The following is a 47,067-nucleotide window of genomic DNA, read 5'->3' as shown; positions in this document are numbered from 1 at the left end:
TGTGGCGCAACAGTGGCCCGCGCCCTGTCGGAGTAGAGCAGAGGGCGCCTAAATCATGCAGTCCAGGCCGACACCCCACCCCGCCCCCGGCACCGACCCACCCGCAGCCACTCCCACCCGACACCGTCAGCCCTCCGCCGGCGCGCGGCCCGTCAGGGCGGCCAGGCTGGAGCGGACGTGGTTCATGTGGGCCCGCATCTCGTCCTGGGACTCCCCGTGCTCCCGCAGGATCCGCTCCGTCTCCCGCCCGACCCGCTCCTCCCGCACCCGCGCCTCCGCGATCAGCTCCGCCGCCTTCGCCTCCGCGTCCTCCTGCCCGTGCCGGGCCGTCTCCTGGGCCTGCGCGAAGCCCCGCTTCGCCTCCGCCAGCCGGGACTCCGCGTACCGCTCCAGCTCGGCGTGCCGCGACTCCAGCTCCGCCTCCCGCGCCGCCAGCTCCCGCTCCGCCGCGTCCCAGCGCTCCGCCTGTTCCTGTTCCCGCTCCGCGAGCAGCGCGTCACAGCGGCGGGCCATGTCCGTCAGGCCCGCCTGCGCCTCGGCCCGCCACGCCGCCGCGTCGTCCCGCGCCGCCGTCCGCGCGTCGTCCGCCTCACGCCCCGCCCGCAGCAGCCCCTGCCGGGCCCGGACCTCGGTCTGATCGCGCACCGCCTGCGCATCGCCGCGCGCCAGCTCCGTCACCCGGTCGGCGTGCGCCTCGGCGGCGCCCGCCGCCGCCAGCGCGTCCGCCCGCGCGTCACCCCGTAGCGTCTCGGACTCCTCCTCGGCCAGCAGCAGGATCCGGCGCGCCCGCTCGCCGAGCTCCTCGTACGTCTGCGGGGCCAGTCCGGAGACCTCCACGCGCAGCCGCTCCGCCTCCGCGTCCATCTGCTTGGCCAGCACCGTCAGCCGGGCCACCCGCTCCCAGGCCTCGTCCCGGCTCCCCGACAGCCGGGCGAGGTACCGGTCCACCTCTTCGGCCCGGTAGCCACGGCCGCGCACGGTCGTAAAGGGTGCACTCATCCTGGAAGCGCCTCTCTCGCGGGGGTTCCTGCCAAGGATGCGTCATTTGCTCCCAGAAGCCCGAATGGCCGGGCCGAGACCCCGTTCGAGGGTCACGACCCGGCCATCCGGATCAACAGCGGATGCCCGGAAGTTCCACCGGAGATCAGCAGAAACCGGTCAGAGGAGCCCGTCCCACATCTGCTCCAGCAGCACCGACCACCAGTTCTCCGGCGACGCCAGCGCCGCGCTGTCCAGCCCCGCCAGATTCGCCTGGAAATCGACGGTCCAGCGGCCCGCCTGCTCCGGCGTCAGATGCTGGCGCAGCCGCCACATGTGACCCAGCATCGCCAGGGACCGGACGAACTGCGGCAGCGAGGAGTTGACGAACTGCGGGGGCACGGGCGCCCCGCCCGGACCGCTCTCCACCGGCACCGCCACGATGTGCGCGGTCCCGTACTGCACGCACAGTGCCTTGCCGAAGTCGCTGCCCACCACCAGGTACGAGCCCGCGTCCGAGGCCGGCTGCACCTGCCGCTGCGCGGCCAGTTCGGCCAGCGTCGGCAGCGGGGCACCCGGTACGGCCTGGGCCCAGAAGAACGGCCCGAAGTCCACCGGCAGGCCCGACCACATCAGCGTCTGCGCCACGATCTCCGGCACGCCCTGCCGGGACACCGCGCGCTGCTCGAAGCGGAACACGCCCTGCGGCCCGAACGCCCCCGCCAGCTCCTGCGCGATCGCGTCGAGCGGGATCGCCGGCTGCAACGGCACCTGCGGCAGCGGTGCGCGCGCCGGTGCGGGACGCGCCGGCCCGTCCGCCACCTGGTGCAGTTCGCCCTGGTGGGTCAGCAGGTGCCGCATGCCCTGCTGCCGGCCCGCGTGGTCCGTCCCGTACGGGGCCACGCTCGTGATCCGGACCTGCGGCCAGGTCTCGCGGATCATGCGCGCGCAGTAGCCGCCGGGCAGTTCGCACGAAGCCAGCTCGGTGTGCAGCTCCAGCACCTGCTGCGGAGGCACGTTCATCGCCCGCAGCTCGTACAGGATCTGCCACTCCGGGTGCGGAGTTCCGGGCGCGGAACGCCGGATGAGCTGCTGCTCGGAGCCGTCGGGCGCGCGGTAGCGCAGCACGGCCTGGTACCCGGGGCCGACCGTGGGCACCCCGGGCTGGGAGGCCTGCGGCGCGGGTGCCTGCGGCGCGGGTACGGGTGACTGCGGCGCGGGACCGGGAGGCGCGGGCGGCTGCCCCGTCACGGCCGGACCCGCCAGCATCGTCGCGGCATGATCCAGCCCGCCACCGGGCACGCCGGGAGCCCCGGGCGGACCGGGCGGCTGGGGTACGCCGGGACCGGCCAGCATCGTGGCCGCGTGGTGCGCGCCACCGCCGGGCACGCCGGGGGGACCGGGGGGCGCGGGCGGCTGCCCGGCACCGGGCCGGCCGGGAGGACCGGGCGGGCCGGGAGGCTGCGGACCGCCGGGACCGGCCAGCATCGTGGCGGCATACGCGTCCCCGCGACCACCGGACGACCCGGGAGCCCCCGGAGGACCGGGAGGCGCGGGCGGCTGCCCCGTCACGGCCGGACCCGCCAGCATCGTCGCGGCATGATCCAGGCCACCACCGGGAGCACCCGGCGCACCCGGAGCCCCGGGCGGACCGGGCGGCACGGGCTGCTGCGGACCGCCGGGGCCCGCCAGCATGGTGGCGGCGTACGAAGGCGATTCGGCGCCGCCGCCCGGCACACCGGGCGCACCGGGCGGACCCGGCGGAGTCACGGGCGCGGGGGCACCGGGCCGGTTGACCCGGGCCTTGCTCGTCGGCGCGTCGGCGATGTCCCCACTGGACACCCCGCCGGAACCGCCGGAACCGGAGCCCTGCCCCTGCCCCGACCGGGAGGACTCCGGGTCCAGCGCGGGCACGACGGCGGTCTTCGGCAGCTCACTGCCCCTGGGCATCAGGGTCGTGCGCGCCTCCGGGCCGGGCCCCGACGGCGCCGGGGCGTCGTCCAGGTCCGTTCCGGACAGCGGCGGCGCGAACACCGTCGCCGGCAGCGGCACGGACACGGAGTCCGCACCGGGGTTCACGTCGGTACCGGCCCAGGGCGTGGCCCCGGTCGGGACGGCGGCGGGCACCCCGTCGTTGGCGGTCGGCTCGTAGGGGACCTCTCCCCCGCGCCGCAACGGCACCGGCTCCGACACCGGCTCCGAAGAGCCCGAATCGGAAGAAGCCGACGCAGCCGACGAAGCCGACGCAGCCGCAGGCACCGAAGGCGTCACCGGAGCGGCCGGAGCCACCGGAGCCACCGGGATCCCCGCCCGGTCCGCCGCCTCCTGGAGCCACTCCGGCGGGCTCAGCATGAAAGAGGTCTGCTCGGAGTCGATGCGCGGCACCGGCACCGAAGCCTCGGCCTGCGCGGCCGACGCCCCGTACTCCTCCTCGTAGCGGCGGATGACCTCACCCACCGGCAGGCCGGGCCAGAGCGTCACCTCCCCGCTGTCCCGCGCGATGACGAGCCGCTGCCGGCCGCCCCCGGACACGGGGCCCGCCGGGCGGTCCTCCGCCCACACCACGAAACCGAGTCCGAACTCCCGTACCCGCACCTCGCGGTGCTGGTACCCGGGCACGTCCCCGTTGATCCATTCCTCGGCGCGCTCCTGCGCCTGCGCAAACGTCACCATCGCGCCGTCACCCTTCCACCGGTGCGGATGCCGGCCCGGCACCCGCTCCCGAACCAGACCCCGTCACGGGAACCGAGCGCGCGAATCCGCCGTCCACCATCAGACCGGCCACCGTTTCCAGCTCCGGCGGATTGCCCGCCAGCCGTTCCAGGAAGGCGTCGAAATCCGCACCGCACGGCAGCAGCAACCGCTCCACGCGTTCCTGCACCGACCAGCCGTCCTGGTCGCGCGCATCGTCGAACGGGGAGAACCAGACCGAACCGACGGCCTCGCCGCGCACCTTCACCGCGAGCAGACCGCCCTGCACGAAGGCCACGCACAGGTAGTCCTTCGTCAGGTGGTCCCGCAGGCACTTGTTCACGTAGACGAGGTCGTTGACCGCCGCCTCCTCGCGCACCGTGAAGAACGGCTGGTCCACCAGCAGTCCCAGTTCCACGTCGAGCCCCGTGCCCACCGGCGCGCAGCCGCCCGCCGCCTTCAGGAAGGAGCGGTACGCCTCCGGGAGCCGGTAGCCGAGGTCCTCCTCGACGCCCTGGACCTGCTGCTCGGACACCGAGACCACCGTCTTGGGCAGCCCCAGGTGCACCGGGCGCACCTCCTGCAACGGCCGCGTCCCGCGCTTGACGTGGTCCACCGCCGCCGTCGCCAGACCGGCGTGGTGGCGCAGCAGCGACTTCACCTCGACCGGGACCAGCTCCATCCGGCGCGTACCGGACACGTGGTGCCAGGTCCAGCCGTGCGGGGTCGACACCGGTCCGACCGTGTCCCACAGTTCGTGGCCGGTCGCGCGCATGGCCGCGTTGGCGGACACGCAGTCCGTCAGGCGCAGCTCGTCCACGCCGAAGCCCTCCGGGGGCTCGGCGATCTCGACGGCCGCACGGGCGTACAGCGCGAAGTCGGGGTGTCCGTTCGCGTCGATGCGGACTCCGTGGGGATGGCGCGCTGCCCGGACGGGGTCCGGGAAATGCACGACCTGCCCCGAATAAGCGGCGTTGGGTGGCGCGGCCTCATGCCCGAGCCGACCTGTCGTCATGGCGGTAGCCCCCTGCTGGATCTGGCTGGTTCACCACAGCCTATGTGCTCCGGCAAGGACGTCACCCGCACGTGTGCGGGGGCCCCGCGGGACGGCCGGGAAGATCCGAATTGATACGAATATTCGACCCAGCTTCCACATGCCACGGGACATTTGACAGGCTGTCCCCACAGCACGGGGGCGTGCGCGACAGCGGCCGGCGCCGCGGCCACGGGAGGGAAAGCGCAACCATGCAGAACACGGCATCACGCACAGACGCGGCCGACGCCCACTCAGGAGGGGCGGGAGCCCTGGGATCGGCGGGCCCCGCGGGCGCCCGCGGACCCGCGGACCCCGCCGGTCCCGCGGGAACCGGTGATCCGGCGGCCGTCCCCGCACAGGCCCGCGCCGCGGCCGACCAGGGCCCCGGCGATCCCCGGCTGCGCTGGGGCGGCGGGGACGGCCGCCCCGCCGTGCCGGTGCTCCGCTTCCGCCGCGACGGGATCCTGCCCACGGTGGCCGCCGCCCTGTCCGTACGCGGTGAAACCCTCACCGGGACCGCCGGCAAGGCCGACCTGCCCCCCGTACTGCACGCCCTCGTACAGGATTTCCTCGACACCCTCACGAGCGGCCAGCGCGAACGTTTCACCGGCCGGTGTCCGGAGGCGATCCTGCTCTCCCGCCACCTCGCCACCATCGAGGGCGCCCGCAGCAAGCGCGCCTCGCGCAAGCCCCTGACGCCCAGCGAGGCGCGCCGCTCGCTGAAGCACTCCAAGATCACCGCCCGCCGCATCCGCGAGGACGGCGACCCGCTCCACGGCAGCTACGCACCTCCCTGCCGCTCCTGCGAGGCCCTCCTCGCCCACTTCGGCGTCCGCCCCGTCGACCTCACGCACCCCGAGTAGCCGCCATGACCACGACCTCCGCTTCGTACGCCCGCTCCTCCGCGACCCGCTTCCCCGTCGCCGTGGACTCCGCCCTGCGCACCGCCGGCTGGGAGCCGGGCCGCTGGGACATCAAGCAGGCCGAGTACTGGGCCGACGCCCTGCGCGACCACACCACCCCCGCCGGGCACCGGCACACCGTGTTCCCGGCCGCCGTCGAGGCCTGGGCGGAGTTCGGGAACCTCACCGTCACCGCCCCGGGCCCCGGCCGCCAGATCGCGCCCACCGCGATACGCCTGGACCCGCTCACGGGGCTGCACCTGGCCCGCACCTTCGCGGACCTCGGCCGCGCCCTCTCCACCCAGCTCTGCCCGCTCGGCGTCGAGGCCGACACGGACCCGGCCGGGGGCGGCTCCCACTTCGCCCTCGACCGCGAGGGCCGTGTCTACTGCGTGGACCACACCGGCGACTGGTACCTCGGATCGAGCCTCGACGAGGCCCTCACCCTCCTCCTCACCGGCCTCCAGCCGACCCGCCTGACCACGGGCTAGCGTCCCTTTCGGATCTTGCCGGCCCGGCACGCTTCAGCCGCCCAGCTCCGGAAGCCGCTCCCCGGCCTCCGGGTAGCGGCCCTCCTCCAGCCGGAAGAGGTACGCCCGCAGATCGGCGGCGAGCCCGCCCTCCAGGTAGGCGCGGAACTCCCGCGCCCCCTCGGCGGCGTCCAGGTCGGCGGGATGGACGCTGCCCCCGTACTCGGCAAGCGTGAGCACCAGGTGCTCCTCGACGCGGCTCCGCCCGGCCCACCACCGGCGCACCGTCTCCGGCGTCCACCAGCGGTCCCCGTCGTACGCGTACTCCTGGAAGGGCTCCTCGTCCGCCGCGTTCACCACCTCGCGGACCTCGGCCGGGGTCCGCGGCTGCCGGAAGACGTACTCGAGGGCGTCCTCGGTGCTCGCCGCGTACATCACGTTGCCGGGCGCGTTCAGCCGTCCGGTCCAGCACGTGTCCGTCTCGCCCGTGTAGAAGGGCCCCGGCACGTTCAGCCAGAGCCGCTTCTCCCACCGCCCCTGGAACAGCTTCCGGTCCTCGTCCGTCAGCTCCGCCACCGGATCCCAGCCCGCAGTCATCCCCACTCCCCCTGTCGCCCCGCGTCACAACCGCGGGAGCCGCTCCCCGGCCTCCGGATACCGGCCTTCCTCCAGCCGGAAAAGATACGCCCGCAGATCATCGGCGAGACCACCCGCCAGGTACCCCTGGAACTCCCGCACTCCGGCAGCCGCATCGGCGTCCCCGGCAGAACCGCCCGCCCCGAAATCCGCGAGCGCCTCGGCCAGGTGCTCGACGACCCGCTCCCGGCCCGCCCACCACGCGCGCACCCCGGCCGGGGTCCAGCGCAGGTCCCCGTCGCAGTAGTACTCCCCGCACGGTTCGGCCCAGGCCGCCTCGGCCAGCGCCCGCACCTCGGAAGGATTCCGCGGCTGTCGGAACACGTACTCGGTGCAGTGGGCGCTCTCCGCCGTGTACAGCACGCTGTCCGGGGCCTCCATCCGGCCGGTCCAGCAGTTGTCCGTCACCCCCGTCCAGAACGGCCCCGGCACGTTCAGCCACAGCCGTTCCCCGACCTGCCCGTGCCGCGCGAAGTTCTTCCGTTCCCCGGCCGTCAGCTCCCCCACCGGATCCCACGCCATCCGCCCCTACCCCCGGTCGCTCGGCAGGACCGCCGAGACCTTGAAGCCGCCCTCGTCCGTCTGGCCGGACACGAACACCCCGCCCAGTGCGAGCACCCGCTCGCGCATGCCGACCAGGCCGTTCCCGCCGCTCGGCAGCCCCGGCTCGGCCGCCTTGCCGTCGCAGGGGCCGTTCTCCACCTGCATGGCCACCTCCCCCTGCCGGTGCGCCAGCCGTACGACGACCCGTGCGCCCGCGGCGTGCTTGTGGCAGTTGGTCAGCGCCTCCTGCACCACCCGGAAGGCCGTCTGCTCCACCTCCGCCACGTACGCGCGGTACTCGCCGCGCACGTCCAGCTCCACGACCATCCCGGCCGCCCGCGACTGTCCGACCAGCGCCTCGAGCTCACCCAGCGTCGGCCCGTCCTCGAAGCTCCCCACCAGGGCCGCCACCGGCACCGTCACGGCCGCCGGCTTCGGCGACTCCGCCCGCAGCACGCCGAGCATCTCGCGCAGCTCGGTCAGCGCCTGCCGTCCCATGTCCCCGACCAGCGCCGCGTTCCTGGCCGCCTTCACGGGGTCCTTGGCGGCGATCGCCTGGAGCGCCGCCGCGTGCACCACCATCAGCGACACCCGGTGCGCCACGACGTCGTGCATCTCCCGCGCGATCCGGGTCCGCTCCTCCGTACGGGCCCACTCGGCCCGTTCCTCCGCCCGGTCCGCGAGCAGCGACAGCTCCCGCTCCAGCGAGTCCGCCCGCTCCTGCAGGCTCTCCATCAGCCGTCTGCGGGCCGCCGTGTACAGCCCGAACAGCACCGGCGGCACGGTCAGCGCCACCGCCACGAACACGGACAGGGTGATGACGATGGTGAGGGTGACCTCGGGGTCCGCCCGGGTTCGCATGTACATCACCACGAAGGTCGCGGCCAGCGACATCGACGCCAGGGTCCCGGTGATCCGCCGGGGCACCTCGGAGGCGGCCAGCGTGTACAGCCCGACCACGCCGAGCAGGAACCCCATGGCCGCCGGCGACACCGCGATGCCGACCAGCACCACAACGATCGGCCAGCGCTGGCGCAGGACGAGCACCGACCCGACCAGCAGCCCGAACAGCACCCCGGCGAAGACCGGGATCCCCGCCTCGTGGGCGAACCCGACGCCCTCCACCCCGCACTCGACGGCGGACACCGCGCCGAGCCCCACGTCCAACACGGCCGACCTGCGCCGCTCCCACCACAGGGGCCCGTCCCGCCCGGCCCCCGCCTCTCCCTGCTCTTCCCCCGTACTGGTCATACGGTCCAGCCTACGCAGCGGCCCCGGTCCGCAGGCGACCGGAAATCCCGCTGAAGGGCTCGGATTTGTACCGTCGCATTCAGGGCGCCCGGTGCGGCATAGTAGGTCCCGTCGGCTCGACCACCAGGGCGCAATGTCCGGTTCAGTCGATTAATCCCCTGTGGTGTAATTGGCAGCACTGAGGCTTTTGGTGCCTTATGTTCGGGTTCGAGTCCTGACAGGGGAGCTTCACGGTCCGGGTCCTGACTTCCGCAGTCGGGACCCACCCTCGTTTAGGGCCTTAAACCCACCGGTATCCTTCACGGGTCCACCACCCGAAGCCGAAGGGCACACCCGTGAGCGCCAACCGCCCGGCAGCCGTCGTCGTACTCGCAGCGGGTGAAGGCACCCGCATGAAGTCGGCCACACCCAAGGTTCTGCACGAGATCAGCGGGCGCTCGCTCGTCGGTCACGTCGTCGCCGCCTCCCGCGAGCTGGACCCCACCCACCTCGTCGTCGTCGTCGGGCACGCCCGCGAGCAGGTCACCGCGCACCTCGCCGCGATCGACGCCGACGTCCGCACGGCAGTCCAGTACGAGCAGAACGGCACCGGGCACGCCGTCCGGATGGCCCTCGAAGAGCTCGCCGCCGACCGTCCCGCCGGCACCGTGGTCGTCGTCTGCGGCGACACCCCGCTGCTGACCGGTGAGACCCTGGCCGCGCTGACGGCCACGCACGAGGCCGACGGCAACGCCGTCACCGTGCTGACCGCCGAGGTCCCCGACTCCACCGGGTACGGCCGGATCATCCGCGGCGCCGACGGGGCGGTCACCGCCATCGTCGAGCACAAGGACGCCACCGACGCCCAGCGCGCCATCCCCGAGATCAACTCCGGGGTCTTCGCCTTCGACGGCGCCCTCCTCGTCGACGCCCTCGGCAAGGTCCGCACCGACAACAGCCAGGGCGAGGAGTACCTCACCGACGTGCTCGGCATCCTGCGCGAGGCCGGCCACCGCGTCGGCGCGGCCGTGGGTGCGGACCACCGGCAGATCCTCGGGATCAACAACCGGGTCCAGCTCGCCGAGGCCCGCGCACTGCTGAACGCCCGCCTGCTGGAGCGCGCCATGCTCGCCGGCGTGACGATCGTCGACCCGGCGAGCACCCTCGTCGACGTGACGGTGACTTTCGGCCAGGACGCGATCGTGCACCCGGGCACCCAGCTGCTCGGCACCACGCACATCGCCGAGCAGGCCGAGGTCGGCCCCAACACCCGCCTGAAGGACACCCGCGTGGGCGCGGGCGCCCGCGTGGACAACACGGTGGCGGACACCGCGGTCATCGGCACCTCGGCGAGCGTCGGCCCCTTCGCCTACCTGCGTCCGGGCACGAACCTGGGCGCGAAGGCCAAGGCCGGCACGTACGTGGAGATGAAGAACGCCACGATCGGCGAGGGCACCAAGGTCCCGCACCTGTCCTACGTCGGCGACGCGACGATCGGCGAGTACACGAACATCGGCGCCGCCAGCGTGTTCGTGAACTACGACGGTGAGCACAAGCACCACACGACCGTCGGCTCACACTGCAAGACGGGTTCGGACAACATGTTTGTGGCTCCCGTCACCATCGGGGACGGCGCCTACACGGCCGCCGGCTCCGTGATCACCAAGGACGTTCCGCCCGGCGCCCTGGCCGTGGCCCGTGGCCAGCAGCGGAATATCGAGGGCTGGGTGGCCCGCAAGCGTCCGGGAAGCGCCGCCGCGACGGCGGCGCAGTCGGCGGTCCGCGAGGACTCCGACGAACGCTGAGGTGAACTGACCGGAAACGGCTACGCCGGAGACGGCGTACCGTGATACGTGAACGCAATTCGGCTGGCTCACCGTGTGCGGGACGGACGCACATGGGGGCGAGCAGCTTTCCCACGTCTGAGGAGACAGTGCTGTGACCGGGATCAAGACGACCGGCGAGAAGAAGCTGATGCTCTTCTCCGGCCGCGCCCACCCCGAGCTGGCCGAGGAGGTCGCGCACCAGCTCGGTGTCGGCCTCGTGCCGACCAAGGCTTTCGACTTCGCGAACGGCGAGATCTACGTCCGATTCCAGGAGTCGGCGCGTGGCGCGGACTGCTTCCTGATCCAGAGCCACACGGCTCCGATCAACAAGTGGATCATGGAGCAGCTGATCATGATCGACGCGCTCAAGCGCGCGTCGGCACGCTCCATCACCGTGATCGTCCCGTCCTACGGGTACGCCCGCCAGGACAAGAAGCACAAGGGCCGCGAGCCGATCTCGGCCCGCCTGGTCGCGGACCTGCTGAAGACCGCGGGTGCGGACCGCATCCTCACGGTCGATCTGCACACCGACCAGATCCAGGGCTTCTTCGACGGCCCGGTCGACCACCTTTCGGCCCTGTCGGTCCTCGCGGACTACGTCGGCGCCAAGGTCGACCGCTCCAAGCTGACGATCGTCTCCCCGGACGCCGGCCGCGTACGCGTCGCCGACCGCTGGTGCGACCGCCTGGACGCCCCCCTGGCGATCGTGCACAAGCGCCGCGACAAGGACGTCGCCAACCAGGTGACCGTCCACGAGGTCGTCGGTGAGGTCAAGGGCCGCGTCTGCGTCCTGGTCGACGACATGATCGACACGGGTGGCACCATCTGCGCCGCCGCCGACGCGCTCTTCGCGCACGGCGCGGAGGACGTCATCGTGACGGCCACGCACGGCATCCTGTCGGGCCCGGCCGCCGACCGCCTGAAGAACTCCAAGGTCAGCGAGTTCGTGTTCACGAACACCCTGCCGGACCCGTCCGACCTGGAGCTCGACAAGATCACGGTGCTCTCCATCGCCCCGATGATCGCCCGCGCCGTGCGCGAGGTCTTCGAGGACGGCTCGGTCACCAGCCTGTTCGAAGAGCAGCAGTAGTCACGTCCGCTGTGCGTTAGATCATTTTTGGGTACGGCCTCCCCGCCGGGTACACTCCTTGAGTTGCTCGGCGAGGGAGGCCGTACCTGTTTTCACGGGTATGGATGCTCCGTTATCGACGCGCTCTTCGTAGCAGGCCGTGTTCCGGCCGGGTGACTGTCGTCCATTTCCGTCACCCCACGAGGAGTGAGCATGTCCGAGATCAAGCTTGCCGCGAAGGTCCGCGAAAACTTCGGCAAGGGCTCTGCCCGCCAGGCCCGCCGTGACGCCCTGACCCCCGCGGTCATCTACGGCCACGGCACCGACCCGAAGCACGTCAACGTGGACGCCCACGCGCTCCAGCTGGCGCTGCGCACCCCGAACGTCCTGCTCTCCCTGGACATCGAGGGCGCCGGCACCGAGCTGGTCATCCCGAAGGCCGTCCAGAAGCACCCGCTGAAGCGTTCGATCTCCCACGTCGACTTCCTGATCGTCAAGAAGGGCGAGAAGGTCACCGTCGACGTCGCGATCGTCACCGAGGGCGAGCTGGCCCCGGGCGGCAACATGCTGGAGACCCTCCAGAACACCATCTCCGTCGAGGCCGAGGCCACGCACATCCCGACCGAGGTCACCGTCTCGATCGCGGGCCTGGAGGCCGGTGCCACCATCACCGCCTCCGACCTGGTCCTGCCGGCCGGCACCACGCTGGCCGTCGACGGCGACATCGCCGTCCTGCAGGTCATCGGTGCGGGCACCGAGGAGCCGGCCGCCGAGGGCACCGAGGCCTGAGCCTCGCCCCTCCCCCTCAGCACTTGCTGAACGACCGCCGTCCGGCTCCACTGGAGCGGGACGGCGGTCGTCTTCGTATAAGGAGCTTTTGATGTCGGACGACGCGGCGCCCTGGCTGATCGTGGGCCTCGGGAACCCGGGTGCGGAGTACGCGGGCAACCGCCACAACATCGGTTTCATGGTGGCCGACCTGCTGGCGGAGCGGATGCGCGGCAAGTTCAAGGCGCACAAGGCCCGCGCCCAGGTGGTCGAGGGCCGGATGGGCCCGCCGGGACCGCTGAACCGGCGCGTGGTGCTGGCCAAGCCCATGTCGTTCATGAACCTGTCCGGGGGCCCGGTGACGGCACTGCGGGACTTCTACAAGGTGCCGCTGGACCGGATCATCGCGGTCCACGACGAGCTGGACATCGACTACCCGACGCTGCGGCTGAAGCTGGGCGGCGGGGACAACGGCCACAACGGCCTCAAGTCGATGACCAAGTCGATGGGCCCCGACTACCACCGGGTGCGCTGCGGCATCGGCCGCCCGCCCGGCCGGATGCAGGTCGCCGACTTCGTGCTGAAGGACTTCTCCTCCACGGAGCGCAAGGAGCTGGACTGGTTCGTCGACCGTTCGGCGGACGCCGTGGAATGCCTCATCCAGGAGGGCCTGGAGCGCGCGCAGTCCACGTACAACAGCTAGGGCAGCCAACGACGGAGCCCCCGTCACCGGATCGATCCGGTGACGGGGGCTCCGTCGTACGCCGTACGAAACCTCAGCCGGTGTTGCGCAGACCGGCGGCGACGCCGTTGACGGTCAGGAGCAGGGCGCGGGACAGGATCGGGTCCGCTTCCTCGCCGCGCTCGGCGGCCGCGCGCTGGCGGGCCAGCAGGGAGACCTGGAGGTAGGAGATCGGGTCCAGGTAGGCGTCGCGGACCGCGAAGGTCTGCTGGAGGACCGGGTTGGAGTCGAGGAGCTTCTCGCCCCCGGTGATCCGCAGGACCTCGCGGACGGTGAGCTCGTGCTCGGCCTCGATGCGGGCGAAGACGTGCTTGAGCTCGTCGGGCACCAGGGTGTCGACGTAGTGGCGGGCGATCCGCAGGTCCGTCTTGGCCAGCGTCATCTCGACGTTGGACAGGAAGTTGCGGAAGAAGTGCCAGCGCTCGCCCATCTCGGCCAGCGCATCGCCTTGGCCGGCCTCGCGCAGGGCCTTCAGGCCCGAGCCGACGCCGTACCAGCCGGGGACGATCTGGCGGGACTGGGTCCAGCCGAACACCCACGGGATGGCGCGCAGGCCGTCGAGGCCCGCGCCGGAGTCGGGACGGCGCGAGGGGCGCGAGCCCAGGTGCAGGTCGGCGAGCTGGTCCACGGGGGTGGCGGCGAAGAAGTACGCCGGCAGGTCCGGGTCCTCGACGAGCTCGCGGTACGCGTCGTGCGCGGCGTCCGAGACGGTGTCCATGGCCGCGTCCCAGCGGGCCAGGTCCTCGTCGGACTGGCGCGGTGCGGTGTGCAGGGCGGAGGCCTGGAGGGTGGCCGCGACGGTCAGCTCCAGGTTCTCGCGGGCCAGCGACGGTACGAGGTACTTGTCGGAGATGACCTCGCCCTGCTCGGTGACCTTGATCTCGCCCTCCAGGGTGCCCCAGGGCTGCGCGAGGATCGCGTCGTGCGAGGGGCCGCCACCGCGGCCGACGGTGCCGCCGCGGCCGTGGAAGAGGCGCAGGCGCACGCCGTAGCGGTGGGCCACGTCGCGCAGCCGGCGCTGGGCGCGGTGGATCTCCCACTGGGAGGTGGTGATGCCGCCGAACTTGGAGGAGTCCGAGTAGCCGAGCATGACCTCCTGGACATCGCCGCGCAGTGAGACGAGGCGACGGTAGGAGGGGTCGGCGAGCATCTCGTCGAGGATGACGTCGGCGGCCTTGAGCTCGTCGGTGGTCTCCAGGAGCGGGACGATGCCGATCTTGGCCCAGCCGCCGTGCAGGTCGATGAGACCGGCCTCGCGGGCGAGGACCGCGGCGGCGAAGACGTCGTCGGCGCCCTGGCACATCGAGATGATGTAGGACTCGATGACCTCGGGGCCGAACTTCTCGAAGGCGTCCTTGATGGCGCCGAACACGCCCAGCGTCTTCTGGCCGGCCGCGTCGAGCGGGGCCGGGGTGGGCGCCAGCGGGCGGCGCGAGCGCAGCTCCTTGGCCAGGAGGCGGCCGCGGTAGTCGCGGGGCATGTCCGCGTAGCGCCAGGACTCCTCGCCGAGCCGGTCGAAGAGCTGGCCCAGCGCGTGGTGGTGGGCGTCCGCGTGCTCGCGCACGTCCATCGTGGCGAGCTGGAGGCCGAAGGCTGCCAGCGTGCGGATGGTGCGGTCCATGCGGCCGTCGGCGAAGAGCGCGCCGCGGTGCTCGCGCAGGGAGGTCTGGATGAGGGTGAGGTCGGTGAGCAGCTCGGCGGTGCCGAGGTAGTCGCGGCCTTCCTCGTGCGGGATGCCCTTGGCGAGGCGCTCGCGGGTGTTGAGGAGCTTCTGCCGGACGCAGGTGGCCTTGAGGCGGTACGGCTCCTCGGCGTTCAGCCGCTTGTAGCGCGGGCTGATCTCCGGGAGGCGCTCCAGGTCGGCCTGGAGGGAGGTGAGGAGCTCCTCGGTGGCGCCGGTGTAGCGGATGGAGTTCGACAGCAGTCCGCGCAGGAAGTCGATGAGTTCCAGGGCGTCGGTGATGCCGTGCTCGTGCTGGAGGATCAGCACGTCCCGGGTCACCTCGGGGGTGACGTTGGGGTTGCCGTCGCGGTCGCCGCCGATCCAGGTGCCGAAGGTGAGCGGGCGGGTGCCGGCGGGGATCTCGATGCCGACGCGCTGGAGCTCGGCGGCGAGGTCCTCCAGGACGTCGCCGACGGCGCCGGCGTGCAGCTCGTCGAGGTAGTAGATGGCGTTGCGCGCCTCGTCGGCGGGCTCCGGGCGGACCACGCGCAGTTCGTCGGTCTGCCAGACGAGGTCGATGTTCTCCGCGAGGCGCAGGTCGTGGCGGCGGCGTTCGCCGGCGCCCGAGACGGGCTCCTCCAGGAGGGCCGCGATGCGGCGCAGCTTGTTGAGGACGCTGCGGCGGGCCGCCTCGGTGGGGTGCGCGGTGAAGACGGGGCGGACGTTGAGGTTCTTGACCGTCTCGCGCAGGTGCTCGGGGTCCGCGTCCTTGAGCATGTCGGCCGTGCGGGCCAGCAGGCCCCCCTCGGCGGCGCGGTGGGCGCGCAGCTCCTTGCCGCGGTGCACCTGCTCGGTGACGTTGGCGAGGTGGAAGTAGGTGGAGAAGGCGCGCACCAGCTTGGCGGCGGTCTCCAGGTCGGTGTCGCCGAGCAGCTCGGCGGCCGCGATGCCGTCGGTGCGCGTGAGGGCTCGGACTCGTTCGACCAGGTCGAGGAGGTCTTGGCCCTCCTGGCGTACGAGGGTCTCGCCGAGGAGGTCGCCGAGGCGGCGGATGTCCGCGCGCAGCTCGGCGTTGGCGGCGCCGGCGGGGGAGGTCGCCGGGGCGGTGGTCGAGTGGGCCTGGTCGGCACTGCTCACAGGTGCGGCTCCTTGCAGTGTTTCGAGCGCTACTGGGAGGTGGGCCCCGGTATGCGCGCGGTGGTGGCCGGCCGGACCTGGGTCCGGCGGTGCCACCGCTCCTGATGCGCAGCTCGGGCTGCCCGTGCGGACCGCGCTGTCCGACGACACCAGGATAGGTGGCCCGTACCGGTGACCAGGCCCGTGTGTCACCAGGCGGGACGACGGCCCTGCGGCTCGGGCCGATGGACCCGGCTGCGGGCGCGCTCCTCTTGCCCCGCGGGGGACCTTTGCCATACTTACGTTGCCGTAGGTTACGCACCCGTAGGGATGTGTGGCCGGGCGGCGCGCCTGCCGACTCCCTCACCCCCAGGGGACACACCTATGACCATCAGTCCCGACGTGATCGAGGATGCCTCGGCGTCTTCCGGCGCGTCCGTGCCGTCCGCGACCCTCGGCGGTGAGAGCAAGCGGTCCGTGGAGCAGATCGCGCTGCTGCTGTTCATCACCGTCCCCTTCCTCGCACTGCTCGTGGCGCTTCCGCTCGCCTGGGGCTGGGGGGTGAGCTGGCTGGACGTGGGCCTGATGGTCTTCATGTACTTCCTGGCCTGCCACGGCATCACCATCGGCTTCCACCGCTACTTCACGCACGGTTCCTTCAAGGCGAAGCGGCCGCTGCGCATCGCCCTGGCGGTCATGGGCTCGATGGCGGTCGAGGGACCCCTGGTGCGCTGGGTGGCCGACCACCGCAAGCACCACAAGTACTCCGACCACGAGGGCGACCCGCATTCGCCGTGGCGCTTCGGCGAGACGGTGCCGGCCCTGATGAAGGGCCTGTGGTGGGCGCACATCGGGTGGCTCTTCGACGAGGAGCAGACCGACCAGCAGAAGTACGCCCCGGACCTGATCAAGGACCCGGCGATCCGCCGCATCTCGCGCGACTTCATCTTCTGGACGATGTTCTCGCTGGCGCTGCCGCCGCTGGTGGGCGGTCTGGTGACGATGTCGTGGTGGGGCGCCTTCACCGCGTTCTTCTGGGGCTCCCTGGTCCGGGTCGCGCTGCTGCACCACGTGACGTGGTCGATCAACTCGATCTGCCACGCGGTGGGCAAGCGCCCGTTCAAGTCGCGCGACCGCTCCGGCAACGTGTGGTGGCTGGCGGTGCTGTCCTGCGGCGAGTCCTGGCACAACCTGCACCACGCCGACCCGACGTCCGCCCGCCACGGCGTGCTGCGCGGCCAGGTCGACTCCAGCGCGCGGCTGATCCGCTGGTTCGAACAGCTGGGTTGGGCGTCCGACGTCCGCTGGCCGTCCGAGGCCCGCATCGACGCCCGACGCAAGGAAGAAGTGTCGAACGCGGCATGATGGGGGACGTGGGAAACGACGGCAGCAGTTCCAGCAGCGAGAAGCCCAGGCGCAGCCGCCGGGTCCGGATGACGGGCGCCGAACGGCGTCAGCAACTGCTGGACATCGGCCGCACCCTGTTCGCCGAGAAGGGGTTCGAGGGCACGTCGGTGGAGGAGATCGCGGCGAAGGCCGGAGTCTCCAAGCCGGTGGTCTACGAGCACTTCGGCGGCAAGGAGGGGCTCTACGCGGTCGTCGTGGACCGCGAGATGCGCCAGCTGCTGGACGGGGTGACGGGCGCGCTGACGGCCGGGCACCCGCGGGAGCTGCTGGAACAGGCGGCGTTCGCCCTGCTGGACTACATCGAGAACTACACGGACGGTTTCCGGATCCTGGTCCGCGACTCCCCCGTGGCCCAGTCGACGGGCACCTTCGCCTCGCTGATCAGCGATATCGCCACGCAGGTCGAGGACATCCTGGGCCTGGAGTTCAAGGCCCGCGGCTTCGACCCGAAGCTGGCGCCGCTGTACGCGCAGGCGCTGGTCGGGATGGTCGCCCTGACCGGGCAGTGGTGGCTGGAGACGCGCCAGCCGAAGAAGGCCGAGGTGGCGGCGCACCTGGTGAACCTGTCCTGGCACGGACTGGAGAACCTGGAAGCGAAGCCGCGGCTGGTGGGTCACCGCAAGAAGTGAGCGCGCCGGTCCGTTCGCGGTACGTGAGCGGGACGTCGCACCTGGTGCCCGGGGCCGGTGGCCCCGGGCACCGCTGCGTTCTGAACGTGATCAAAACCGCTCGCTTAATGTCTGGACAACGCGCGCCACACGGGTAGTCTTCGGTAACTCCCGGGGGGGAATGCCGTCTCACGTGCAGCGCAGCCATGCCGCGCGCCGTGGACGAGATCGTTCAGCCCGGTTTCGCCTGACTACCAGGGAGACCTCTTGTCTTTCATGCGCTCCACGCGCTCCGGCCGCATCGCGGCCTGCACCGCCCTCGCCGTCGCGGCGGGCATGCTCCTTTCCGGTCCGGTCTCGGCCTCCGAGAAGCCGGTCCCCACGGCGAAGGCCGAGCGGCCGAAGGTCGACGAGCGCGCCACCGGCATCCGGCCCGAGGCTCCGGCCACCAAGGCCACCGCCCGCACGGCGGCCGCCGCACTGCCGCAGCTGTTCGATGTGGACGGTGACGGCCTGCAGGACATGCTGTACCGCGGGCTCAGCGGCAAGTCGTACCTGAAGACCTTCAACGGCGAGGACCCGGAGTACGGCGTCGACGGCGCCGCCGCCGGCCTCGGCTCCTCCTACGGCGAGGACTTCAAGGACGTCATCCCGGCCGGCGACCTCGACCGCGACGGGCACCCGGAGCTGCTGACGCTCTCCGTCTCGGGCAAGCTGTCGCTGCTGAGGGCTGAGACGTACGGTGCCTCGCGCCTCGGATGGTCCGGCAACGGCTGGAACATCTACAACAAGGTCGTCGGGGTCGGCGACCTGACCGGCGACGGTAACCCGGACCTGCTGGCCCGCACCTACGCGGGCGCCCTGTACCTGTACCCGGGCAACGGCACGGCCGCTTCGGCCAGCCCTTACGGCTCCCGGATCTCCCTCGGCGGCGGCTGGGACATCTACTCCCAGATCCTCGGCGGCGGCGACTTCAACAACGACGGCAAGGCCGACCTGCTGGCGGCCACGCCGGGCGGCACGCTCTACGTGTACCCGGGCACCGGCAACCGCAGCGGCGTCTTCGGCAACCGGACCAAGAGCAGCACCGGCTGGAACATGTACAACCAGCTCCAGGTGCTGACCAACAAGGCCGGCGGCAACTGGCTCCTGGGCCGCGACTCGACCGGCAGGAACTGGCTCTACCGGTCGAACGGCGCCGGCGGCTTCGCCGAGCGCGAGGCGTTCGGCAAGGGCTGGGAGTACACCGACCTGTTCGCCGGCCAGGGCGGCGTGCCCGCGCACGGCCGCTCCGAGCTGGTCGGCCGCACCAGCGGCGGCGCCGTCTACTACTACTACGGCAAGCAGAACGGTGGCTTCGGCGACCGCCAGAAGATGGACGGCGAAGCGCCGATCAGCCAGGTCGGCATGGCCGTGGCCTCCTCGTTCGGCAGCCAGAACGAGGCCGGCTGGCTCTTCTGGGGCGGCGGCAAGCTCTACATCGACGGCAACTACGCGGGCGCCGGCTGGGACATCTACAACTCCCTCGTCGGTGTGGGCGATGTCGACGGCGACGGCAACGGCGACCTGCTGGCCCGCGACAAGTCCAACGTGCTGTGGCTCTACCCGAGCTACGGCAACGGCTACCAGTTCCGCAACCGTGTGCGCCTCGGCGCCGGCTGGGGCGGCTACAACAAGCTCTTCGGCGCCGGTGACGTGACCGGTGACGGCCGCGCCGACCTGCTCGCCCGCGGTACCGACGGCACGCTGTGGGTCTACCCGGGCAACGGCACCGCCGGCTTCGGCGACCGCGTCAAGATCGGCGACGGCGGCTGGAACACCCTGAAGAAGCTGGCCGCGGTCGGCGACATCACCGGTGACGGCCGCGCCGACCTCGTCGGCGTCAACTCCGCCGGCACCGCGTACCTGTACAAGGCGACGGGCCTCAAGGGCCTGAACACCTTCAAGGGCAACACCTCCCTCGGTGGCGGCTGGAACGCCTACGTGAACGTGCTCTGACCCGTCCCGCACGCACGAAGGCGCCCCGTCACCGGATCTCCGGTGGCGGGGCGCCTTCGTGTGCGCCGCGGCGGTTCAACGGCCGGCGCGATCCGGTTCCAGAAACTCCAGCCGGTTGCCCACCGGATCCTCGGAGTAGAAGCGGCGGTACCCCGGAAGGTTGTCGTCCCAGACGACCGTGGCGCCGCGCGCCGCCAGTCTTTCCGCGTAGGTCTCGATGCCGTCGACCCTGAGTCCCGGGTGGGCCTTGCGGGCGGGGTGGAAGTCCTCCTCCACGCCCAGGTGGAGCTGGACCGGCCCGGCGGCGAACCAGCAGCCTCCGCGCGCCGCGAGCACCGGCGGCTTGGGGATCTCGGTCATGCCGAGCACCTCGGTGTAGTACGCGCGCAGCCGGTCCTCCGAGCCGGGCGGGGCGGCGAGCTGGACGTGGTCGACTCCGGCGAGCATGTTCATGCCTCCCTGCGGGCTACGGCGAAGATCCTGCGGAACGGGAAGACGGTGCCGCGGGGGCCCGTGGGGTAGGCCGCGCGGAGCAGGGAGCGGTACTCGGCGAGGAAGGCCTCGGCGGCTTCCTCGTCGTCGGCCAGCGCGGTGAGCACGGGGCGCAGTGCGGTGCCCTTGACCCAGTCCAGCACCGGGTCGGGACCTTGGAGCAGCTGGTGGTAGGTGGTCTCCCAGACGTCGGCGGAGCAGCCGAGCTCGGTGAACCGCTCCAGGTACGCGGAGGGTTCGAGGATGTGGATGTAGCGGGCTCCGTGTCCGGCGAGCCGGGCCCGCCAGCGCGGGGCGTCGCACAGCTCGGCGAGGATCCGGTGGCTGGGGGCGGTGAAGTTGCCGGGGATCTGGAAGGCGAAGGTGCCACCGGGGCGCAGTCCGGTGATCCAGGGGGCGAAGGAGCCGGCGTGGCCGGGGACCCACTGGAAGGCGGCGTTGGAGACGATCAGGTCGTAGGGCTCCTCCGGGAGCCAGTCGGCGAGGTTGCCGTGGCGGAAGTCGAGCTTGCCGCCGCCTCCGGTGGGGCCGGCGTATTCGGCGTCCGCGCGGTGGAGCATCTCGGGGGAGAGGTCGTAGCCGGTGATGTGGGCTGCGGGCCAGCGGTCCGCGATCAGCGCGGTGACGTTGCCGGGGCCGCAGCCGAGGTCGGCGATGCGGGCGGTCCGCGAGGGGAGCTCGGGTATCCGGGCGAGGAGGTCGAGGAAGGGCCTGGCCCGGTGGCCGGCGTGCCTGAGGTACTGCTGCGGATCCCAGGTGGGGGCCGTGTGGGTCGTGGGGGTGGCCTGCGCGGGCGCGGTATCGGAATGCATGTTCGAGCCTCCTAGCTGGCGGTGCGGTCGGAATCGGAATCGTCTCCGGCCCCCTCCATGCCCATGGTGGCGAAAAATATATCTCGATGTCAAGATACTCGAGATCAAGATGCTCGATTTAAAGAGACTTCACGTCGACAGACCCTTTACACTGATCCGCATGGAGGACGAGGTCGACCGACTGGTCGCGGCATGGCGGCGGGAACGCCCTGACCTCGACGTGGAACCACTCGAGGTGCTCAGCCGCGTCAGCAGGCTCGCGCGGCACCTTGACCGTGCCCGCCGACTGGCCTTCTCCGAGCACGGCCTGGAGCCCTGGGAGTTCGACGTCCTGACCTCGCTGCGGCGGGCCGGCGCGCCGTACCAGCTCTCCCCCGGTCAGTTGCTGACGCAGACCCTGGTGACCTCCGGGACCATGACCAACCGCATCGACCGGCTCGCCAAGAAGGGCCTCGTCGAACGGCTGCCGGACCCCAACGACCGCCGCGGGGTCCTGGTGCGCCTCAGCCCCGAGGGCCGCGACCGCGCCGACCAGGCGCTCGCCGGGCTGCTGGCCCAGGAGCGGGCGATCCTGGCCCAGCTCTCACGGACGCAGCGCGGCGATCTCGCCGGCCTGCTACGCCAGTTGACCGCTCCGTTCGACAACATCCCCGGCTAGTCCCTGCCCCGGCAGCCCCGGCAGGTCGGCGGGTCGTACGCCGGCCCGCCTGGCCAGGGCGACCGCCGCGAGCGTGGAGTGCACGCCCAGCTTGCCCAGCACGTTCTGCATGTGGGTGCGGACGGTGTGCGGGGAGAGGAACAGCCGCGCGGCCACGTCCTTGCGGCCCAGCCCCGCCACCATGCAGCGCAGCACCTCGTGTTCCCTGGGCGTGAGGGACTCCACCAGCCGTTCGCTGTCGGTACGGTGCTTGCGCGCCGCGGTCAGTTCGCGGAGCACTCCGGTGAGCAGCGCGGGCGGAAGGTGCGTCTCCTCGCGCAGGACTCCGCGGATGACGGCCAGGAGCCGCGAGAGCGAGCAGTCCTTGGCCACCCAGCCCGAGGCTCCCGCCTGGAGCGCGAGGGCGGCCCGGCGGGCATCGTCGCGCTCGGCGAGGACGACCGTACGGACCTCGGGGTGGGATACCCGTACGCCTGCCACCAGCGCGATCCCGTCGGCGGCGGGTGGGGCGGAGCCGGACTCCCGCTGGGCGGGGACGCCGGCGGGGACGGCGGCCAGGTCGGAGTCGACCAGCAGGACGTCGAAGCGGCGGCCCTCGGCCACCGCACGTTCGAGGCAGCGCAGCGCCGCGGGGCCGCTGCCGGCCGCGGAAACGTCCACGTCCGGTTCGGCCGCGAGCGCGGCGGCGAGAGATTCGGCGAAGATGCGGTGATCGTCGACCACGAGTACCCGGATACGGACCACAAAACCCCCAAGGGTCGGGGAACGGACGGCTGCGGGTACGACGCCCGGACCGGGTGATCCGCAGGCGCCGCGGCCGCCGCCGTGACATCTCTGCACTACCCCGGACCGGACGTCGTACCCGACTTGTCTCGACCCCTGAATCAACACCGGCCCCCACCGGTGTCACGCATCAGCGTAGGGCCGCGGTCGCCTCGTGGTTGGCCGAATTACAGAAGTTTTCCGAGCGATTTTCCGGCGAGCCGGTTCCGGAGGAGCTCCGGAGTGGCTTGAAAGCGACTACTTCCCGCCCGTGGAAGTCCCGTTCCGTCCGGTCGCGTGCCATGGGCAGTTGCACGGGGGGTATTTCACTCGGCGTGCGCACGCCGGGCGCCCGCGCGCAGCGCCCGGCGAGGGCGCGCCCCGAACGCACGCGCGCCCCCGCCCTGGTGGGAGCGGGGGCGCGGGAGTGTCAGGGGTGGGGCAGGGGTGCCCGCGGGCTCAGCCGCGCCGGGCGCGGGTGAAGTTCCAGGCGTCCGTCACGATGCCCGTGAGGTCCGAGCGGCTCGGGGTCCAGCCGAGGCGCTCGTGGGCCGTGCGGGCGGAGGCGACGAGGAAGGCCGGGTCACCGGCCCGGCGGGGGGCCACGATCTCGGGAATCTCCTTCCCGGTGACCTTGCGGACCGTCTCGATGACCTCGCGGACCGAAAACCCGCTGCCGTTGCCGAGGTTGCACACCAGGTGCTCCCCCTCGGCGGCGACCCGCAGCGCCGCCAGGTGGGCCTCGGCCAGGTCGGCGACGTGGATGTAGTCCCGTACGCAGGTGCCGTCCGGTGTCGGGTAGTCCTCGCCGAAAACGGAGATCGACTCCCGCTCGCCGAGCGCCACTTGCAGCACCAGCGGGATCAGGTGGGTCTCGGGGTCGTGCAGCTCTCCGAACTGCCCGTACGCCCCGGCCACGTTGAAGTAGCGCAGCGAGACCGCCGCGAGGCCGTGTGCCGCGCACTCCCCCGCGATCATGTGGTCGACGGCCAGCTTCGAGGCTCCGTACGGGTTGGTGGGGGCGGTCACCGAGGACTCGGTCAACGGCCCGTCGCCGGGCTCCCCGTAGGTCGCCGCGGTGGAGGAGAACACCAGTCGGCGCACGCCCGCCCCGCGCATCGCGGCCAGCAGGGCCAGGGTGCCGCCGACGTTGTTCTCCCAGTACTTGCCCGGGTTCACCACGGATTCGCCGACCTGCGAGGAGGCCGCGAAGTGCAGGACCCCGTCGTAGGAGGGGTCCAGGTGCTCGGCGGCGTCCTGGATGCGGCCCTCGATGAACGCGGCGCCGGCCGGCACCCCGGAACGGAAGCCGGTGGAGAGGTCGTCGAGGACGGTGACCTCGTGGCCCGCCTCCAGGAGGTGGGCCGCGACCACCCCGCCCACGTATCCGGCTCCGCCGGTGACCAGGTATTTGGAAGACGCCGTCTCGCTCACGTGCCTGCTGCCTCTCGCCGGGGAAACGCACGCACCGTACGCGTGCTGGTCACCGGCATACCCGAATCCGCGCCTCCGGGGAAATCCCGGGCCCGGATCAGGGCCGGGCGCCCCCGGACGGCGGCAGTCCGGCCCGGTCCAGCAGACCGGTACGGGCGGCCAGCGCGGCCGCCTCCAGCCGCGAGCCCACGCCCAGTTTCATCAGCACCCGCTGGACGTGCGTGCGCGCGGTGCTCGGAGCGATGGCCATGCCGGCGGCGATGAGCCGGGTGTCCTCGCCCTCGGCGACCCGGACCAGCACCTCCACCTCGCGCGGGGTGAGCAGCCGCAGCAGCCTGCTGCCCTCGTCGTCGGGCTGGGCGGCGGGGTTGAGCAGCTCGGCGAAGGCCCCCTGCAACAGCTGCGGCGAGATGGCGACCTCCCCCGCCCGGGCCTTGGCCAGCGCCCGCTCCACGCCCTCGATGCGCTCGTCGTGGCGGACGTACCCCGAGGCGCCGGCCGCGAAGGCGGCGGCGATCCCGCGCGGGCTCGGCACCGGGCCCAGGACGACCACGGCGATCTGCGGACGCTCCCGCTTGATCCGCACGATCGGCTCGAAGACCCCGGGCTCGGCGGGCGTGGCGGTGCCCAGCAGGCAGACCTCCGGGGCCCGGCTGATGACCAGTTCGGCGGCGCCCGCGGCCGGGGCGGCGGCCGCCAGCACCCGGTGCCCGCGCAGTTTCAGGGCCGAGGCGAGCGCCTCGGCCAGCAGCCGGTGCTCGTCGACCACCATGACCCGTACGCCCATTGAGGTACCCACCCCCGCCCTTCTGCCCCGGCAAGCTACACGCTTGTTCGACGGTGCGGTGCGGATACCGCGCAGAAGCCCCCGGAAGGGCGGACCTTCCGGGGGCTTCCGGGGGCTTCTGGGCGTCTGCCGCGGGTTGTCCCGTCGCGGGTCGGCCCGTTACGGGGTCAGCCCGTCGTGAAGGAGACGAAGGTGTAGTACGGGTCGGAGCCCGAGGACCTGCTCATCACGGCGGTGCGGGCGATGAAAAGCTTCCCGTTGCCGTAGCGGAACTCGCCGGAGTCCGGCAGGAACTGGGTCTCGGCGCGCTGCGACTCCTTGGTCGCCGGGTTCTGCATGAGCAAGGTCTCCTTCATCGTCTTGCCGTCGATGGAGACGACCTGGCCGCCGCCGTCGTAGGGCGGGACCTTGTAGGCGATGATGTTGGAGCCGTCCATGCGCAGCGGGTAGATGGTGTAGCGCTCGCCGGCGTCGGCCCGGTCGGCGGTCAGCTTGCCGGTCTCCAGGTCGAAGGAGACGATCTCGTTGGTGCGGCCGGAGTCGCTCGTGCCCTTGTGCTCCTCGGTCGGCAGGTAGAGCTTGCCGTTGCCGATGACCATGTTGGTGCAGTCCTCGACCCCGGTGGCCCCGCACTCGGGGTTGTAGTTGCCCGAGGTGAGCGGGATGCGCGCCTTGAGCTGGCCCGCGTCGTCGAGGACGAAGAGGTCGCTGACGCCGATGGCGTTCTTGGAGGTGTTGTTGACGTCCGCCGCGACGATCAGCGGCTTGGCGGAGACGATCTGGGCGAACTCCAGCCCCTCGGGGAGCTTGTACGAGGACTTCTGCGCGCCGGTGACCGGGTCCAGGACCTGGGCGGACAGCGTGTAGCCCGTGCTCCGGCCGCAGCGGCGGATCACGGCGAGGGCCGGGCCGCCCGCGTAGCCGAGGTCCCCGCACCGGTCCGCGTCCATCTTGGGCGACCACAGGACCTTGCCGTCGGCGAGGTTCCAGGCGGCGCCGCCGCTCAGGCCGCCCGCGGCGACGGTCTGGCCGCTGACGGTCACCTCGGCGAGCACGACGGGCTTGTCGCCGCCGGTCTGGGACTTGGCGGTGGCCTTCCACAGCAGCTTGCCGGTGTTCAGGTCGATGACGCCGACCTGCCTGCACTGCGGGTACTTCTTCTCGGCCGTCGGCATGGCCTCGTCGAAGAGGATCGCCGTCTTGTTGTCCGAGACCCAGCGGCTGGCGGCGCAGACGTTGGCGTCGAGCGGGATCTCCCACTTCTTCGAGCCGTCGGCCAGGTTGTAGCCAACGATCTTGGCCATGTCGGACTTGGCGTAGGTGGTGTCGGTGATCCAGGAGCCGGGGATCTGGACGATCTCCTTCGACTCCGGCATCGGGACGTTGACCAGGGTCTTCGACTTGGTCTTGGCAGGTACCTTCTCGGTGCCTCCGCCACCCGGGGCGTCGTCGCCGCCGGGGCTCTCGCTGCCGCCGGCCACGGGCTGCTTGCCGGAACCCTCCTCGCCGGAGACGTACCAGAAGCCGCCGCCGACGATGAGGACGATGGCCAGGAGGGCCGCGCCGACGATCATCAGCTGGGTGCGTACGTCGTTGCCGCCGCCGGCCGGGACAGCCGGGTCCTGGGCCGCGTACATGGGCGCGGTGACGGGCTGCGGCTGCTGCGGGTAGCCGTAGGCCTGCTCCTGCGGGTACCCGTACGAGGCCTGCGTGCCGGGGGACGCGGCCGGCGCCGGGACGGTCGGCGGCTGGCTGGGCGGCGGGGGCGGGGGGCCGGCCGGCATGGGCGGGAGCGGGGGCGGGGTGAACCCGCCCGGCGGCTGGTCCTTCGGCGCGCCGAAACCGCCGGACGGCGGCTGGCTGGGGGGCGGCGGGGTACTCATCGGTGCTCTTGCCTCTCGGTGGGCGGTTCGGCGGACTGCTCGTTCTCGGGGCGGTCGCTCACTTGCCGAAGACCATCAGGAACTTCTCGCTCTTGTTGTCGGCCTTCAGGTGGGAGGCGGAGACGAACAGCCGGCCGTCCACGTAGTCCACCTTCGGGGCGAGGAAGGAGCTCTCCACCGGGGCGGCGGGGCCGGACGGGTTGCGCAGGACCGCGGTGGGCGTGCCCCCGGCGGCCGGGATCGTGAGGACCTCGCCGCCCTTCTCCCGCTCCGCCTCGCGGTAGACGACGACCTGGCCGCCCGCCGCCTTCAGCGGGGTGAGGCTGCGGCCCTCGCCGGCCGGGGTGCGCCACTTCACCTTGCCGGTGGTGAGGTCGAAGGCGACGATCTCGTTCGGCTGGCCGATGTCGGCCTTGGTGGGCAGGTAGAGGGTGTTCGCGTCCACGTAGGAGGAACCACAGCTCTGGATCGAGCGGTTGAAGCTGAAGAGACCGCCGCAGCCGACCGGGAAGCTGCCTTCGCCGGAGACGGTGGTGCGCTGCTTGCCGTCGGGTCCGAGGACCACGATGGAGCGCTCCTTGCTCTCGCTGTTGCCGAGGTCGAGGACGATCGGGTCCAGCGAGTAGACGTTCTTGACCTGGAAGCCCTTGGGGAGCTTGTAGATCCAGGTGTTCTTGCCGGTGGCCGGGTCGGCGTCCATGACCTGGACGGTCTTGTCGGTGTCCTGGCAGGTGGCGACGGCGAGCATCTTGCCGTTCATGGCGGCGTAGTCGCTGGGCTGGCAGCCCGTTTCCACCTTGCTGCTGAAGAGCTTGTCCCCGGTGCTGACCTTGAACGCGCTGCTCGTGCCCATCCGGTTGACGACGACGGCGTCACCGGTGAGGGCGAGGTCGGGGGAGGTGAAGATGTCGAAGAGCCCTTCCTTCGGGACCTCCTTCGACCACCCCTCCTTGCCGGCCTTGAGGTCGATCATCCGCATCTGGTTGCAGTCGGCGGATTCGGACTCGCCGTTCTTGTACATGACGACGGTCTTGCCGTCCTCGGTCATGTCGGTGACCCCGCAGATCACGGCGGGGAGGGTGAAGGTCCACTTCTCCTTGCCGTCCTTGACCCCGTAGCCGGTGACCGACTTCCAGACGCTCTTGACGACGGTGTCGCCGACGATCCACTGGCCCTTGGAGTCGACGCCCGAGCCGGGGCCGTCGATCTTGCTGCTCTTGAACCAGAGGACCTTGTCCTCGCCCTGCTTGCGGCCGGCGTTGAGGTCTTCCTCCTCCTCACCGCCGTTGCCGCTGCCGTCGCCCTTGTCCACCGGGGCGGAGGGCGAGGCCTTGTCGTCCGCGGGCGGCGCGGAGTCCTGCGCGACGGGCTGGTCCGCGCCCTTGTCCTTGCCGGCGAAGAACGCGAAATAGCCGCCGGTGCCCAGGACGAGCACGCCGGCGACGGCGGCCGCGATCAGCAGGGCGAGCTTCTTCTTCGGCCCGCCGGGCGGACCGGGCGGCATGCCGGGGGCGCCGGGGGCCATGTGCGGGGGCGGCGGCGGGAAGCCGTAGCCCCCGGGCGGCTGCTGGCCGTACGGGCCCTGCGGCTGCTGGCCGTACGGACCCTGCTGCTGGGGCTGCTGCTGGGGCTGGGGCGGCTGCTGGGGCTGCTGCGCGTACGGGTTCTCGCCCTGCGGCGGGAACCCGTAACCGGGCTGCGGGGGCCCTGGCAGGTGCCCGTAACCGGAAGGGTTCGGCGGCTGGTTCGGCGGCTGGGGCGGCTCGGTCATCAGCGCATACCTTCGGCTTCGGGTGTGGGAGGAAGCCCTTTCTATCACTGACGACGAGAACCGCGCCGGGCCGGTCCGACCCCTGTACCCAAGGGAGGACCGGCCCGTGATGCCGTCGTTATCGGCCAGTTGGGGCGCGCGGGCCCCGGAGGCGGGACGCGCCCTACGCGTCCTCGGCGAGCTCCAGCCAGCGCATCTCCAACTCGTCCCGGTCCGAGATGAGTTCCCGCAGCTCGGCGTCGAGCTTGGCGACCTTGTCGAAGTCTGTGGAGTTCTCGGCGATCTGGGCGTGCAGGCTGCTCTCGCGGTCCGTCATCTTGTTGAGCTGCCGCTCGATCTTCTGCAGCTCCTTCTTCGCGGCGCGCGCGTCCCCGGAGGCCGAGGACTTTCCGGCGGCGGCCGGGGCGGACACCGGAGCGGCCGCGTCGATCATCTTCTGGCGGCGCTCCAGGTACTCGTCGAGGCCGCGCGGCAGCATCCGCAGGCTCGCGTCGCCCAGCAGGGCCATGACCGTGTCGGTGGTGCGCTCGATGAAGAACCGGTCGTGCGAGATCACGATCATCGACCCGGGCCAGCCGTCGAGGAGGTCCTCCAGCTGGGTCAGGGTCTCGATGTCGAGGTCGTTGGTGGGCTCGTCGAGGAAGAGGACGTTGGGCTCGTCCATCAGCAGGCGCAGGATCTGCAGCCGGCGCCGCTCGCCACCGGAGAGGTCGCCGACGGGCGTCCACTGCTTCTCCTTGGTGAAGCCGAACTGCTCGCACAGCTGCCCGGCCGTCATCTCGCGGCCCTGGCCGAGGTCGACCCGGTCGCGGACGCGCTGGACGGCCTCCAGGACCCGCAGGGACGGGTCGAGTTCGCCGACCTCCTGGGAGAGGTAGGCCAGCTTGACGGTCTTGCCGACGGTCACGGTGCCGGCGGCCGGCTGGACCTCGCCCTGGGTGCGGGCGGCCTCGCCGAGGGCGCGCAGCAGGGAGGTCTTGCCGGCGCCGTTGACGCCGACGAGACCTACGCGGTCGCCGGGGCCCAGGTGCCAGGTGAGGTGCTTGAGGAGGGTCTTGGGGCCGGCCTGGACGGTCACGTCCTCCAGGTCGAACACCGTCTTGCCGAGGCGGGCGTTCGCGAACTTCATCAGCGCGGACTTGTCGCGCGGCGGCGGCACGTCGGCGATCAGCTCGTTGGCGGCCTCGATGCGGTAGCGCGGCTTGGAGGTGCGGGCCGGGGCGCCGCGGCGCAGCCAGGCCAGCTCCTTGCGCATCAGGTTCTGCCGCTTGGACTCCTCGGTCGCGGCGATGCGGTCGCGCTCGGCGCGGGCGAAGACGTAGTCGCTGTAGCCGCCCTCGTACTCGTGGACCTCTCCGCGCTGCACGTCCCACATGCGGGTGCAGACCTGATCGAGGAACCACCGGTCGTGGGTGACGCAGACGAGCGCGGAGCGGCGCTCCTGAAGGTGCTTGGCCAGCCAGGAGATGCCCTCGACGTCGAGGTGGTTGGTGGGCTCGTCGAGTACGAGGAGGTCCTGGTCGGCGATGAGCAGCTTGGCGAGCGCGATGCGGCGGCGCTCGCCACCGGAGAGCGGCCCGATGACCGTGTCGAGTCCCTGGCCGAAGCCGGGCAGGTCGAGCCCGCCGAACAGGCCGGTCAGCACGTCGCGGATCTTGGAGTTGCCGGCCCACTCGTGGTCGGCCATGTCCCCGATGATCTCGTGACGGACGGTGGCCTTGGGGTCGAGGGAGTCGTGCTGGGTGAGCACGCCCATGTGCAGGCCGCTGTTCTGGGTGACCCGGCCGGTGTCGGGTTCCTCCAGCTTGGCGAGCATGCGGATGAGGGTGGTCTTGCCGTCGCCGTTGCGGCCTACGACACCGATCCGGTCCCCCTCGGATACGCCGAGGGAGATGCCGTCGAGCAGGGTACGGGTGCCGTACACCTTGCTGACTGCCTCGACATTGACCAGGTTGACGGCCATCAGGAGCGCTCCAGGGAAGGGGTGTGGATCAGCCCCTCAGCCTAACTCCGCGAAGTGCCGGACCGTTCCACCAGCAGCCAGCCGCCCAGGGCCATGCCGATCGCGGCGGGCGCGGTGACCGGGAGCGCGATCAGGGTGGCGCTGTGGCCTTCCAGGAGCCCGCCGAGGCCGGTCGTGGAGAGTCCGAGGATCCCGAGGAGACAGAGCGCGGTGCCGAGGGCGGCGCGGGGGCCGGAGCGGGGGCCGGCGCTGCTCGTGCTGCCTGCGGCAGGTGCCTCGAAGCGCCGGAAGACCGCGACGAGTACGCAGGTCAGCGCGGCGGCGGCGAGGAACCGGACGGGGACCTGGGCCCACCAGGCGGCCCCGGCGGGCTCGGGCAGGGCGAAGCCGAGGCCGAGCTGGGCGGCGTACACGGCGAGCATCGCGGTGAGGTGCCAGAGGAAGGCCGTCATGGCGACCCCGTTGGCGGCGACCACGCCGCGCCAGACCCGGGGCCGGGCCAGCCAGGCGGCGGCGGGGCCCCTGAGCAGCTCCACGGCGCCCACGAGCCAGATCCCGTGCGCGAGCAGGGCGAGGGTGGGCGGGGCCATGTTGGAGACCTTCTCCCCGGGCATCCCGACCATGGACAGCGGGTACGGACCGTACGCCACCAGCAGGACGGCCCCGGCGAGCCCGGCGGCGGCGAGGACGCCGGGACGGCGGAGCCGCCCGTCGGCGCGCAGGAAGCCCAGCTGATGCACGGCGAGCCAGACGAAGGCGAAGTTCAGGAACTCGGCGTACGGGACACCGCCCGCGAAGCGCAGCAGGTCGACGACGGCGGCGGCCGCGGCCAGGGCCCCGAAGGCGGCCCAGCCGTGGCGCTCGTGCAGCCTCAGCAGGGGCGGGGTGAGGGCGACCATCGCGAGGTAGATCCCGATGAACCACAGCGGCTGCGTGACCAGCCGGAACGCGGCCCCGGACAGTCGCCCGCCGCCCCCGCCGAGGAGCTGCGCGACGAGGGCGACGGCGGTCCATACGGCGACGAACACCAGGGTGGGCCGCAGCAGCCGGCGGAGCCGGGCCCGCAGGAAGGCGGCGTACACCGGGCCGTCGGTGCGGCGCGCGAGGGACCGGTAGGACAGGGCGTGCGAGAAGCCGCCGACGAAGAAGAACACCGGCATGACCTGCAGCGCCCAGGTGAGCACCTGGAGCGGCGGCACGACGGCGAGCAGGTTCCCTATGCCGTCGGTGCTGACGGCGGCCATCAGCCAGTGACCCGCGATGACGGTCCCGAGCGAGGCGACCCGGAGCAGGTCGACGTAGCGGTCCCGCGTGGCGGGGGTGGCGGTGGCGATGTCGCTTGCGCTGGCTCCCATGGGGTTACGGTCCCGCGCGGGCGGGGGCCGGAACAGGGCGCGGGTACTCACTCCCGCCTGGGTACCCGGGGGTGGTGCCCCGGCCCGAGGTCCCGGCGGCGGGGCCGCAGACGGCCGGTCAGAGGAGGGTCGCGCCCGGGGCCGGGCTCGTCGCCACGTGCGTGCTGCGGCAGGTGCCGGAGGCGTCGAGGGCCGCCGCGACCTTCATCGCCGACTCCGCGTCGCGGACCAGGAAGGCCGTCGTGGGGCCGGATCCGGAGACCAGCCCGGCCAGGGCTCCGGCCCCGGTGCCCGCCGCGAGGGTGTCCGCCAGCGACGGCCGCAGCGAAAGGGCGGCGGGCTGGAGCCCGTTGGCCAGGGTCGCGGCCAGCTCGTCCGGGTCGCCGGAGGCCAGGGCCGCGAGGAGGGCCGGGGAGGCCTGCGGGGCGGGGACCTCCGTGCCGGCGGTGAGCCGGTCGAACTCGCGGAACACCGCCGGGGTGGAGAGCCCGCCGTCGGCCACCGCGAACACCCAGTGGAAGGTGCCGGCGGCCACCGGGGTCAGGATCTCCCCGCGCCCGGTACCCAGCGCCGCCCCGCCGACCAGGCTGAACGGCACGTCGCTGCCCAGCTCCGCGCAGATGGCGAGGAGTTCCGGGGCCGGGGTCTTCAGGCCCCAGAGGGCGTCGCAGGCGAGCAGGGCGGCCGCCCCGTCGGCGCTGCCGCCGGCCATGCCGCCGGCCACCGGGATCCGCTTCTCGATGTGGAGGTGGACGTCGGGGCTCAGCCCGGCCCGCTCCGCGAGGATCTCCGCGGCCCGGGCCGCGAGGTTGGTCCGGTCGAGCGGCACCTGGTCGGCGTCCGGCCCGGCGCAGGTCACGGTCAGTTCGCCGGCCGTGGTCGCGGTGACCTCGTCGTGGAGGGAGACCGCCAGGAAGACGTTGGCGAGGTCGTGGAAGCCGTCCGGCCGGGCCGCGCCCACCGCGAGCTGGACGTTGACCTTTGCGGGGACCCGTACGGTGATCGTCCCGCTCACAGCGCGGGCCTCTCCGCGGCGGGCTTGTGCTCGGCGATCGCCGCGAACTCCTCGACGGTGAGGGACTCGCCGCGGGCCTGCGGGGAGACCCCGGCGGCGACCAGAGCCGCCTCGGCGCCCGCGGCGGACCCGGCCCAGCCGGACAGCGCCGCGCGCAGCGTCTTGCGGCGCTGCGCGAAGGCGGCGTCGACGACCGCGAAGACCTCGGCCTTGGTCGCGGTGGTCTTGACCGGCTCCGCCCGGCGGACCAGGGAGACGAGTCCGGAGTCGACGTTCGGGGCGGGCCAGAAGACCTTGCGGCCGATGGCGCCGGCCCGCTTGACGTCCGCGTACCAGTTGGCCTTGACCGAGGGGACCCCGTAGACCTTGTTGCCGGGCTCGGCGGCCAGTCGGTCGGCGACCTCGGCCTGCACCATGACCAGGGTCCGCTCGATGCTCGGGAAGCGGTCGAGCATGGTGAGCAGGACCGGCACGGCCACGTTGTAGGGGAGGTTCGCGACGAGCGCGGTCGGCGGCGGGCCGGGCAGCTCCTTGACCAGCATCGCGTCGGAGTGGACCAGCGTGAAGCGGTCCTTGCGCTCCGGCATCCGCGCCTCGATGGTGGCGGGCAGCGCGGCGGCCAGGATGTCGTCGATCTCGACGGCGACGACCCGGTCGGCGGCCTCCAGCAGTGCGAGCGTCAGCGAGCCCAGTCCGGGCCCGACCTCGACGACCACGTCGTCCGGCCGGACCTCGGCGGTGCGCACGATGCGGCGCACCGTGTTGGCGTCGATGACGAAGTTCTGGCCCTTCTGCTTCGTCGGCCGTACGCCGAGTACGGCGGCCAGCTCCCGGATGTCGGCCGCGCCGAGGAGGGCGGAGGTCTCGGGCGCGGACGTCCCGGGTGCGGACGTCTCCGGCGCGGAGGTCTCCGGCGCGGTGTTTTCGGGCTGCTGCTCTGCGGTGCTCACCGATAAAGGGTACGGCCGCAGTGTGGCCAGGGACTCGCCCCCCGCTGTACGTAGAGCTTCTTCGCCCGGTACGTCTGTTCCGGGCCCGGAGCGTCCTGCGGGCGGCCGCTGCCGCCGAGGGCCTGCCAGGTCTGTACGTCGAACTGGTACAGCCCCCCGTACGTGCCCGAGGGGTCCGTGGCGCCGGGCCGGCCGCCCGACTCGCAGCGGGCCAGCGCACCCCAGTCGAGGCCGTCCGCGCCCTGGACGGAGGTCGGCAGCGGCCTGGTGCCGACCTTGACGAGCTGGCTGACGGGCGCGCGGACGGTCTCCTCGGCGATCCTGCGGGGCTTCTGCCGGACCCCGTTGACGGTCCGCAGGCTGTACGTGACCCTGCGCGCCCCGGGCCGCCCCGAGCGCTCGACGACTTCGGTGCCGGCGAAGAGGGAGGAGTCCTTGACCCGCTCGGTCACGTACGGGATCCGCTCCTCGCGGATCTCGCGGGTTCCGGTGATGCGGAGCACGGTGACGGTCTGGCCGTCGCGCGGGAAGGAGCCGGCGGGCACGGAGGTGGTGTCCTGGCCGTGCAGGGTGATCCCCGCTTCGCCGAGGGCCTCCTGGACGGTGGCGGCGTTGGTGCGGATCGCCCGCTCGCGGCCGTCGGCCATGAAGGTGATGCTGCGTTCGGTGCGGACGGCGAGGGTCAGGCCGGTCCGGGGGACGGCGGCGGTGCGGGGCGCGGAGAGGTAGGCGCCCTCGGCGCGGATGCCGAACTGGCGCAGCGCGCCGTCCACGGTGCGGGCGGTGGTCCACACCTCGCGCCGCTGTCCGTCGAGGGTCAGGCTCAGCGGGCGGCCGTAGCGCAGGACGATCTCGTCCCCGTCGTCGAGGACCTCCGCCCCGGCCGGGGCGACGAGGTCGTGGGGGCCGACGCCGAGGCCCTCGGCGGCGAGCAGCTCGTCCACGTCGTCGGCGAAGGTGTGCAGGGTCCGCGGGACTCCGTCGACGGTGAGGCGCACGGCCTTGTCGGCGGCGACGAAGGCGGTGGTGCCGCCCGCCAGGAACGCGACGACCAGGGCCTGCGGCACGATGCGCCGCCAGGTGTCCCGGGGCGCGGGGGCGGCGCTCCTGCGCCGCCTCGGACCGGGGACGGGGCCGGTGCCCGACCCCGGTCCGGCCGGCGCGGGCACGGTGTCGAGTCCGCCTCCGCCTGCGCCCCTGCGGCGCCCGGTGCCCGCGGGGGCCGGTCCGGCCGGGGCGGTGTCCACGGGCGCCACCGGCGCGCCGCGACGGCGACGGCCGGTGGCCGGGGCTTCCGTCTCGGGGGCGAGGTCCGGGGCGAGGACCTGGGCGGCGGCGGCAACCGGTGCCGCAGCCGGGGCGGGGGTCCGCCCGTGCGCCCGGCGGCCCGCCCCTGACTCGGCGGCCGCCCGCCGCCGCCCGCCGCCCCGGGGCGCGGGCACCCCTGGCTCCGGGTGAGGCCCCGGGGAGAAAGCCGAGTACGGGTCCACCCCCTGCCCCGGCACCAGGTCCGGGACCGCCCCCGAGCCCCGGTACGGGTCCGGATCCGAGCCGGAGCTCCGGTACGGGCCCGGGTCCGGGGCCGAGCCCCGGTGTGCGTCCGGGTCCGGGGTCGAGCCCCGGTATGGGTCCGGGTCCGGGGTCGAACCCCTGTATGGGTCCGGGGTCGGGTCCGATCCCGATCCCGCGTACGGGTCCGGGTCCGGGTCCGACTCCGAGCCCCGGTAAGGGTCCCCGCCCGGACCCGCGTACGGGTCCCGGTCCGGGTAAGGCCCCGGTGCGGCGTCCGGGGCCTGGGCCGACGCTCTGGGAACCCGATACGGGGACGGATCCATGCCCGGGTCCGGGTCCGGGTCGCCGTCCGTGCCGCCGCTCGGGAACGGGCCCCGGGCCGGGTGCGGGTCCGGTTCCGTGGTCGGGTCCGCGGCCGCGGCCCAGGGGTCGCGTCCACCGGCCGGCCAGGCCACATCGCTCATCGCGCTCGCTCCACTGGTCCGTCCGGCTGCTTCGGGCACGGCACCCTAGCGGAGCGATCGTCACTCATCAAAGTCGGGCGGCTACGGAACGTGGCGAACGGGTGAGACGGTCCGGCCGGCGGCCCGGCCGGCCGTCGGCAGGCGCCGTAGGAGACCCCGTGGACGACCCGAAGCGGCCCGCCGGAGGTGCTCAGTACGCGAAGGCGCGAGCCGTGTTGGCCGCCAGTGCCGTCGCCATGGCGTCCTCGTCGATGCCCCGGACCGCGGCCATCGCCCGCACGGTCAGCGGGATGAGGTAGGGCGCGTTGGGCCGTCCGCGGTAGGGGGCCGGCGTGAGGTACGGGGCGTCCGTCTCCACGAGGACCAGCTCCAGCGGGGCCACCGCGAGGGCTTCCCGCAGGGGCGCCGCGTTCTTGAAGGTGACGGTCCCGGCGAAGGACATGTAGTAGCCGGCGGCGGCGCATTCACGGGCCATCTCCGCGTCGCCGGAGTAGCAGTGGAAGACGGTCCGCTCGGGGGCTCCCTCCTCGCGCAGGACGCGCAGCACGTCCGCGTGCGCCTCGCGGTCGTGGATGACCAGGGCCTTGCCCTGCCGCTTGGCGATCTCGATGTGCGCGCGGAAGGAGCGCTCCTGCGCGGCCATGCCCTCGGGGCCGGTCCGGAAGTAGTCGAGGCCGGTCTCGCCGACCGCCTTCACGTGCGCGAGGGCCGCCAGGGCCTCGATCTCCGCGAGCGCGTCGTCGAGCGCCGCCTCGCCGCCGCCCGTCCGGGCGCCCTGCCTGGACCAGCCGTCGGGGTCCCCGTGCACGATCCGGGGGGCTTCGTTGGGGTGCAGGGCCACGGCCGCGTGGACGGATCCGTACGCGGCGGCGGTCTCGGCGGCCCAGCGGGAGCCCTTCACGTCGCAGCCCACCTGGACGACGGTGGTCACCCCGACGGAGGCGGCCTTGGCCAAGGCCTCCTCGACGGTGCCGGACTGCATGTCCAGGTGGGTGTGGGAGTCGGCGACCGCCACCCGCAGCGGTTCGGGCAGCGGGGGCGGCGCGTCGTTCGGCGTACTACGGCTCATACGGCCGATCTTATGACCGGCGGAAGAACCCCAGCAGCCTGGCCATCAGCCCGGGCCGTTCCACGTGGACCGGGCCGGGAGCCTCGTGCAGGACCGCCTTGCCGGGCTTGGGGGCCTTGGGGGCCTTCTCGGAGTACCCGGCGGGCACCGGGCCGGCGATCCCGGGGGCCGCGCGGTGGTGGTAGAGCTGGTCGAGCATGCCGATGACCGACTTGACCTGGCCCTCCCGCATGATCCGCACCACGTGGCCGCCGCAGTTCATGCAGGTCGGGTTGGACAGCGGGGAGGGCACCCGCTCGCCGTCCGCCGTGTAGACGATGAACGGCAGGCCCCGGCCGTCGGTGTGGTGCTCAATCTCGTATCCCTGCTCCCAGCCGTATCCGCACTTCATGCACGCGAAGGAGTACGCCTCGTGCACGGTCGGCACGGCCTCGGGAGCGGGCCCCGTCGAAGGGAGGGCCGGGACGGCCGGTGCGGCGACCGTCGAAGTGATGGGTCCGGCGGATGGGGGGCGGGGTTCGGCGATCTCACTCATGCCAGCTCCTCTTGTTCCACTGCTGCCATTGCCAGTGGACGCCTCTTCGGGCGGGAGCGCATCAGGCCCTGTCCAGTGTTGGACGGTCCTTGGGCGAGTCATGCCCAAAGCGCCCGGTGCGCGGTCTGAGCTTTGCCTTTCAGGTTAGCTCTTTACCGACCGACGGCGACTTTTGTGCCGCGTTCTTTGCCGCGACGACCGCGTCGAACACCTCGCGCTTGGGTACGCCGGCCTCGGCCGCGACCGCCGCGATGGCCTCCTTGCGCCGCTCCCCCGCCTCCTCGCGCACCCGTACCCGGTTCACCAGCTCCTCGGCGTCCACATCGCCGGGGGCCGCGGCCGGGGCGCCCTCGACGACCACGGTGATCTCCCCGCGCACGCCTTCGGCGGCCCAGGCGGCCAGCTCGCCGAGCCCGCCGCGCTTGATCTCCTCGTAGGTCTTGGTCAGCTCGCGGCAGACGGCGGCGCGCCGGTCGGCGCCGAAGACCTCGGCCATCGCGGCCAGGGTGTCGTCGAGCCGGTGCGGGGCCTCGAAGTAGACGAGGGTGCGGCGTTCGGCGGCGAGCTCGCGGAGCTTGCCGAGGCGCTCGCCCGCCTTGCGCGGCAGGAAGCCCTCGAAGCAGAAGCGGTCGACCGGCAGCCCGGAGAGGGCGAGCGCGGTGAGGACGGCGGAGGGCCCGGGGACGGCCGTGACCTTGATGTCCTTCTCCACGGCGGCGGCGACGAGCCGGTAGCCGGGGTCGGAGACCGAGGGCATGCCGGCGTCCGTCACCAGCAGGACGCGCTTGCCGGCCTCCAGGGCCTCGACCAGTTCGGGGGTGCGCGCGGACTCGTTGCCCTCGAAGTACGACAGGACGCGCCCGGTGGTGTGCACGCCGAGCCCCTGGGTCAGCCTGCGCAGCCGCCGGGTGTCCTCGGCGGCGATCACGTCGGCCCGCTCGAGCTCCGAGGCGAGCCGCGGCGGGGCGTCGGCGAGGTCGCCGATGGGGGTCCCGGCGAGGACGAGGACGCCTCCCGCGAGTGCGTCGGAGGGGGCCGGGGAGGGGGCTTCGGCGGAGCGGGGCTGGTCAGTGGTCACCGCCCCATCCTCTCAGCCGCCCCAACCGCCGCGCCCCACACTCCCGTCCCCCTGGGTCCGGCACAGGGTCGTTCCCTACGATGTGCCGGTGACCAGTACCGCGACGCCGCCGCCCAGCCCTGCGGGGGCCCCGCCCGCCACCGAGGCCGGGCCCGGCCCGGACCCCGCCGACCAGCCGTCCCCCTGGCTGCGCCGCCTGCGCGGCTTCGGCTACGTTCCGCCCGCCGGGGCGAAGCGGCAGTCGGACGTGCGCACCCGCCTGGTGCCCCCGTACGCACGGCCCTCCGCCCAGCTGTGGGCGCAGCTCGGGGTCGGCCCGGCCGCGGCGGAGCGCTGGGAGAGGGTGCTGGCGTGGGCCGGGCCGCTGCTGGTGGCGCTGGTCGCCGGGGTGCTGCGGTTCGCCCATCTGGGCAGCCCGAAGGCGGTGATATTCGACGAGACGTACTACGCCAAGGACGCCTGGGCCACGATCAAGCAGGGCTACGAGGCGAGCTGGCCCAAGGACATCGACAAGTCGATCCTCGCCAATCCCAACGGGGTCTCCCTCCCGCTGGACCCGGGCTACGTCGTGCACCCGCCGGTCGGCAAATGGGTGATCGGCCTGGGCGAGTGGATGTTCGGCTTCGACCCCTTCGGCTGGCGGTTCATGACGGCGGTGCTCGGCACCCTGTCCGTCCTGATGCTGTGCCGCATCGGGCGGCGGCTGTTCCGCTCCACCTTCCTGGGCTGCCTTGCCGGCCTCCTGCTGGCGGTGGACGGCCTGCACCTGGTGATGAGCCGGACCGCGCTGCTCGACCTGGTGCTGATGTTCTTCGTGCTGGGCGCCTTCGGCTCGCTGGTGATCGACCGGGACAAGGTGCGGGCCCGGCTCGCGGCGGCGCTCCCGGTGGACGAGGAGGGGCGGACCCGCCCGGACGCCCGGATCGCGGAGACGCTGAAGCTGGGCTGGCGCCCGTACCGGCTGCTGGCCGGCGTCTGCCTGGGCCTGGCCTTCGGCACGAAGTGGAACGGCCTGATCGTGCTGGCCTTCTTCGGCGTGCTGACGGTCCTGTGGGACGCGGCCGCGCGCCGCACGGCGGGCGCGGGCGCCCCGTACGCGGCGATGCTGCGCCGCGACAGCTGGACCGGCTTCCTCTCCCTGGTCCCCGTGGCGATCTCCGTCTACGTGGCCTCGTGGCTCGGCTGGATCCTCTCCCCCGACAACGGCAAGGGCGGCTACTTCCGCGACTGGGCCGCCAAGAACGACCAGAACAGCACGTGGTCCTTCCTGCCCGAGTGGCTGCGGAGCCTGTGGCACTACGAGACGGAGGTCTACAGGTTCCACGTGGGCCTGACCTCGGGCCACACCTACGAGTCGAACCCGTGGAGCTGGCTGGTCCTGGGCCGCCCCGTCTCCTACTTCTACGAGTCCCCCGCACCCGGCACCGACGGCTGCCCGGCGACGGAGACCGCCAAGTGCGCGCGCGAGGTACTGGCGCTCGGCACGCCGCTGCTGTGGTGGGCGGGCTGCTTCGCGCTGCTGTACGTGCTGTGGCGGTGGTTGTTCCGCCGCGACTGGCGGGCGGGCGCGATCGCGTGCGCGCTGGGCGCGGGCCTGCTGCCCTGGTTCAACTACCAGGAGCGGACCATCTTCTTCTTCTACGCGGTGGTCTTCGTCCCGTACCTGTGCCTGGCGGTGGCCATGATGATCGGCGCCCTGCTGGGCCCGGCCGGCTCCTCGGAACGCCGCCGCGCCCTGGGGGCGGTGGCGGCCGGGGTGCTGGTGCTCCTGATCGTGTGGAACTTCATCTACTTCTGGCCGATCTACACGGGCCAGACCATCCCGATGGATTCCTGGCAGAACCGGATGTGGCTGGACACCTGGGTGTAGGGGGGCCTGTGTGAGCCTGGTCAAGCTCCGGTAACAACCCCGGGGGCGCGTGTCTGTTCGACGTATGGTCTATTCCACGGGCTCCTTGAACGCGTTCAGTGTTCACGGACGGGAGCCGCGGACCACGGGGACGGGGACAGGGAATGAACGGGGCCGCTAAGGGGGCCATCATCGGCGGGGTGTTCCTCGCGATGGTGGGCGGAGCGGGATACGGGGTGTACGCGCTGGTGGGGGACGCCGGCGGGGACGGCACCCGGAACACGAGCGCGACCGGACCGGCGGTGCCCGCCAAGGGCAGCGGGCCGGTCAGCGACAAGGACGCCGCGGCGACCGCCAAGGCGTTCTTCGCCGCGTGGACGGCCGGGGACGCCCGGGCGGGGGCCGACCTGACGAACAACCCGGCGGAGGCGCAGGGCGCCCTCGGTGATTTCGCGGCCAAGGCCTACGTGTCCAAGGTCGCGATCACCCCCGGCACCCAGACCGGGACCACGGTGGCGTACTCCGTCGCCGCGGAGGTCACCTACGAGGGGGTCACCAAGCCCCTCGCCTACGAGTCAGCGCTGACCGTGGTCCGCGGCAACAGCACCGGGCTGCCGCTCGTCGACTGGCAGCCCTCGGTGCTCCACCCGGAGCTCCGGAAGGGCGAGAAGCTGCGCGGCGGCGCCCCGGCCAACCCGCCGGTCAAGGCCGTCGACCGCAAGGGCAGGGAGCTGACGGCCGAGAAGTACCCGTCGCTGCGCCCGGTGCTCGACAGCCTGCGCAAGACCTACGGGGAGCGGCAGGGCGGCAAGGCCGGCGCCGAGCTGTGGATCGAGCCGGTGGCCCAGGAGGCGCCCCGGCGGACCCTGCTGACGCTGGTCGAGGGGAAGGCGGGGGAGATCCAGACCGTCCTGGACGCGGACGTCCAGGCGGCCGCCGAGAAGGCGGTCCTGAAGTTCCCGCAGGCCTCGGTGGTCGCGGTCCAGCCGAGCACCGGCAACGTTCTGGCCATCGCCGACCACCGCGGGGACGGCTTCCCCGCCTCCATCAGCGGAGCCCGCGCGCCGGGCTCCACGATGAAGATCGTGACCGGCGCGATGCTGCTCGACCGGGGTCTGGTGGCGGCGAACAAGGTCGCCGAGTGTCCGGCCGAGGTGACGTGGGGCGGCAAGCCCTTCAGGAACCTGAAGGGCTGCAAGCTCGACGGCGAGACCTTCGCGACGAGCTTCGCCCGGTCCTGCAACACCGCCTTCATCAAGCAGATCAAGCCGGTCGACGACGACGACGCGCTCCCGAAGGAGGCCCGTGAGGTCTTCGGTGTCGGCGAGGGCGTCGAGTGGAAGGTCGGCGTGCCCACCGTCGACGGGAAGGTGCCGGACGCGACCGGCCCGGCGGCGGCCGCCGCGTACATCGGCCAGGGCCAGATCCAGATGAACCCGCTGACGATGGCCTCGATCACGGCCACCGCCCGGACCGGGGTGTTCCGCCAGCCGGTGGTCGTCAAGGCCTCGCTGGACGGCCGCGAGATCGCGAAGGCCGGCCGGAAGATGAAGCCCTCGGTGGCGGCGCAGCTGGTGCGGATGATGAAGCTGACCGCCACCTCGGGCACGGCCCAGGGTGCGATGTCCGCGGTCGGCGGCTCCGACAAGGGTGCGAAGACCGGCTCGGCGGAGGTCGACGGGGCGCAGAACCCGGACAGCTGGTTCACCGGCTTCAGCGGGGACGTCGCGGCCGCGGCGATGGTCGAGGGCGGCGGCCACGGCGGCGACGCGGCGGGCCCGATCGTGGCGGCCGTCCTGAACGCGGGCTGAATGAACGCGGGCTGACCGGGCCCGTCGAGCGACGGCCCCGGTCAGCCCTCCCGTACGTCGGCCAGCGCGGCCCCCGCGTACCGGATCAGCTCGCGCGGGTCCATCGGGAACACCGTGTGCGGGGTCCCCGCGGCCGCCCAGACCACCGCGTGGGCGAGCAGGGAGCGGTCCGCGAGGACCCGGGTGCGCGTGCGGTGCCCGAAGGGCGGGACCCCGCCGATGGCGTAGCCCGTGGTCTCCCGGACCAGGGCCGCGTCGGCCCGGGTCACGGCGCCCGCCCCGAGCTCGCGGCGCACCGCCTCCACGTCCACCCGGGAGGCCCCGTCCATGAGGACCAGTACGGGGACCCCGTCGGCGGCGAAGATCAGCGACTTGACGATCTGGCTGAGCTCGCAGCCGATCGCGGCGGCCGCGTCGGCGGCGGTCCGGGTCCCGTCGGGGAAGCTCCGTACGTCCGGCTCCAGGCCCAGTGCGGCGAGGGCTTCGGCGAAGAGGGGATGCGTGGTGGTCGTCATGACGGCACGCTAGCGCTCCCCGCACGGCCTGTGCGACGCCGTTTCACGGCCCCGGCAGCGCCGAGCGCAGGGCCCGGACCAGGGCCTGGGCGCGCGGGTCTGCGGTGACCGACTTGGCGTGGGCGTTGGTGACGTAGCCGAAGCCGATGCCCGCCTCCGGGTCCGCGAAGGCCAGCGAGCCGCCGCGGCCGGGGTGCCCGAAGGAGGCCGGGGACAGCAGCGGGGAAGCCGGGCCGTGCAGCATGTAGCCGGGGCCGAAGCGGGTGTTGACCACCAGCACGCGGTCGGGGCCCGAGGAGAACTCCTTGCCGGCGAGCGCGGTGGTGGCCGGCGTGAAGATCCGGGCGCCGTCCTCGACCACCCCGATGGTGGCCGCGTAGAACCGGGCCAGCGCGCGGGCCGTCCCGATGCCCGCCGATGCCGGCAGTTCGGCGGCCCGGTAGACGGGGTCGTTCTCGTCCGGCAGCGGGTCGATGGCCGCGAAGGCGCGGCGGGTGAGGGAGTCCGGATCGGCGTAGGCCGCGGAAACGTTTCGCTTCGGCCGGGTCCTGAGCGTGCCCGCGCTCTCCGGCGGATCGACCGGCGCCACCCGGCCCACCCGGTGCTCCTCGGACTCCGGCAGGCCGATCCAGAAGTCCAGGCCCAGCGGCTCCGCGATCTCCTCGGCCAGGATGCCCCCCAGCGAACGGCCGGTCGCCCGCAGCACCAGCTCGGACAGCAGCCAGCTGAAGGTCTGCGCGTGGTAGCCGTGCTCGGTGCCGGGCTCCCAGAAGGCCTGCTGGGCGGCGACCGCGCGCGGTCCCGAGACCCCGTCCGCGGCCTCGGCCACCGTCAGCCCGCGGTCCAGGGCCGGGACGCCCGCCCTGTGCGCGAGCAGGTCACGGACCCGGGTCTTCTCCTTGCCGCCCGCCTTGAACTCCGGCCAGTACGAGCCCACCGGCGCGTCCAGGTCCAGCAGTCCGCGCTGCTGAAGCAGCAGCGGTACGGCGGCGGCCACGCCCTTGGTCGCCGAGCGCACGATCTGTGCGGTGTCCTCGGTCCACGGCTCCGCGCCGTTCGCGTCCTTGGTGCCGGCCCAGAGGTCCACGACCTTGCGCCCGTCCCGGTACACGGCCACGGCCGCGCCCCGGTCCCCGAGCACCTGGAAGTTGCGTACGAACGCGTCCCTGACGGGCTCGAAGCCCTCCGCCACCACACCCTTGATGTCCACGGGGTGTGCAACAACCTCCGACCGGCGCTTATGCCACCGCTGTGCTCATCTCACCACTGTGCTCATCCCACCGACACCGAGCGCGGGTCGAAGCCGAAGGGCAGCTCCAGGCGGTGCGCCCGCATCAGCTTCTCGTCGCACAGCACGTCCTGGGTCCTGCCGTCCGCCACGATGGTCCCCTCGCTGAGGATCACCGAGCGCGGGCAGAGCTCCAGCGCGTAGGGCAGGTCGTGCGTGACCATCAGCACGGTGACGTCCAGCGAGCGCAGGATGTCCGCGAGCTCGCGGCGCGAGGCCGGGTCCAGGTTGGAGGACGGCTCGTCCAGGACGAGGATCTCGGGCCGCATGGCCAGTACGGTCGCCACCGCGACCCGGCGGCGCTGCCCGAAGGAGAGGTGGTGCGGGGGCCGGTCCGCGAAGTCGGCCATCCCGACCTGCTCCAGGGCGGCCCGCACCCGCTCCTCCAGCTCGGCGCCGCGCAGTCCGGCGGCGGCCGGGCCGAAGGCCACGTCCTCCCGGACGGTCGGCATGAACAGCTGGTCGTCGGGGTCCTGGAAGACGATGCCGACCCGGCGGCGGATCTCGGCGAAGTTGCGCTTCTCCACGGCCAGCCCGGCCACGCTCACGGAGCCGACGCCGCCGGTCAGGATGCCGTTGAGGTGCAGCACCAGGGTGGTCTTGCCGGCGCCGTTGGGCCCGAGCAGCGCCACCCGCTCCCCCTGCCCGACCGTGAGGTCGACCCCGAAGAGGGCCTGGTGCCCGTCGGGGTAGGCGTAGGCGAGGCCGGCGACTTCCAGCGAGGGCGGGGTGGGGGCCTGGGAGGCGGTCACGGGGTCGTTCACATGGTCCATCCCATCAGACAGACGGCGAGCGCCGTCACCGGGAGCGCGGAGGCGTACGCCCACTGCGTGCGGGTGGCCGTCACCTCGTCGATCACCGGCATGGAGCCGGCGTAGCCGCGGCTGACCATCGCGAGGTAGACCCGCTCGCCGCGCTCGTAGGAGCGGATGAACAGGGCTCCGGCGGTCTTCGCGAGGACCCCCCAGTGCCGGATCCCGCGCGCCTCGAAGCCGCGGGAGCGCCGGGCGATGGACATCCGGCGCAGCTCGTCGCTGATGACGTCCCCGTACCGGATCATGAAGGAGGCGATCTGGACGAGCAGCGGCGGCAGCTTGAGCCGCTGGAGGCCCAGCAGCAGGGCCCGCAGCTCGGTGGTGGAGGCCAGGAGAACGGACGCGGCCACGCCGAGGGTGCCCTTGGCCAGCACGTTCCAGGCGCCCCAGAGGCCGGAGACGCTGAGCGACATGCCGAGGACCTCGACCCGCTCGCCCTGGGCCACGAAGGGCATCAGGACGGCGAAGGCGACGAAGGGCACCTCGATGAGGAGCCTGCGCAGCAGGAAGCCGGCCGGGATCCGGGCCGCGGCCGCGGCCGCGGCGATGAGCAGGGCGTACAGGCCGAAGGCCCACACCGCCTCGCGCGGTGTGGACACGACGACGATCACGAAGCCGAAGGTCGCGGCGAGTTTGCAGTGCGGCGGCAGGTCGTGGACCGGGGAGTTCCCGGGCCGGTAGAGCTTGTGGGCGTGGCCCGCGCCCATGTCAGGCGACCGGTACGGCCGTGGAGGCGGCCGTCAGGTCGGCGGCTCGGCGGCGGCGGACGGTCCAGAACACGCCGGTGCCGACGACGACGGTCGCGCCCACGCCGATGATGCCGGCGAGGCCGCCGGAGAGGCGGGCGTCGGAGACGTCCTTGACGCCGTAGTCGGCGAGCGGGGAGTCGGCGGCCGCGTGCTCGGTGACCTTCTGGCCGATGCCGTTGTCGGCGGCGACCTTCTCCAGTCCGTCGGGGCTGGAGGAGGCGTAGAAGGAGACGAAGCCGGCCAGGGCCAGCGCGGCGACCAGGCCGGTGATCCAGACGGGCTTCGTGGAGCGGGCGGCGGCGGGCACGGCGGCCGGGGCGGCGGGGGCGGCGGGGGCGTCGACCAGCTCGCCGCCGACGCGCAGCTTCAGCGGGGTGGTCAGGCCGCGGGCGCCGTGGACGAGGTCGGGGCGGACGGCGATCACGGCGCCGACGGTGGCGGCCGTGATGACGGCCTCGCCGATGCCGATGAGGACGTGGACTCCGACCATGGCCCCGAACACCTTGACGAGCGGGACGTCGGTGGTGCCGCCGAGGGCGAAGAGGAGGGTGAAGAAGGCGGCTGCGGCGGGCACGGAGAGCAGGGCTCCGGCGAAGGCGGCGACGGTGACCGAGCGGCGGCTGTCGGGCAGCAGTTTGACCAGCCCGCGGAAGACGGCGTAGGCGACGACCACGGTGACGACGCCCATGGTGACGATGTTGACGCCGAGGGCGGTCAGGCCGCCGTCGGCGAACAGGAGGCCCTGCATGAGCAGGACCACGGACACGCACAGCACGCCCGTGTAGGGGCCGACGAGGATCGCCGCGAGCGCGCCTCCCAGAAGGTGGCCGCTTGTTCCGGCCGCGACGGGGAAGTTGAGCATCTGTACGGCGAAGATGAAGGCGGCGACGAGGCCGGCGAGCGGCGCAGTGCGCTCGTCGAGTTCCCGGCGGGCGCCACGGAGGCTGACCGCCACGGCTCCGGCGGCGGCGACACCTGCGGCAATGGAGACGGGGGCATCGATGAAGCCGTCGGGCACATGCATGGTTCTGCTCCGCTTCCTGCGGTCCGGCGAACGGTCCGTTGAGCTGACAAAGTCTTTAACCGTTCAAGAATAGAGCCTTCTTGCGAACAGTTGGCAAGAGCGGTGGCGCCACAAATAGCTCCGCGCGGATTCGTGGGAATGTGCGAGGCTGGGGTCAATACGGACGCAAATGTTCCGATTCGAGGAGTCTTGTCGATGTCAGCCGCCGCCGAGAATCCATCCGCAGGTGCCACCGCGACCCGGGCCGCGAGCACCACGACCCCCCTCTTCGAGGCCCCCTTCGACGAGGCCCCCTTCATCGAGGAACGCGTCCGCGCCCGAGTGATCACCGACGACCCGCTCTACCGGGCCATCCCGGTCGCCCTGCGCTTCGTCCCCGACGAGCCCCTGGCCGTACGGATCGTCTTCCCCGCCGACCTCTCCCCCGAGGGCACCGACAACGAGTGGGTCTTCCCCCGCGCCCTCCTGGAAGCCGGCCTCCAGGCCCCGACCGGGACCGGCGACGTACGCGTATGGCCCTGCGGGCGCGTCCAGGCCGTCGTCGAGTTCCACTCCCCGGAGGGCGTCGCGGTGGTCCAGTTCGACATCGCCGCGCTGCGCCGCTTCCTGCGCCGTACGTACGCGCCCGCGCCCGCCGCCACCCGTTAGGCCCAGCGGGGCCCGCCCGATCCGGACGGGCCCCGCAGCGGAAGCAGGGAAGGACAAAACCCCCCCAGCGGGGGGGAGTCCTCTGTTTTCCTGCTTAAAAAAAAAAAGAGCCAAAGCGGCCCACCCCCCCCCCTCTTTTTCCACC

General features: G+C 72.5%; 40 protein-coding genes and 1 tRNA gene. 14 read left to right on the top strand and 27 right to left on the bottom strand.

The window, feature by feature from the left end:
• Nucleotides 1-126: 126 nt before the first annotated feature.
• The 3 genes from ACFWBW_RS32340 to ACFWBW_RS32330 all read right to left on the bottom strand — a co-directional run bounded on the left by ACFWBW_RS32340 (nucleotide 127) and on the right by ACFWBW_RS32330 (nucleotide 4,684).
• Nucleotides 127-999 carry a DivIVA domain-containing protein gene (locus ACFWBW_RS32340; RefSeq protein WP_385380121.1) on the bottom strand — a complete coding sequence of 291 codons (873 nt, stop codon included), beginning with the start codon at nucleotides 997-999 and terminating at the stop codon, nucleotides 127-129.
• A 159-nt stretch (nucleotides 1,000-1,158) separates the two neighbouring features.
• Nucleotides 1,159-3,651: an SUKH-4 family immunity protein gene (locus ACFWBW_RS32335; protein ID WP_385380118.1), complete on the bottom strand. Its 2,493-nt coding sequence runs from the start codon at nucleotides 3,649-3,651 to the stop codon at nucleotides 1,159-1,161.
• A 7-nt stretch (nucleotides 3,652-3,658) separates the two neighbouring features.
• Nucleotides 3,659-4,684, bottom strand: coding sequence for an SMI1/KNR4 family protein (locus tag ACFWBW_RS32330; protein WP_385380115.1), 1,026 nt, complete (start codon nucleotides 4,682-4,684; stop codon nucleotides 3,659-3,661).
• Between the two features lie 419 nt (nucleotides 4,685-5,103).
• Between ACFWBW_RS32330 and ACFWBW_RS32325 the strand changes: the two genes are divergently transcribed.
• Both ACFWBW_RS32325 and ACFWBW_RS32320 read left to right on the top strand, forming a co-directional pair.
• Complete coding sequence (locus ACFWBW_RS32325) at nucleotides 5,104-5,568, top strand: YwqJ-related putative deaminase (protein WP_385380136.1); 465 nt, start codon at nucleotides 5,104-5,106, stop codon at nucleotides 5,566-5,568.
• Between the two features lie 5 nt (nucleotides 5,569-5,573).
• The gene (locus ACFWBW_RS32320) at nucleotides 5,574-6,098 is read left to right on the top strand and encodes an SUKH-3 domain-containing protein (RefSeq protein ID WP_327253100.1); all 525 of its coding nucleotides are present in this window, start codon (nucleotides 5,574-5,576) and stop codon (nucleotides 6,096-6,098) included.
• Between the two features lie 33 nt (nucleotides 6,099-6,131).
• On the opposite strand, the gene ACFWBW_RS32315 is transcribed toward ACFWBW_RS32320, so the two are convergent.
• The 3 genes from ACFWBW_RS32315 to ACFWBW_RS32305 are packed head-to-tail and all read right to left on the bottom strand — an operon-like array spanning nucleotide 6,132 to nucleotide 8,507.
• Nucleotides 6,132-6,674, bottom strand: coding sequence for a hypothetical protein (locus ACFWBW_RS32315; protein ID WP_385380112.1), 543 nt, complete (start codon nucleotides 6,672-6,674; stop codon nucleotides 6,132-6,134).
• Nucleotides 6,675-6,698: 24 nt separating this feature from the next.
• Nucleotides 6,699-7,235, bottom strand: a complete 537-nt coding sequence (locus tag ACFWBW_RS32310) for a hypothetical protein (RefSeq protein ID WP_385380109.1) — start codon at nucleotides 7,233-7,235, stop codon at nucleotides 6,699-6,701.
• Nucleotides 7,236-7,241: 6 nt separating this feature from the next.
• Nucleotides 7,242-8,507, bottom strand: a complete 1,266-nt coding sequence (locus tag ACFWBW_RS32305; RefSeq protein ID WP_385380106.1) for a sensor histidine kinase — start codon at nucleotides 8,505-8,507, stop codon at nucleotides 7,242-7,244.
• Nucleotides 8,508-8,661: 154 nt separating this feature from the next.
• On the opposite strand from ACFWBW_RS32305, the gene ACFWBW_RS32300 reads away from it, so the two are divergent.
• From ACFWBW_RS32300 to pth, 5 genes are all read left to right on the top strand, one after another.
• Nucleotides 8,662-8,733 (top strand) — tRNA-Gln (locus ACFWBW_RS32300).
• A 109-nt stretch (nucleotides 8,734-8,842) separates the two neighbouring features.
• Nucleotides 8,843-10,291, top strand: a complete 1,449-nt coding sequence (gene glmU, locus ACFWBW_RS32295; RefSeq protein ID WP_385380103.1) for a bifunctional UDP-N-acetylglucosamine diphosphorylase/glucosamine-1-phosphate N-acetyltransferase GlmU — start codon at nucleotides 8,843-8,845, stop codon at nucleotides 10,289-10,291.
• A 133-nt stretch (nucleotides 10,292-10,424) separates the two neighbouring features.
• On the top strand, nucleotides 10,425-11,402 hold the full coding sequence (locus ACFWBW_RS32290) for a ribose-phosphate diphosphokinase (protein WP_112451977.1): 978 nt from the start codon (nucleotides 10,425-10,427) through the stop codon (nucleotides 11,400-11,402).
• 192 nt (nucleotides 11,403-11,594) lie between these two features.
• The gene (locus tag ACFWBW_RS32285; RefSeq protein WP_385380100.1) at nucleotides 11,595-12,170 is read left to right on the top strand and encodes a 50S ribosomal protein L25/general stress protein Ctc; all 576 of its coding nucleotides are present in this window, start codon (nucleotides 11,595-11,597) and stop codon (nucleotides 12,168-12,170) included.
• A 91-nt stretch (nucleotides 12,171-12,261) separates the two neighbouring features.
• Nucleotides 12,262-12,852 (top strand): aminoacyl-tRNA hydrolase, encoded by a 591-nt coding sequence (gene pth / locus ACFWBW_RS32280; protein WP_327253105.1) that lies wholly within the window; start codon nucleotides 12,262-12,264, stop codon nucleotides 12,850-12,852.
• A gap of 73 nt (nucleotides 12,853-12,925) precedes the next feature.
• Here the strand turns inward: pth and ppc are convergent, their stop codons facing one another.
• The gene (ppc, locus tag ACFWBW_RS32275; RefSeq protein ID WP_385380097.1) at nucleotides 12,926-15,691 is read right to left on the bottom strand and encodes a phosphoenolpyruvate carboxylase; all 2,766 of its coding nucleotides are present in this window, start codon (nucleotides 15,689-15,691) and stop codon (nucleotides 12,926-12,928) included.
• Nucleotides 15,692-16,054: 363 nt separating this feature from the next.
• On the opposite strand from ppc, the gene ACFWBW_RS32270 reads away from it, so the two are divergent.
• The 3 genes from ACFWBW_RS32270 (at nucleotide 16,055) to ACFWBW_RS32260 (ending at nucleotide 19,683) form a co-directional block, all read left to right on the top strand.
• Nucleotides 16,055-17,035: an acyl-CoA desaturase gene (locus tag ACFWBW_RS32270; protein ID WP_385380095.1), complete on the top strand. Its 981-nt coding sequence runs from the start codon at nucleotides 16,055-16,057 to the stop codon at nucleotides 17,033-17,035.
• Complete coding sequence (locus tag ACFWBW_RS32265) at nucleotides 17,032-17,706, top strand: TetR family transcriptional regulator (protein WP_383947427.1); 675 nt, start codon at nucleotides 17,032-17,034, stop codon at nucleotides 17,704-17,706. The genes ACFWBW_RS32270 and ACFWBW_RS32265 overlap by 4 nt, the downstream gene beginning before the upstream one ends.
• 255 nt (nucleotides 17,707-17,961) lie before the next feature.
• Nucleotides 17,962-19,683 carry an FG-GAP repeat domain-containing protein gene (locus ACFWBW_RS32260; protein WP_385380133.1) on the top strand — a complete coding sequence of 574 codons (1,722 nt, stop codon included), beginning with the start codon at nucleotides 17,962-17,964 and terminating at the stop codon, nucleotides 19,681-19,683.
• 75 nt (nucleotides 19,684-19,758) lie between these two features.
• Here ACFWBW_RS32260 and ACFWBW_RS32255 read toward each other — a convergent pair whose 3' ends face one another.
• Together ACFWBW_RS32255 and ACFWBW_RS32250 are read right to left on the bottom strand one after the other, a co-directional pair.
• Nucleotides 19,759-20,130, bottom strand: a complete 372-nt coding sequence (locus ACFWBW_RS32255; RefSeq protein ID WP_385380131.1) for a VOC family protein — start codon at nucleotides 20,128-20,130, stop codon at nucleotides 19,759-19,761.
• Nucleotides 20,131-20,132: 2 nt separating this feature from the next.
• Nucleotides 20,133-20,987 (bottom strand): trans-aconitate 2-methyltransferase, encoded by an 855-nt coding sequence (locus ACFWBW_RS32250; protein WP_385380091.1) that lies wholly within the window; start codon nucleotides 20,985-20,987, stop codon nucleotides 20,133-20,135.
• 160 nt (nucleotides 20,988-21,147) lie between these two features.
• On the opposite strand from ACFWBW_RS32250, the gene ACFWBW_RS32245 reads away from it, so the two are divergent.
• Entirely contained in the window at nucleotides 21,148-21,645 is a 498-nt protein-coding gene (locus ACFWBW_RS32245; protein WP_243335294.1) for a MarR family winged helix-turn-helix transcriptional regulator, read from the top strand.
• On the opposite strand, the gene ACFWBW_RS32240 is transcribed toward ACFWBW_RS32245, so the two are convergent.
• The 13 genes from ACFWBW_RS32240 to rsmI all read right to left on the bottom strand — a co-directional run bounded on the left by ACFWBW_RS32240 (nucleotide 21,604) and on the right by rsmI (nucleotide 38,223).
• Complete coding sequence (locus tag ACFWBW_RS32240; RefSeq protein WP_385380088.1) at nucleotides 21,604-22,389, bottom strand: LuxR C-terminal-related transcriptional regulator; 786 nt, start codon at nucleotides 22,387-22,389, stop codon at nucleotides 21,604-21,606. The two genes, ACFWBW_RS32245 and ACFWBW_RS32240, sit on opposite strands and share 42 nt — an antisense overlap.
• Before the next feature lie 477 nt (nucleotides 22,390-22,866).
• Nucleotides 22,867-23,841: a UDP-glucose 4-epimerase GalE gene (galE, locus tag ACFWBW_RS32235; protein ID WP_385380085.1), complete on the bottom strand. Its 975-nt coding sequence runs from the start codon at nucleotides 23,839-23,841 to the stop codon at nucleotides 22,867-22,869.
• 97 nt (nucleotides 23,842-23,938) lie between these two features.
• Entirely contained in the window at nucleotides 23,939-24,628 is a 690-nt protein-coding gene (locus tag ACFWBW_RS32230) for a response regulator transcription factor (protein WP_385380127.1), read from the bottom strand.
• Between the two features lie 167 nt (nucleotides 24,629-24,795).
• The gene (locus ACFWBW_RS32225) at nucleotides 24,796-26,511 is read right to left on the bottom strand and encodes a PQQ-binding-like beta-propeller repeat protein (protein ID WP_385380082.1); all 1,716 of its coding nucleotides are present in this window, start codon (nucleotides 26,509-26,511) and stop codon (nucleotides 24,796-24,798) included.
• A 58-nt stretch (nucleotides 26,512-26,569) separates the two neighbouring features.
• Nucleotides 26,570-28,282: a PQQ-binding-like beta-propeller repeat protein gene (locus ACFWBW_RS32220; RefSeq protein WP_385380079.1), complete on the bottom strand. Its 1,713-nt coding sequence runs from the start codon at nucleotides 28,280-28,282 to the stop codon at nucleotides 26,570-26,572.
• Between the two features lie 163 nt (nucleotides 28,283-28,445).
• The gene (locus ACFWBW_RS32215; protein WP_385380076.1) at nucleotides 28,446-30,245 is read right to left on the bottom strand and encodes an ABC-F family ATP-binding cassette domain-containing protein; all 1,800 of its coding nucleotides are present in this window, start codon (nucleotides 30,243-30,245) and stop codon (nucleotides 28,446-28,448) included.
• A gap of 41 nt (nucleotides 30,246-30,286) precedes the next feature.
• A complete protein-coding gene (locus ACFWBW_RS32210; RefSeq protein WP_385380073.1) occupies nucleotides 30,287-31,600 on the bottom strand; it encodes an acyltransferase in 1,314 nt (437 codons plus the stop codon).
• Nucleotides 31,601-31,718: 118 nt separating this feature from the next.
• Nucleotides 31,719-32,615, bottom strand: coding sequence for a 4-(cytidine 5'-diphospho)-2-C-methyl-D-erythritol kinase (locus tag ACFWBW_RS32205; RefSeq protein WP_385380070.1), 897 nt, complete (start codon nucleotides 32,613-32,615; stop codon nucleotides 31,719-31,721).
• Nucleotides 32,612-33,451 carry a 16S rRNA (adenine(1518)-N(6)/adenine(1519)-N(6))-dimethyltransferase RsmA gene (gene rsmA / locus ACFWBW_RS32200; RefSeq protein WP_327309406.1) on the bottom strand — a complete coding sequence of 280 codons (840 nt, stop codon included), beginning with the start codon at nucleotides 33,449-33,451 and terminating at the stop codon, nucleotides 32,612-32,614. Before rsmA ends, ACFWBW_RS32205 begins: the two co-directional genes overlap by 4 nt.
• Before the next feature lie 110 nt (nucleotides 33,452-33,561).
• A complete protein-coding gene (locus ACFWBW_RS32195) occupies nucleotides 33,562-35,007 on the bottom strand; it encodes a ubiquitin-like domain-containing protein (protein ID WP_385380067.1) in 1,446 nt (481 codons plus the stop codon).
• A 724-nt stretch (nucleotides 35,008-35,731) separates the two neighbouring features.
• Nucleotides 35,732-36,610: a TatD family hydrolase gene (locus ACFWBW_RS32190; protein ID WP_385380065.1), complete on the bottom strand. Its 879-nt coding sequence runs from the start codon at nucleotides 36,608-36,610 to the stop codon at nucleotides 35,732-35,734.
• Between the two features lie 10 nt (nucleotides 36,611-36,620).
• On the bottom strand, nucleotides 36,621-37,001 hold the full coding sequence (locus tag ACFWBW_RS32185) for a hypothetical protein (RefSeq protein WP_385380124.1): 381 nt from the start codon (nucleotides 36,999-37,001) through the stop codon (nucleotides 36,621-36,623).
• Between the two features lie 283 nt (nucleotides 37,002-37,284).
• On the bottom strand, nucleotides 37,285-38,223 hold the full coding sequence (rsmI, locus tag ACFWBW_RS32180; RefSeq protein ID WP_385380062.1) for a 16S rRNA (cytidine(1402)-2'-O)-methyltransferase: 939 nt from the start codon (nucleotides 38,221-38,223) through the stop codon (nucleotides 37,285-37,287).
• Nucleotides 38,224-38,311: 88 nt separating this feature from the next.
• Here rsmI and ACFWBW_RS32175 point away from each other — a divergent pair, with 88 nt between their 5' ends.
• Together ACFWBW_RS32175 and ACFWBW_RS32170 are read left to right on the top strand one after the other, a co-directional pair.
• Nucleotides 38,312-40,093, top strand: a complete 1,782-nt coding sequence (locus tag ACFWBW_RS32175) for a dolichyl-phosphate-mannose--protein mannosyltransferase (protein WP_385380059.1) — start codon at nucleotides 38,312-38,314, stop codon at nucleotides 40,091-40,093.
• 143 nt (nucleotides 40,094-40,236) lie between these two features.
• The gene (locus ACFWBW_RS32170; protein ID WP_385380056.1) at nucleotides 40,237-41,883 is read left to right on the top strand and encodes a penicillin-binding transpeptidase domain-containing protein; all 1,647 of its coding nucleotides are present in this window, start codon (nucleotides 40,237-40,239) and stop codon (nucleotides 41,881-41,883) included.
• A gap of 41 nt (nucleotides 41,884-41,924) precedes the next feature.
• Here the strand turns inward: ACFWBW_RS32170 and ACFWBW_RS32165 are convergent, their stop codons facing one another.
• The 5 genes from ACFWBW_RS32165 to ACFWBW_RS32145 all read right to left on the bottom strand — a co-directional run bounded on the left by ACFWBW_RS32165 (nucleotide 41,925) and on the right by ACFWBW_RS32145 (nucleotide 46,274).
• Nucleotides 41,925-42,398 (bottom strand): YbaK/EbsC family protein, encoded by a 474-nt coding sequence (locus ACFWBW_RS32165; RefSeq protein ID WP_385380053.1) that lies wholly within the window; start codon nucleotides 42,396-42,398, stop codon nucleotides 41,925-41,927.
• 43 nt (nucleotides 42,399-42,441) lie between these two features.
• Nucleotides 42,442-43,608 carry a serine hydrolase domain-containing protein gene (locus tag ACFWBW_RS32160; RefSeq protein WP_385380050.1) on the bottom strand — a complete coding sequence of 389 codons (1,167 nt, stop codon included), beginning with the start codon at nucleotides 43,606-43,608 and terminating at the stop codon, nucleotides 42,442-42,444.
• Between the two features lie 62 nt (nucleotides 43,609-43,670).
• Nucleotides 43,671-44,459 (bottom strand): energy-coupling factor ABC transporter ATP-binding protein, encoded by a 789-nt coding sequence (locus ACFWBW_RS32155; RefSeq protein ID WP_385380047.1) that lies wholly within the window; start codon nucleotides 44,457-44,459, stop codon nucleotides 43,671-43,673.
• On the bottom strand, nucleotides 44,447-45,208 hold the full coding sequence (gene cbiQ, locus ACFWBW_RS32150; RefSeq protein ID WP_385380044.1) for a cobalt ECF transporter T component CbiQ: 762 nt from the start codon (nucleotides 45,206-45,208) through the stop codon (nucleotides 44,447-44,449). The genes ACFWBW_RS32155 and cbiQ overlap by 13 nt, the downstream gene beginning before the upstream one ends.
• Nucleotide 45,209: 1 nt before the next feature.
• Nucleotides 45,210-46,274: an energy-coupling factor ABC transporter permease gene (locus ACFWBW_RS32145; RefSeq protein WP_385380041.1), complete on the bottom strand. Its 1,065-nt coding sequence runs from the start codon at nucleotides 46,272-46,274 to the stop codon at nucleotides 45,210-45,212.
• A 195-nt stretch (nucleotides 46,275-46,469) separates the two neighbouring features.
• Between ACFWBW_RS32145 and ACFWBW_RS32140 the strand changes: the two genes are divergently transcribed.
• Nucleotides 46,470-46,922, top strand: coding sequence for an SsgA family sporulation/cell division regulator (locus ACFWBW_RS32140; protein ID WP_385380038.1), 453 nt, complete (start codon nucleotides 46,470-46,472; stop codon nucleotides 46,920-46,922).
• Nucleotides 46,923-47,067: the final 145 nt, after the last annotated feature.

The organism is Streptomyces sp. NPDC059957 (assembly GCF_042730015.1).
In the GTDB taxonomy this organism is placed as follows: Bacteria; Actinomycetota; Actinomycetes; order Streptomycetales; family Streptomycetaceae; genus Streptomyces.
Note: the sequence above shows the minus strand (reverse complement) of the source record. Positions and strands in the feature narration are given on the sequence as shown.

Bases quoted from the DNA above. Each gene is read 5' to 3' on its own strand.
- ACFWBW_RS32140 (WP_385380038.1), top strand. From the start codon at position 46,470: ATGTCAGCCGCCGCCGAGAATCCATCCGCAGGTGCCACCGCGACCCGG.
- ACFWBW_RS32230 (WP_385380127.1), bottom strand. From the start codon at position 24,628: ATGGGCGTACGGGTCATGGTGGTCGACGAGCACCGGCTGCTGGCCGAG.
- ACFWBW_RS32270 (WP_385380095.1), top strand. From the start codon at position 16,055: ATGACCATCAGTCCCGACGTGATCGAGGATGCCTCGGCGTCTTCCGGC.
- ACFWBW_RS32210 (WP_385380073.1), bottom strand. From the start codon at position 31,600: ATGGGAGCCAGCGCAAGCGACATCGCCACCGCCACCCCCGCCACGCGG.
- pth (WP_327253105.1), top strand. From the start codon at position 12,262: ATGTCGGACGACGCGGCGCCCTGGCTGATCGTGGGCCTCGGGAACCCG.
- ACFWBW_RS32315 (WP_385380112.1), bottom strand. From the start codon at position 6,674: ATGACTGCGGGCTGGGATCCGGTGGCGGAGCTGACGGACGAGGACCGG.
- ACFWBW_RS32260 (WP_385380133.1), top strand. From the start codon at position 17,962: ATGCGCTCCACGCGCTCCGGCCGCATCGCGGCCTGCACCGCCCTCGCC.
- ACFWBW_RS32155 (WP_385380047.1), bottom strand. From the start codon at position 44,459: ATGGACCATGTGAACGACCCCGTGACCGCCTCCCAGGCCCCCACCCCG.
- ACFWBW_RS32170 (WP_385380056.1), top strand. From the start codon at position 40,237: ATGAACGGGGCCGCTAAGGGGGCCATCATCGGCGGGGTGTTCCTCGCG.
- ACFWBW_RS32165 (WP_385380053.1), bottom strand. From the start codon at position 42,398: ATGACGACCACCACGCATCCCCTCTTCGCCGAAGCCCTCGCCGCACTG.
- ACFWBW_RS32190 (WP_385380065.1), bottom strand. From the start codon at position 36,610: ATGAGCCGTAGTACGCCGAACGACGCGCCGCCCCCGCTGCCCGAACCG.
- ACFWBW_RS32330 (WP_385380115.1), bottom strand. From the start codon at position 4,684: ATGACGACAGGTCGGCTCGGGCATGAGGCCGCGCCACCCAACGCCGCT.
- ACFWBW_RS32255 (WP_385380131.1), bottom strand. From the start codon at position 20,130: ATGCTCGCCGGAGTCGACCACGTCCAGCTCGCCGCCCCGCCCGGCTCG.
- ACFWBW_RS32340 (WP_385380121.1), bottom strand. From the start codon at position 999: ATGAGTGCACCCTTTACGACCGTGCGCGGCCGTGGCTACCGGGCCGAA.
- ACFWBW_RS32220 (WP_385380079.1), bottom strand. From the start codon at position 28,282: ATGACCGAGCCGCCCCAGCCGCCGAACCAGCCGCCGAACCCTTCCGGT.
- ACFWBW_RS32245 (WP_243335294.1), top strand. From the start codon at position 21,148: ATGGAGGACGAGGTCGACCGACTGGTCGCGGCATGGCGGCGGGAACGC.
- ACFWBW_RS32265 (WP_383947427.1), top strand. From the start codon at position 17,032: ATGATGGGGGACGTGGGAAACGACGGCAGCAGTTCCAGCAGCGAGAAG.
- ACFWBW_RS32225 (WP_385380082.1), bottom strand. From the start codon at position 26,511: ATGAGTACCCCGCCGCCCCCCAGCCAGCCGCCGTCCGGCGGTTTCGGC.
- ACFWBW_RS32250 (WP_385380091.1), bottom strand. From the start codon at position 20,987: ATGCATTCCGATACCGCGCCCGCGCAGGCCACCCCCACGACCCACACG.
- ACFWBW_RS32305 (WP_385380106.1), bottom strand. From the start codon at position 8,507: ATGACCAGTACGGGGGAAGAGCAGGGAGAGGCGGGGGCCGGGCGGGAC.
- ACFWBW_RS32185 (WP_385380124.1), bottom strand. From the start codon at position 37,001: ATGAAGTGCGGATACGGCTGGGAGCAGGGATACGAGATTGAGCACCAC.
- ACFWBW_RS32310 (WP_385380109.1), bottom strand. From the start codon at position 7,235: ATGGCGTGGGATCCGGTGGGGGAGCTGACGGCCGGGGAACGGAAGAAC.
- ACFWBW_RS32285 (WP_385380100.1), top strand. From the start codon at position 11,595: ATGTCCGAGATCAAGCTTGCCGCGAAGGTCCGCGAAAACTTCGGCAAG.
- ACFWBW_RS32335 (WP_385380118.1), bottom strand. From the start codon at position 3,651: ATGGTGACGTTTGCGCAGGCGCAGGAGCGCGCCGAGGAATGGATCAAC.
- ACFWBW_RS32215 (WP_385380076.1), bottom strand. From the start codon at position 30,245: ATGGCCGTCAACCTGGTCAATGTCGAGGCAGTCAGCAAGGTGTACGGC.
- cbiQ (WP_385380044.1), bottom strand. From the start codon at position 45,208: ATGGGCGCGGGCCACGCCCACAAGCTCTACCGGCCCGGGAACTCCCCG.
- ACFWBW_RS32320 (WP_327253100.1), top strand. From the start codon at position 5,574: ATGACCACGACCTCCGCTTCGTACGCCCGCTCCTCCGCGACCCGCTTC.
- ACFWBW_RS32145 (WP_385380041.1), bottom strand. From the start codon at position 46,274: ATGCATGTGCCCGACGGCTTCATCGATGCCCCCGTCTCCATTGCCGCA.